Annotated in this window: 50 protein-coding genes (1 of these 50 cut by a window edge); 35 read left to right on the top strand and 15 right to left on the bottom strand. The window is 69.8% G+C overall.

The genetic code is table 11. From position 1 onward, the window contains the following. The 4 genes from J7E87_RS25135 to J7E87_RS25150 all read right to left on the bottom strand — a co-directional run. Window positions 1-536 (bottom strand): beta-propeller fold lactonase family protein (locus J7E87_RS25135; protein WP_308313074.1); only part of this gene is annotated, 536 nt, incomplete at its 3' end. 416 nt (window positions 537-952) lie between these two features. Then, window positions 953-1,855, bottom strand: a complete 903-nt coding sequence (locus J7E87_RS25140) for a Yip1 family protein (RefSeq protein ID WP_215096784.1) — start codon at window positions 1,853-1,855, stop codon at window positions 953-955. A gap of 256 nt (window positions 1,856-2,111) precedes the next feature. Beyond that, entirely contained in the window at window positions 2,112-4,382 is a 2,271-nt protein-coding gene (locus J7E87_RS25145; RefSeq protein WP_215096785.1) for a (Fe-S)-binding protein, read from the bottom strand. A gap of 126 nt (window positions 4,383-4,508) precedes the next feature. Beyond that, complete coding sequence (locus J7E87_RS25150; RefSeq protein WP_215096786.1) at window positions 4,509-5,042, bottom strand: sugar transferase; 534 nt, start codon at window positions 5,040-5,042, stop codon at window positions 4,509-4,511. A gap of 281 nt (window positions 5,043-5,323) precedes the next feature. On the opposite strand from J7E87_RS25150, the gene dnaK reads away from it, so the two are divergent. The 4 genes from dnaK to J7E87_RS25170 are packed head-to-tail and all read left to right on the top strand — an operon-like array spanning window position 5,324 to window position 9,508. Then, window positions 5,324-7,186 (top strand): molecular chaperone DnaK, encoded by a 1,863-nt coding sequence (gene dnaK / locus J7E87_RS25155; RefSeq protein WP_215096787.1) that lies wholly within the window; start codon window positions 5,324-5,326, stop codon window positions 7,184-7,186. Continuing rightward, window positions 7,183-7,833 carry a nucleotide exchange factor GrpE gene (gene grpE, locus J7E87_RS25160; protein ID WP_215096788.1) on the top strand — a complete coding sequence of 217 codons (651 nt, stop codon included), beginning with the start codon at window positions 7,183-7,185 and terminating at the stop codon, window positions 7,831-7,833. The genes dnaK and grpE overlap by 4 nt, the downstream gene beginning before the upstream one ends. 30 nt (window positions 7,834-7,863) lie before the next feature. After that, complete coding sequence (dnaJ, locus tag J7E87_RS25165; RefSeq protein ID WP_215096789.1) at window positions 7,864-9,054, top strand: molecular chaperone DnaJ; 1,191 nt, start codon at window positions 7,864-7,866, stop codon at window positions 9,052-9,054. Window position 9,055: 1 nt separating this feature from the next. Then, window positions 9,056-9,508, top strand: coding sequence for a heat shock protein transcriptional repressor HspR (locus J7E87_RS25170; protein ID WP_215096790.1), 453 nt, complete (start codon window positions 9,056-9,058; stop codon window positions 9,506-9,508). A gap of 87 nt (window positions 9,509-9,595) precedes the next feature. On the opposite strand, the gene J7E87_RS25175 is transcribed toward J7E87_RS25170, so the two are convergent. Beyond that, window positions 9,596-10,231, bottom strand: coding sequence for a GAP family protein (locus J7E87_RS25175; RefSeq protein WP_215096791.1), 636 nt, complete (start codon window positions 10,229-10,231; stop codon window positions 9,596-9,598). Window positions 10,232-10,512: 281 nt separating this feature from the next. After that, window positions 10,513-11,496 (bottom strand): helix-turn-helix transcriptional regulator, encoded by a 984-nt coding sequence (locus J7E87_RS25180; RefSeq protein ID WP_215096792.1) that lies wholly within the window; start codon window positions 11,494-11,496, stop codon window positions 10,513-10,515. 384 nt (window positions 11,497-11,880) lie between these two features. Between J7E87_RS25180 and J7E87_RS25185 the strand changes: the two genes are divergently transcribed. Then, entirely contained in the window at window positions 11,881-12,222 is a 342-nt protein-coding gene (locus J7E87_RS25185) for a (2Fe-2S)-binding protein (protein WP_215096793.1), read from the top strand. Between the two features lie 164 nt (window positions 12,223-12,386). On the opposite strand, the gene J7E87_RS25190 is transcribed toward J7E87_RS25185, so the two are convergent. Then, window positions 12,387-12,791, bottom strand: coding sequence for a pyridoxamine 5'-phosphate oxidase family protein (locus J7E87_RS25190; RefSeq protein ID WP_215096794.1), 405 nt, complete (start codon window positions 12,789-12,791; stop codon window positions 12,387-12,389). 122 nt (window positions 12,792-12,913) lie between these two features. Between J7E87_RS25190 and clpB the strand changes: the two genes are divergently transcribed. Continuing rightward, window positions 12,914-15,499 (top strand): ATP-dependent chaperone ClpB, encoded by a 2,586-nt coding sequence (clpB, locus tag J7E87_RS25195; protein WP_215096795.1) that lies wholly within the window; start codon window positions 12,914-12,916, stop codon window positions 15,497-15,499. Between the two features lie 150 nt (window positions 15,500-15,649). After that, window positions 15,650-16,189, top strand: coding sequence for a YbjN domain-containing protein (locus J7E87_RS25200; RefSeq protein WP_215096796.1), 540 nt, complete (start codon window positions 15,650-15,652; stop codon window positions 16,187-16,189). A gap of 27 nt (window positions 16,190-16,216) precedes the next feature. Here J7E87_RS25200 and J7E87_RS25205 read toward each other — a convergent pair whose 3' ends face one another. Then, window positions 16,217-17,425 (bottom strand): glycosyltransferase family 39 protein, encoded by a 1,209-nt coding sequence (locus J7E87_RS25205; protein WP_308313075.1) that lies wholly within the window; start codon window positions 17,423-17,425, stop codon window positions 16,217-16,219. A gap of 280 nt (window positions 17,426-17,705) precedes the next feature. Here J7E87_RS25205 and J7E87_RS25210 point away from each other — a divergent pair, with 280 nt between their 5' ends. The 23 genes from J7E87_RS25210 (at window position 17,706) to J7E87_RS25320 (ending at window position 44,534) form a co-directional block, all read left to right on the top strand. Then, the gene (locus J7E87_RS25210) at window positions 17,706-18,920 is read left to right on the top strand and encodes an aminotransferase class I/II-fold pyridoxal phosphate-dependent enzyme (protein WP_215096797.1); all 1,215 of its coding nucleotides are present in this window, start codon (window positions 17,706-17,708) and stop codon (window positions 18,918-18,920) included. A 175-nt stretch (window positions 18,921-19,095) separates the two neighbouring features. Then, window positions 19,096-21,699 carry a SpoIIE family protein phosphatase gene (locus J7E87_RS25215; RefSeq protein WP_308313078.1) on the top strand — a complete coding sequence of 868 codons (2,604 nt, stop codon included), beginning with the start codon at window positions 19,096-19,098 and terminating at the stop codon, window positions 21,697-21,699. Between the two features lie 734 nt (window positions 21,700-22,433). Further along, window positions 22,434-22,952 (top strand): DUF2617 family protein, encoded by a 519-nt coding sequence (locus tag J7E87_RS25220; protein WP_215096798.1) that lies wholly within the window; start codon window positions 22,434-22,436, stop codon window positions 22,950-22,952. 74 nt (window positions 22,953-23,026) lie between these two features. Next, entirely contained in the window at window positions 23,027-24,622 is a 1,596-nt protein-coding gene (locus J7E87_RS25225; protein ID WP_215096799.1) for a polyamine aminopropyltransferase, read from the top strand. Window positions 24,623-24,763: 141 nt separating this feature from the next. Further along, complete coding sequence (locus J7E87_RS25230) at window positions 24,764-25,720, top strand: SRPBCC family protein (protein ID WP_215096800.1); 957 nt, start codon at window positions 24,764-24,766, stop codon at window positions 25,718-25,720. Window positions 25,721-25,729: 9 nt separating this feature from the next. Continuing rightward, the gene (locus J7E87_RS25235) at window positions 25,730-26,539 is read left to right on the top strand and encodes an aldose 1-epimerase (protein WP_215096801.1); all 810 of its coding nucleotides are present in this window, start codon (window positions 25,730-25,732) and stop codon (window positions 26,537-26,539) included. 10 nt (window positions 26,540-26,549) lie between these two features. Continuing rightward, entirely contained in the window at window positions 26,550-27,098 is a 549-nt protein-coding gene (pyrE, locus tag J7E87_RS25240) for an orotate phosphoribosyltransferase (RefSeq protein WP_215096802.1), read from the top strand. Window positions 27,099-27,289: 191 nt separating this feature from the next. Beyond that, window positions 27,290-28,312 carry a class II fructose-bisphosphate aldolase gene (gene fbaA / locus J7E87_RS25245; protein ID WP_215096803.1) on the top strand — a complete coding sequence of 341 codons (1,023 nt, stop codon included), beginning with the start codon at window positions 27,290-27,292 and terminating at the stop codon, window positions 28,310-28,312. Window positions 28,313-28,393: 81 nt separating this feature from the next. After that, window positions 28,394-29,554 carry a MalY/PatB family protein gene (locus tag J7E87_RS25250; RefSeq protein WP_215096804.1) on the top strand — a complete coding sequence of 387 codons (1,161 nt, stop codon included), beginning with the start codon at window positions 28,394-28,396 and terminating at the stop codon, window positions 29,552-29,554. Window positions 29,555-29,581: 27 nt separating this feature from the next. Beyond that, window positions 29,582-31,036 (top strand): MFS transporter, encoded by a 1,455-nt coding sequence (locus J7E87_RS25255; RefSeq protein ID WP_215096805.1) that lies wholly within the window; start codon window positions 29,582-29,584, stop codon window positions 31,034-31,036. Window positions 31,037-31,117: 81 nt separating this feature from the next. After that, window positions 31,118-31,531 (top strand): DUF3151 domain-containing protein, encoded by a 414-nt coding sequence (locus tag J7E87_RS25260; RefSeq protein WP_215096806.1) that lies wholly within the window; start codon window positions 31,118-31,120, stop codon window positions 31,529-31,531. Between the two features lie 80 nt (window positions 31,532-31,611). After that, window positions 31,612-32,493: a DUF3152 domain-containing protein gene (locus J7E87_RS25265; protein WP_215096807.1), complete on the top strand. Its 882-nt coding sequence runs from the start codon at window positions 31,612-31,614 to the stop codon at window positions 32,491-32,493. A gap of 100 nt (window positions 32,494-32,593) precedes the next feature. After that, the gene (locus tag J7E87_RS25270; RefSeq protein WP_215096808.1) at window positions 32,594-33,415 is read left to right on the top strand and encodes a tryptophan 2,3-dioxygenase family protein; all 822 of its coding nucleotides are present in this window, start codon (window positions 32,594-32,596) and stop codon (window positions 33,413-33,415) included. After that, window positions 33,408-34,601, top strand: coding sequence for a kynureninase (kynU, locus tag J7E87_RS25275; protein ID WP_215096809.1), 1,194 nt, complete (start codon window positions 33,408-33,410; stop codon window positions 34,599-34,601). The genes J7E87_RS25270 and kynU overlap by 8 nt, the downstream gene beginning before the upstream one ends. A 125-nt stretch (window positions 34,602-34,726) precedes the next feature. Next, complete coding sequence (locus J7E87_RS25280) at window positions 34,727-35,596, top strand: S9 family peptidase (RefSeq protein ID WP_215096810.1); 870 nt, start codon at window positions 34,727-34,729, stop codon at window positions 35,594-35,596. A gap of 136 nt (window positions 35,597-35,732) precedes the next feature. Beyond that, window positions 35,733-36,680 carry an alpha/beta hydrolase gene (locus tag J7E87_RS25285; protein WP_215096811.1) on the top strand — a complete coding sequence of 316 codons (948 nt, stop codon included), beginning with the start codon at window positions 35,733-35,735 and terminating at the stop codon, window positions 36,678-36,680. After that, window positions 36,673-37,803, top strand: a complete 1,131-nt coding sequence (locus J7E87_RS25290; protein ID WP_215096812.1) for an acyltransferase — start codon at window positions 36,673-36,675, stop codon at window positions 37,801-37,803. The genes J7E87_RS25285 and J7E87_RS25290 overlap by 8 nt, the downstream gene beginning before the upstream one ends. Before the next feature lie 10 nt (window positions 37,804-37,813). Continuing rightward, window positions 37,814-39,088: a sensor histidine kinase gene (locus tag J7E87_RS25295; RefSeq protein WP_308313076.1), complete on the top strand. Its 1,275-nt coding sequence runs from the start codon at window positions 37,814-37,816 to the stop codon at window positions 39,086-39,088. Further along, window positions 39,085-39,753, top strand: coding sequence for a response regulator transcription factor (locus J7E87_RS25300; protein ID WP_215096814.1), 669 nt, complete (start codon window positions 39,085-39,087; stop codon window positions 39,751-39,753). The genes J7E87_RS25295 and J7E87_RS25300 overlap by 4 nt, the downstream gene beginning before the upstream one ends. A gap of 92 nt (window positions 39,754-39,845) precedes the next feature. Then, on the top strand, window positions 39,846-40,712 hold the full coding sequence (locus J7E87_RS25305) for an NAD(P)H-binding protein (protein WP_215096815.1): 867 nt from the start codon (window positions 39,846-39,848) through the stop codon (window positions 40,710-40,712). Between the two features lie 105 nt (window positions 40,713-40,817). Next, window positions 40,818-42,194 carry a sensor histidine kinase gene (locus J7E87_RS25310; RefSeq protein WP_215096816.1) on the top strand — a complete coding sequence of 459 codons (1,377 nt, stop codon included), beginning with the start codon at window positions 40,818-40,820 and terminating at the stop codon, window positions 42,192-42,194. Next, window positions 42,191-42,850, top strand: a complete 660-nt coding sequence (locus tag J7E87_RS25315) for a response regulator transcription factor (RefSeq protein ID WP_215096817.1) — start codon at window positions 42,191-42,193, stop codon at window positions 42,848-42,850. The genes J7E87_RS25310 and J7E87_RS25315 overlap by 4 nt, the downstream gene beginning before the upstream one ends. Window positions 42,851-43,331: 481 nt before the next feature. Further along, window positions 43,332-44,534 (top strand): cytochrome P450, encoded by a 1,203-nt coding sequence (locus J7E87_RS25320; RefSeq protein WP_215096818.1) that lies wholly within the window; start codon window positions 43,332-43,334, stop codon window positions 44,532-44,534. A 160-nt stretch (window positions 44,535-44,694) separates the two neighbouring features. Here J7E87_RS25320 and J7E87_RS25325 read toward each other — a convergent pair whose 3' ends face one another. Next, window positions 44,695-46,311 carry an ABC transporter permease gene (locus J7E87_RS25325; protein WP_215096819.1) on the bottom strand — a complete coding sequence of 539 codons (1,617 nt, stop codon included), beginning with the start codon at window positions 46,309-46,311 and terminating at the stop codon, window positions 44,695-44,697. Further along, window positions 46,308-47,207, bottom strand: coding sequence for an ABC transporter ATP-binding protein (locus J7E87_RS25330; protein WP_215096820.1), 900 nt, complete (start codon window positions 47,205-47,207; stop codon window positions 46,308-46,310). Before J7E87_RS25330 ends, J7E87_RS25325 begins: the two co-directional genes overlap by 4 nt. 93 nt (window positions 47,208-47,300) lie before the next feature. Here J7E87_RS25330 and J7E87_RS25335 point away from each other — a divergent pair, with 93 nt between their 5' ends. Continuing rightward, entirely contained in the window at window positions 47,301-47,837 is a 537-nt protein-coding gene (locus J7E87_RS25335) for a GbsR/MarR family transcriptional regulator (protein WP_215096821.1), read from the top strand. A gap of 269 nt (window positions 47,838-48,106) precedes the next feature. Here J7E87_RS25335 and J7E87_RS25340 read toward each other — a convergent pair whose 3' ends face one another. Then, window positions 48,107-48,928, bottom strand: a complete 822-nt coding sequence (locus J7E87_RS25340; RefSeq protein WP_215096822.1) for a diacylglycerol kinase — start codon at window positions 48,926-48,928, stop codon at window positions 48,107-48,109. Between the two features lie 153 nt (window positions 48,929-49,081). Here J7E87_RS25340 and J7E87_RS25345 point away from each other — a divergent pair, with 153 nt between their 5' ends. After that, window positions 49,082-50,365 (top strand): adenylosuccinate synthase, encoded by a 1,284-nt coding sequence (locus J7E87_RS25345; protein ID WP_215096823.1) that lies wholly within the window; start codon window positions 49,082-49,084, stop codon window positions 50,363-50,365. Window positions 50,366-50,530: 165 nt separating this feature from the next. Here the strand turns inward: J7E87_RS25345 and J7E87_RS25350 are convergent, their stop codons facing one another. Further along, window positions 50,531-52,057 (bottom strand): substrate-binding domain-containing protein, encoded by a 1,527-nt coding sequence (locus tag J7E87_RS25350; protein WP_215096824.1) that lies wholly within the window; start codon window positions 52,055-52,057, stop codon window positions 50,531-50,533. Window positions 52,058-52,419: 362 nt separating this feature from the next. On the opposite strand from J7E87_RS25350, the gene J7E87_RS25355 reads away from it, so the two are divergent. The 3 genes from J7E87_RS25355 (at window position 52,420) to J7E87_RS25365 (ending at window position 55,261) form a co-directional block, all read left to right on the top strand. After that, window positions 52,420-52,683: a hypothetical protein gene (locus tag J7E87_RS25355; RefSeq protein ID WP_251017960.1), complete on the top strand. Its 264-nt coding sequence runs from the start codon at window positions 52,420-52,422 to the stop codon at window positions 52,681-52,683. After that, entirely contained in the window at window positions 52,680-53,081 is a 402-nt protein-coding gene (locus J7E87_RS25360) for a hypothetical protein (protein ID WP_215096825.1), read from the top strand. Before J7E87_RS25355 ends, J7E87_RS25360 begins: the two co-directional genes overlap by 4 nt. A 182-nt stretch (window positions 53,082-53,263) precedes the next feature. Continuing rightward, window positions 53,264-55,261, top strand: a complete 1,998-nt coding sequence (locus tag J7E87_RS25365; protein ID WP_215096826.1) for a translation factor GTPase family protein — start codon at window positions 53,264-53,266, stop codon at window positions 55,259-55,261. A 71-nt stretch (window positions 55,262-55,332) separates the two neighbouring features. Here J7E87_RS25365 and J7E87_RS25370 read toward each other — a convergent pair whose 3' ends face one another. The 3 genes in view from J7E87_RS25370 to J7E87_RS25380 are tightly spaced (at most 19 nt apart) and all read right to left on the bottom strand, a layout consistent with a single transcriptional unit that may run on beyond the window. Then, entirely contained in the window at window positions 55,333-56,709 is a 1,377-nt protein-coding gene (locus tag J7E87_RS25370) for a cytochrome P450 (protein WP_215096827.1), read from the bottom strand. Window positions 56,710-56,728: 19 nt separating this feature from the next. Beyond that, window positions 56,729-56,965 carry a DUF397 domain-containing protein gene (locus tag J7E87_RS25375; RefSeq protein ID WP_215096828.1) on the bottom strand — a complete coding sequence of 79 codons (237 nt, stop codon included), beginning with the start codon at window positions 56,963-56,965 and terminating at the stop codon, window positions 56,729-56,731. Next, window positions 56,962-57,671, bottom strand: the 3' portion of a protein-coding gene (locus tag J7E87_RS25380) for a helix-turn-helix transcriptional regulator (RefSeq protein WP_215096829.1). 127 nt of this gene lie beyond the right edge of the window; the window shows 710 of its 837 coding nt (coding positions 128-837); its start codon lies off the right edge, out of view; it ends in the stop codon at window positions 56,962-56,964. Before J7E87_RS25380 ends, J7E87_RS25375 begins: the two co-directional genes overlap by 4 nt.

Raw genomic sequence — 57,671 nt, forward strand, 5'->3', positions numbered from 1 at the left:
GTGTTGGTGGCGGTGTCGATCACCGACACGTCGTCCGAGGCGATCTTGGTGACGTAGACGCGGGTGCCGTCCGGGGTGACCGCCAGCTCAGTGGGGCTGCCACCGACGGGGATGGTGGTGGTGACGGTGTTGGTGGCGGTGTCGATCACCGACACGTCGCTCGAGCCGGTGTTGGCGACGTAGACGCGGGTGCCGTCCGGGGTGACCGCCACGTCATCGGGGCCGCTGCCGACGGGGATGGTGGTGGTGACGGTGTTGGTGGCGGTGTCGATCACCGATACGTCGTTCGTGTTGAGGTTGGCGACGTAGACGCGGGTGCCGTCCGGGGTGACCGCCACTCCAGTGGGGCCGCTGCCGACGGGGATGGTGGCGGTGACCGTGTTGGTGGCGGTGTCGATCACCGACACGTTGTCCGAGCTGAAGTTGGCGACATAGGCGAAGGTTCCGGTCTGCGCGGCGGCCGGCGTGGCCACGGCGATCGGGACGACCACGCCGGCCAGGACCGCCAGTCCCGCCACCCAGGCCCGCAGCAGCACCCACCACGAACCCCCGCCCCCGCGACTTCGCCCCCCCACACCCCGGTTCCGACGCCGCCCGTACCGCGATACCCGACATGAAGACCTCCTGCAGCGCACCACACCGAGGTGTATGCGCATGTTCCGAATGGACTCGGCGATTGATGTCCCGTCATGGATGGACGGGATCGCCGCGGCGCTGATGATCGCCGGTCCGACGCTATGGGCCGCCTTCAGCGCATGACCGCAGGCAATCCCGGATAGGACCGTACGGACGCCTTGAATCCCCCTCCCGGGACCCGTCGCCTTCAGCGGCACTCCTCGCCGAACCCTCCCCGCTGCACTGGCCCGGCCGCCATGCCCACAGAGAAGGCCCCTACCGGCGCGGTAGGGGCCTTCTGGACAGCTCGGGCTCGGTCGTACGGGTGTCGTACGGGTCAGATCGTTCCCAGCTTGATGATCGACAGCAGGGCGATCAGCTGGATCGCCGACGCACCCAGCGCCTTCGGCCACGGCAGATCGTGCGACTTGCTCACCATCGAGGTGAACAGCGCCGCCGCCGCCAGCCAGGTCGCCCAGCCCAGCCCCTGCACCAGGGAGTTCTCGCCGCCCAGGAAGAGGGCGAAGACCAGGCGCGGGGCGTCCGTGATCGACATGATCAGCATGGAGAGGCCGACCGTCGGCTGCCACGCGCCGTCGCCGCCGAGCTGGCGGGCCAGGGTGTGGGTCACCGCGCCGAGGATCATGCCGCCGATGACGAAAGCGACCGCCGTCGTCAGCGCGTACGGGATGGCCGTGGAGATCGTCGCGTTGATCGTCTCCTCGCGGGCCTTGTCGAAGCCGAACAGCGCGAGCAGGCCGTACATGAACGTGACGATCAACGCGGTGCCCCACACGGGGTAGTCGCGCATCTGCCAGAACGTCGAGCCCGGCCGCAGCACGATGCCGCTCAGCAATTGCTTCCAGTGCAGGCGCGGGCCGGTCGGCGCGGCGGGGGCAGCGCCCGCGCGGTAGGTCGCGCCGCTGTCGTACGGGTCCTCGTTGACGCTGAACGCCTGGGTGTGACCAGGGTTGTTGGCCGCGTACGGGTCTGGGGCGGAGGGGTGTTGGCGGTACGGGTCGCCGAAGTACTCCGGTTCGCCGTACGGGCCCTGGGGGCCTTGGGGGCGCTGATGGCCGCCGCCGCCCGCCTGGGGCCACCCCGGCGGTGGTTGCTGCTGCGCATACGGCGGTGCCGCATGGCCGCCGCCGCCTCTGTAAGGCGGCGGTGCCTGCTGCGGTTGCTGCTGCTGCTGCGACGTGCGGTTGTCCCGGCCGCGTCCGATCCTGAATCCAGCCACGTAATCGAACGTACCCGGTCCGCGTCCGCCGGGTGACCGAGGATCAGGAACCGGGGTGCCTTTGCGGCTGAGCTGTGACATCCCCTAGGGGAAGCCTGGAAGGGATACGCGTGCCCCGAAGCCGGGCCGCCGCCGCCCGGAGAAACCCCGCACGACGTGATGCCGCCCGGCCGATCCCCGCCCGGCGAAACACGGAAGCGGCCGGTTCTGCCCCCGAGGCAGATCCGGCCGCTTCCTGTACTTACAGACGCACGGGCTACTTCACTGGTTCAGGCTCCGGCGCGCCCGCCGGCTCCTCGTCGGTCGCCGGGTCCGCCGGAGGCGTACGCACCGAATCGAGCAGGAGCTGCGCCACGTCGACGACCTGGAGCGATTCCTTGGCCTGGCCGTCGTTCTTCTTGCCGTTCACGGAGTCCGTGAGCATGACGAGGCAGAACGGGCAGGCTGTGGAGACGATGTCCGGGTTCAACGAGAGGGCCTCGTCGACGCGCTCGGTGTTGATGCGCTTGCCGATCCGCTCCTCCATCCACATGCGGGCGCCGCCGGCGCCGCAGCAGAAGCCGCGCTCCTTGTGGCGGTGCATTTCCTGCTGGCGCAGGCCGGGGACGGCGGACATGATCTCGCGCGGCGGCGTGTAGATCTTGTTGTGCCGGCCCAGGTAGCAGGGGTCGTGGTACGTGATCAGACCCTCGACCGGGGTCACGGGGACGAGCTTGCCCTCGTCGATCAGGTGCTGCAGCAGCTGCGTGTGGTGGATGACCTCGAACTCGCCGCCCAGCTGCGGGTATTCGTTCGCGATCGTGTTGAAGCAGTGCGGGCAGGTCGCGACGATCTTCTTCGACGACTTGGGCTTCTTCGTCGACGGGTCTTCGTCGTCCTCGCCGTACGCCATGTTCAGCATGGCCACGTTCTCCTGGCCGAGCTGCTGGAACAGCGGCTCGTTGCCGAGGCGGCGGGCGGAGTCACCGGTGCACTTCTCGTCGCCGCCCATGATCGCGAACTTCACGCCCGCGATGTGCAGCAGCTCAGCGAAGGCCTTGGTGGTCTTCTTCGCCCGGTCCTCCAGCGCTCCCGCGCAGCCGACCCAGTACAGATAGTCGACCTCGGACAGGTCCTCGACGTCCTTGCCGACGATCGGGACCTCGAAGTCGACCTCCTTGGTCCACTCCACCCGCTGCTTCTTGGCCAGCCCCCAGGGGTTGCCCTTCTTCTCCAGGTTCTTGAGCATCGTGCCCGCCTCGGACGGGAACGCGGACTCGATCATCACCTGGTAGCGGCGCATGTCGACGATGTGGTCGATGTGCTCGATGTCGACCGGGCACTGCTCGACACAGGCGCCGCAGGTGGTGCAGGACCACAGGACGTCCGGGTCGATGACGCCGTTCTCCTCGAGCGTCCCGATCAGCGGGCGCTCGGCCTCGGCGAGAGCCGCCGCCGGGACACCGGCCAGCTGCTCCGCGGACGCCTTCTCCTCGCCCTCCATGGTCTTGCCGCCGCCGGCCAGCAGATACGGGGCCTTGGCGTGCGCGTGGTCGCGCAGCGACATGATCAGCAGCTTCGGGGAGAGGGGCTTTCCGGTGTTCCAGGCCGGGCACTGCGACTGGCAGCGACCGCACTCCGTACACGTGGAGAAGTCGAGGATGCCCTTCCAGGAGAACTGCTCGACCTGGGAGACGCCGAAGACGTCGTCCTCGCCCGGGTCCTCGAAGTCGATCTCCTTGCCACCGCTCGTCATCGGCTGGAGCGCGCCCAGTGCCGTCGAGCCGTCCGCGTTCCGCTTGAACCAGATGTTCGGGAAGCCGAGGAACCGGTGCCAGGCGACACCCATGTTGGTGTTGAGGGAGACCGTGATCATCCAGATCAGCGAGGTGCCGATCTTGATCATCGCGGTGAAGTAGATCAGCGTCTGGAGGCTGGGGACGCTCAGGCCGTCGAAGGCCAGGACCAGGGGGTACGAGACGAAGTACGCGGCCTCGTAGTGATCCACGTGGTGGATCGCGCCCTCGAGCCCGCGCAGGGCGAGAATCGCGAGGCCGATGGTGAGGATGACGTATTCGACGAAGTACGCCTGCCAGGCCTTGGAGCCCGCGAAGCGCGACTTGCGGCCGGCCCGGGAGGGCAGGTTCAGCAGCCGGATCGCCATTAGGATGACGATGCCGACGACCGTCATCAGACCGATGAACTCGATGTACATCTCGAACGGCAGGAAGCCGCCGATGATGGGCAGAGTCCAGTCGGCCTGGAAGAGCTGGCCGTACGCCTGCGCCAGGGTGGGCGGCAGGGTGAGGAAGCCGATCGCGACGAACCAGTGGGCGAAGCCGACGATCCCCCACCGGTTCATCCGAGTGTGGCCGAGGAACTCCTTGGCCAGGGTGATCGTTCGCTGCTTGGGGTTGTCGGTACGGCTGCCCGCAGGCACGGGCTGACCGAGCCTGACGAACCGGTAGATCTGCGCGACTGCTCGGGCGATGAGCGCAACGCCGACCACGGTCAGGACCAGCGACACGATGATCGCGGCGAGTTGCATTGGGGGCTCCTCGGGCCTGCGAGGTGGGGAATCCAGCACTACTAAGCGGTAACTTATTCAGTTCGTTGCTGAGAGTACCCACTTATGCCGCCGCACTGTAGCCGGGCAGCCGGTGATCTGTGTCGCTCAGGCAAGCCTGACCGGGCGGTCCGCCCGGCGTCCGGCGAGCGCGGTCGGCAGGGTGCGGGCCAGGATCAGCAGGTCCAGTCCCAGCCAGTGTTGCTCCACATAGTGCAGATCGAGCACCGCCATCTCCTCCCAGGGGAGATCCGAGCGGTCGCTGATCTGCCACAGGCCGGTGATTCCCGGGCGTACGCCGAGTCGCGCCCGGTCCGCGTGGTCGGAGTCGTCGGGGCCCGGCGGCCGCGGGCCGACCAGGGACATCTCGCCGCGCACCACATTGATCAGTTGTGGGAGGTCGTCCAGGAAGAAATGGCGCAGCAGCCGTCCGACGGGCGTGAGGTCGAAGTCGGCCGCCCGCCGGGTGCGGAACGTCAGCATCGCGAACGTAACGCCGCCGAGGCCGGTGCGGGCCTGGCGGGCCAGGACGCCGCCGGGGGAGGTCGCCGCGACGGCGGCGGCGACGGCGAGCAGCAGGGGGGACAGCAGTAGCAGCAGAATCAGACTGCCCGCCAGGTCGACGACTCGCTTCGCAGGCATGGACGCAGGCCCTTCGTCACGATCTTCGTCACGAACTTCGTCACGAATTTCATCCTGATCTTCGTCACGATTGGTATCTCATGACCGTTTTTTGCGGCTATGACTCTCGCAGATGAAGGCCGGTCGAGCCGACGCGCCACGCGCGTGTACCGTCGGCCGCGCAAGGGTGCAGGTAAGCGCTGGATAAAAGTTGAGTGAGGTCGACTCAGGTCTGTTGACGCCGGTAGGGCCGGTCATGCATTCTTGAGCCAGATCTACTCAAGTCAGCTGGAGGAATTGAAATGGCACGTGCGGTCGGCATCGACCTGGGCACGACTAACTCCGTCGTCAGCGTTCTGGAGGGCGGCGAGCCCTCTGTCATCACCAACGCCGAGGGTGCCAGGACCACGCCGTCCGTCGTCGCCTTCGCGAAGAACGGTGAGGTGCTGGTCGGCGAGGTTGCGAAGCGTCAGGCAGTCACGAACGTCGACAGGACCATCCGGTCGGTCAAGCGCCACATGGGCACCGACTGGAAGATCGAGCTCGACGGGAAGACCTTCAACCCGCAGCAGATGAGCGCCTTCATCCTGCAGAAGCTGAAGCGCGACGCGGAGTCCTACCTCGGCGAGAAGGTCACCGACGCGGTGATCACTGTCCCGGCGTACTTCAACGACTCGGAGCGGCAGGCCACCAAGGAGGCCGGTGAGATCGCGGGGCTCAACGTCCTGCGTATCGTCAACGAGCCGACCGCTGCCGCCCTGGCCTACGGCCTGGACAAGGACGACCAGACGATTCTGGTCTTCGACCTCGGTGGCGGCACCTTCGACGTCTCGCTGCTCGAGATCGGCGACGGCGTCGTCGAGGTGAAGGCCACCAACGGTGACAACCACCTCGGTGGTGACGACTGGGACCAGCGCGTCGTCGACTACCTGGTGAAGCAGTTCGCCAACGGGCACGGCGTCGACCTGTCCAAGGACAAGATGGCTCTCCAGCGTCTGCGCGAAGCCGCGGAGAAGGCGAAGATCGAGCTGTCGTCCTCGACCGAGACGACGATCAATCTCCCGTACATCACGGCCTCCGCCGAGGGCCCCCTGCACCTGGACGAGAAGCTGACGCGCGCTCAGTTCCAGCAGCTCACCACGGACCTGCTCGACCGCTGCAAGACCCCGTTCCACAACGTCATCAAGGACGCCGGCATCCAGCTGTCCGAGATCGACCACGTGGTCCTGGTCGGCGGCTCGACCCGGATGCCCGCCGTCGCCGAGCTCGTCAAGGAGCTCACCGGCGGCCAGGACGCCAACAAGGGTGTGAACCCCGACGAGGTCGTCGCCATCGGCGCCGCCCTGCAGGCCGGTGTCCTCAAGGGTGAGGTCAAGGACGTCCTGCTCCTCGACGTGACCCCGCTGTCCCTCGGTATCGAGACCAAGGGCGGCATCATGACCAAGCTCATCGAGCGCAACACCACGATCCCGACCAAGCGGTCCGAGATCTTCACGACGGCCGAGGACAACCAGCCGTCCGTGCAGATCCAGGTCTACCAGGGCGAGCGTGAGATCGCGGCGTACAACAAGAAGCTCGGGATGTTCGAGCTGACCGGTCTGCCGCCGGCCCCCCGCGGGGTCCCGCAGATCGAGGTCGCCTTCGACATCGACGCCAACGGCATCATGCACGTGACCGCGAAGGACCTGGGCACGGGCAAGGAGCAGAAGATGACCGTCACCGGCGGCTCCTCGCTGCCGAAGGACGAGGTCGACCGGATGCGCCAGGAGGCCGAGCAGTACGCGGACGAGGACCACCGCCGCCGCGAGGCCGCCGAGACCCGCAACCAGGGCGAGCAGCTCGTCTACCAGACGGAGAAGTTCCTCAAGGACAACGAGGACAAGGTCCCGGGCGATGTGAAGACCGAGGTCGAGACCGCCGTCGGCGAGCTGAAGGAGAAGCTCAAGGGCGAGGACACGGCCGAGATCCGCACCGTGACCGAGAAGCTCGCAGCGGTCAGCCAGAAGCTCGGCCAGGCGATGTACGCCAACGCCACGCCCGACGGCGCCGCTGCCGGAGCCGACGCCCCGGCCGGTGGGCAGGGCCAGCCCGCAGACAACGCTGACGATGTCGTCGACGCCGAGATCGTCGACGACGAGAAGGACGCCAAGGGTGGTGCCGCGTGACGGAGGAGACCCCGGGCTTCGACGAGAAGCCTGACGTCCCCTCCGGCGCCACCTCTGACGACGCCGCCGAGTCCGCCGAGTCCTCCCATGAGGAGGGCGCGGCGGCCCCGGCAGGGGACGCAGCAAAGATCGCCGGCCTGACGGCGCAGCTGGACCAGGTCCGCATGGCGCTCGGCGAGCGCACGGCAGACCTCCAGCGGCTCCAGGCCGAGTACCAGAACTACCGCCGTCGTGTGGAGCGCGACAGGATCACGGTCAAGGAGATCGCCACGGCGAGCCTCCTGACCGAGCTTCTGCCCGTACTCGACGACATCGGCCGCGCCCGTGAACACGGGGAGCTGGTGGGCGGGTTCAAGTCGGTTGCCGAATCTCTGGAGACGGCCGCCGCAAAGATGGGCCTGCAGCAGTTCGGCAAGGAGGGTGAGCCCTTCGACCCGACGATCCACGAAGCCCTGATGCACTCGTACGCACCGGATGTCACAGAGACCACGTGCGTCGCGGTCCTGCAGCCGGGGTATCGCATCGGCGAACGGACCATCCGCCCCGCGCGGGTGGCGGTGGCCGAGCCCCAGCCGGGCGCGACCCCGGTGGCCGGCAAGGAAGAGACGGCGAACGACGAGGAGAGCGGTGGCCCGGACGAGGGCTGACGCAATGATCGTCCGAGAGGAGGGACGTCGATGAGTACGAAGGACTTCGTCGAGAAGGACTACTACAAGGTTCTCGGCGTCCCCAAGGACGCCACCGAGGCAGAGATCAAGAAGGCGTACCGGAAGCTCGCCCGCGAGTACCACCCGGACGCCAACAAGGGCGACGTCAAGGCCGAGGAGCGCTTCAAGGAGATCTCCGAGGCCCATGACATCCTCGGCGACCCCAAGCGGCGCAAGGAGTACGACGAGGCACGCGCCCTCTTCGGCAACGGTGGCTTCCGCACACCCGGCCCCGGCGGCCCCGGCGGCTCCTTCAACTTCGACCTGGGCGACCTCTTCGGGGGCGCCCAGGGCGGCACGCAAGGTGGCGCCGGGGGCTTCGGCGGCGGTATCGGCGATGTGTTCGGCGGCCTGTTCAACCGCGGCGCCGGCGCCGGTACGGGTACGCGTACCCAGCCGCGCCGCGGCCAGGACATCGAGTCCGAGGTGACGCTCAGCTTCACCGAGGCGGTCGACGGGGCCACGGTCCCGCTGCGGATGTCCAGCTCGGCGGCGTGCAAGGCCTGTTCGGGCACCGGCGACAAAAACGGTACGCCCAGGGTGTGCCCGACCTGTCTCGGCACCGGCCAGGTCTCGCGCGGCGGCAGCGGATCCTTCTCGCTCACCGACCCGTGCGTGGACTGCAAGGGCCGCGGACTGATCGCGCAGGACCCCTGCGACGTGTGCAAGGGCAGCGGGCGCGCCCGCTCCTCGCGCACCATGCAGGTCAGGATCCCCGCGGGCGTCTTCGACAGCCAGCGGATCCGGCTGCGCGGCAAGGGGGCTCCGGGCGAACGGGGCGGCCCTGCGGGCGACTTGTATGTCGTCGTCCATGTCGACTCGCACCCGGTCTTCGGCCGCAAGGGCGACAACCTCACGGTCACCGTGCCCGTCACCTACGCGGAGGCGGCGCTCGGCGGCGAGGTGAAGGTTCCGACCCTCGGCGGTCCGCCGGTCACGCTGAAGCTGCCCGCCGGGACGCCCAACGGCCGTACGATGCGGGCCCGCGGCAAGGGCGCGCTCCGCAAGGACGGCACCCGTGGGGACCTGTTGGTCACGGTCGAGGTCGCAGTGCCCAAGGATCTCGGCGAGAGAGCGAAGGAAGCGCTGGAGGCCTACCGCGAAGCCACTGCGGACGAGGACCCGCGGGCCGAGCTGTTCCAGGCCGCGAAGGGAGCATGAGATGGACGGCCGAACCGGACGCAGCCGCAATCCCTACGAACTGACCCAAGAGTCGCCGGTATACGTCATCTCGGTGGCGGCCCAGCTCTCGGGTCTGCATCCGCAAACTCTTCGGCAGTACGACCGGCTCGGCCTGGTCTCCCCGGACCGCACCCCGGGCCGGGGTCGGCGCTACTCCGCCCGCGACATCGAACTGCTGCGCAACGTCCAGCAGTTGTCGCAGGACGAGGGCATCAACCTGGCCGGAATCAAGCGCATCATCGAACTGGAGAACCAGGTCGCGGCGCTCCAGCAGCGGGTCGTCGAGCTGTCGACGGCCGTCGAGGGCGCGGCGGCGGCGATGCAGCAGCGCGAAGCCCAGGTGCACGCCTCCTACCGGCGCGATCTCGTGCCGTACCAGGATGTGCAACAGGCCAGCGCGCTGGTGGTCTGGCGTCCCAAGCGGCCTGAATAGGGCAGTAGTTGTACGGCGAAGGGGCCGGAGAGCGAGTCGCTCTCCGGCCCCTTCGGCGTGTGCGGCCCGCGGTCTTGTGAGGCCCGGTCAGCCTCCGGAGAGGATCAGGACGATGAAGATCCCGCAGGCGATGATGCTGATGAGCCAGCTGTGGGAGTTCATCCACTCGCGCACCTTCGGCATGGCGCGCTCGGCCTTCCTGCCGAACAGCAGGCGGCCCAGCAACGGCAGTGCCGCGATGAGAACCGTCAGCCCGATGAAGGGCAGCGCCTCCCACAGGCCGGCGTCGTGCTGCTGCAGATGAATCCCTACGGTCAGCATGACCACAAGGTCGGAGGGCATCAGCAGGATCAGCAGCAGGCCGACGGTGAACGCCTTCCTCGGGCCGGCCGTCATCAGGGACTTCAGCCACTTCGGCGGCTCGGCCCCTTCGCGTCCCCGCCAGTTCTTCACCGCGACGAACACCAGCAGGCCGACCAGTACGTACTCGATGATGTGGCCGGCCGAGCCCTTGTCGGACGGGCTGCCCGTGTCGACGGCGTGGCCCAGGAGCGCGGCGACGCCCCGCATGAGGGCCACCCCGGCCGTGGTCCCGGCTGCGATGCCCAGGAGGAACGCCAGGGACGCCCGGACTGCTCTGGGGCTGGTGACGAAGATGATCGCCGACAGGATCTGGGGTCCCACCATCATGGTGACGGCGAGCGGAAGAATCTTCAGGTCCACCGGTGGCCTCGAGCTCCGGGAGAGCCGGGAGAGCCGGGAGCTCCGGGAGAGCCGGGAGAGCCGGGAGAGCCGGGACTTTCGCCGGTTCGTCCACGCCGCTCCCGCCGGTGGCCGTCCATCGCACTCCTGCCCGTCAGTCGTCCGGCGCCTCCGGGTGGGACGCCGCGCACTCCGTCAAGGCTGCCTAGTATGCGGTAGATGATCCCTTTTGGGATGGAGTGAAACAGAGGCTGTGCGGCATGCGCGCCCCGGCGTGTCGGCGGACGCCGGGGCCCTCGCCGTCAGGCCTCGTGCTCGAGAACCCCCGACTGCGCGATGAGATAGCCGAGTTGGGTCCGGCTGCCACTGCCCAGCGCGGAGCCCAGCTTGGCGATGTGCGCACGGCAGGTGCGGACGTTCATGCCGAGGCGCCGGGCGATGGCCTCGTCGACATGCCCCTCGACCAGCAGCTTGGCGATCGAGCGCTGGACGCCCGTGATGCCGTCCAACTGGGGCCCGTAGGAGATCTGTTCCTCCCATGGGATGCCGTGCAGCCAGAACTGCTCGAAGACGCCGACGAGATACTCGACGATGCCCTTGTGCCGCAGTTCGAGGGCCGACAGGCGGTCGCTGCTGGCCGGGATGAAGGCCACCTTCCGGTCGACGATGATCAGCCGGTCGATGATCTCCTCCAGCGTGCGCACCTCTACGCCGGACGGGCCGACCTGTTCCATGTAGGACAGCGTGGCCGGGTGGTGGCGGGCCGTGTGCTGGTAGAGCGTACGCATTCGCACACCGCGGTCGATAAGCGGCTCCACGCGGCGCAGAGCCTTCTCCAGGATGTGCGGCTGTCGCCCGCTGCCGGGCTGGACAGTGAGAAGTTCCTCGGTGCAGTCTGCGGTGACTTGGTCGAGGGTTGTGTTGATGCGGTTGAGGCCCTCGAGGACGGTGATCCCTTGTGGGACGGTGGAGTTCTGAGCGGTGAAGGCCATGAATGGCTCAAGAGCATCGGTCAGAGCGACAGTTCGTCGCCGGCGCTCTTGGATCTCCCGCTCGATGGGGTGTATCAGCTGTGTCAGCGCAGTGGTCGGTGGGACCGGGCGGAGCCACTGAGCGTCGTCGGGATCCGGGTGAAGCAAGGCGAAATCGAAAAGACAGGGTGTTGGTTCCGCTTCTGACCGGGCTATTCGCCCGGTACGCAGCGCGGTGATGTAAAGACTTTTCCCCGCCTCGCACAGTTCGCCGTCTGTGTGAGGGTGTCCAGATTCGCCCTCATTAGCTGGCATATGCACCCCCTCAGGCTCCTGCATTACAGGAACATGATGCCTGCCGTCGCTGGTGCAAGCGTTCGGAGTGAGACATCGTCTTATGCGCGGGGGGAGGAGGAATGATCAAAAGAGGTGGAGATCACCCATGTCTAGGACGCTTCGTGCTCTTTGTGCTCTTGCCATAGCGGCGGCCGCCCTCGGTGCGGTGGCCTCCGGTGAGCCCTCCTGGGGTAGCTCTCCAGCCGCGGTGACGGCAGCCCCTGGCGAACCTTCGTGGGGCTTCGCTCCCGCGGACGCCGTGGCCAATATGCCCGAAGAGCCTTCATGGGGTGTCGGTCCGGCAGTCGTCACGGGTACGAACGGTGAGCCCTCCTGGGGTGTCGCTCCGGCCCGCACGGAAGCATGACCGTTCCACCGGACGACCGGGTCTTCCGGCGCGAGATGGCTACGGCTTACAGATCGGGGTGGCATTTCATCGACCTCGTCACGGCAATCCCCCACCGTGGCGACTCGTTGATGGTCACCCTCTTCGGAGAGCCGATTGTCGTGGCGCGCGAGGAGGACGAGGACGTCCGTGCGTATCGGTGCCTTCGCCGGCCCCGTGGAGCTCCGCAGCCAGTCCGCTGTGCCATCCGGTACGGCATGATTTTTGTCAATCTCGACCAGCGGGATCACCAGCTCGACCAGCGGGACCACCAGCTGGTCGAGCCCGACACCACCACCGCCACCCCCCGCAGTGCCTGAGCGGTTCCCCCGTCGTTGTAAATCGCTCGGGCGCTTCCCCCACACAGCGGCGCCATCGTGGACCTGAAACACGATGGCGCCGCTGTGCTTTTCCCGGGCTGTTTCCGGGTTTCTCGGGCTTCCCGGGCTTCCCTGGTTTCTCGGGCTTCCCGTGCTTCCGCCGGCTACGCCCGGCCCATTGCCCGTGTCAGGGCGATCTCGATCAGCACCCGGTCCGGGTTCGGGGCAGGGTTGCGTCCGTAGCGTTCCGCGTAGCGCTCCACCGCCTCCGCGATGAGCTCCGGCTCCGTACGGACCCTCGCGCGGCCCTCCAGGGTCGCCCAGCGCCCCTTGTCGACCTGACAGACCGCGACCGGCGCCCCGTCGGGACCCGCTGCCAGGATGTTGACGACCTTGTGGCTGTGCTTGTTGGTGATGACACGGGCCAGTCCGCGCTCCGGGTCGTAGGTGACACCGACCGCGACAACGTGCGGGGTTCCGTCCAGGCGGGGGGTTGTCAGTGTGCACATGTGGTACTCACGCCAGAAGCGGAGATACGACGCGTCGGGATTGCGCGGGTCGATGGCCATGCCAGGAACCTACAGGCGGCGGCTACCTCCCACCGGGTTGAGTGAAATAGACTCAACTTTGTGCACGTTGAATGAGTCAGTGTTGAGTGGACAGCCGCACCAGCAAGGAGGAGAGACCGCACGTGGACGCAGAGTTGACCAACAAGAGCCGGGACGCAATCAACGCCGCCACCACCCGGGCCGTGTCCGAGGGACATCCCGACCTGACCCCCGCTCACCTGCTGCTCGCGCTGTTCGCCGGCGCGGACAATGAGAACGTCGTCGACCTGCTGGCCGCCGTCGACGCCGACCAGGCCGCCGTGCGTTCCGGGACCGAGCGGGTGCTGGCCGCACAGCCCAGCGTGACGGGGTCCACCGTCGCGCCGCCGCAGCCCAACCGGGAGCTGCTCGCCGTCATCGGTGACGCCGCGCAGCGGGCCAAGGAACTCGGGGACGAGTATCTGTCCACCGAGCATCTCCTCATCGGCATCGCCGCGAAGGGCGGGCAGACCGGGGAGGTGCTGGCCCAGCAGGGGGCCACGGCGAAGAAGTTGCTGGACGCGTTCGAGAGTGCAAGAGGAGGGCGCCGAGTGACCACACCCGACCCTGAGGGGCAGTACAAGGCGCTGGAGAAGTTCGGTACGGACTTCACCGCGGCGGCACGCGAGGGCAAGCTCGACCCGGTCATCGGCAGGGACCATGAGATCCGCCGGGTCGTCCAGGTGCTGTCGCGTCGTACGAAGAACAACCCGGTGCTGATCGGCGAGCCGGGCGTCGGCAAGACCGCGGTCGTCGAGGGGCTGGCGCAGCGCATCGTCAAGGGCGACGTGCCCGAGTCACTGAGGAACAAGCGGCTGGTGGCGCTCGACCTCGGCGCCATGGTTGCGGGTGCGAAGTACCGCGGTGAGTTCGAGGAGCGGCTGAAGACGGTCCTCTCCGAGATCAAGGAGAGCGACGGGCAGATCATCACCTTCATCGACGAGTTGCACACCGTCGTGGGCGCGGGCGCCGGCGGGGACTCCGCGATGGACGCGGGCAACATGCTCAAGCCGATGCTGGCGCGCGGTGAGCTGCGGATGGTGGGCGCGACGACGCTCGACGAGTACCGCGAGCGGATCGAGAAGGACGCGGCGCTGGAGCGGCGCTTCCAGCAGGTGCTGGTGGCCGAGCCGACCGTCGAGGACACGATCGCGATCCTGCGCGGGCTGAAGGGCCGCTACGAGGCCCACCACAAGGTGCAGATCGCGGACAGCGCCCTGGTCGCGGCCGCGGCGCTCTCCGACCGGTACATCACCTCACGATTCCTGCCCGACAAGGCGATCGACCTCGTCGACGAGGCCGCGTCCCGGCTGCGGATGGAGATCGACTCCTCACCCCTCGAGATCGACGAGCTTCAGCGGGCCGTGGACCGGCTGCGGATGGAGGAGCTGGCGCTCAAGAACGAGTCCGACGAGGGCTCCAAGCAGCGCCTGGAGAAGCTCCGCCGTGATCTCGCCGACAAGGAGGAGGAGCTGCGTGGCCTCACCGCGCGCTGGGAGAAGGAGAAGCAGGGCCTCAACCGCGTCGGTGAGCTGAAGGAGAAGCTCGACGACCTGCGCGGCCAGGCGGAACGCGCACAGCGCGACGGCGACTTCGACACCGCCTCCAAGCTGCTGTACGGGGAGATCCCGGGCCTGGAGCGGGAGTTGGAGGAGGCCACGGTCGCCGAGCAGGAGGCGGCCAAGGACACGATGGTCAAGGAGGAGGTCGGCCCGGACGACATCGCGGATGTGGTGGGGGCCTGGACGGGCATCCCGGCCGGACGGCTCCTGGAAGGGGAGACCCACAAGCTCCTGCGGATGGAGTCCGGGCTGGGCAGGCGGCTGATCGGCCAGACGGAGGCGGTCCAGGCGGTGTCCGACGCCGTACGCCGCTCCCGCGCCGGGATCGCGGATCCCGACCGGCCCACCGGCTCGTTCCTCTTCCTCGGCCCGACGGGTGTCGGCAAGACGGAGCTGGCGAAGGCGCTGGCCGACTTCCTCTTCGACGACGAGCGGGCGATGGTCCGCATCGACATGTCGGAGTACAGCGAGAAGCACTCGGTGGCCCGGCTGGTCGGCGCGCCTCCGGGCTACGTCGGCTACGAGGAGGGCGGCCAGCTGACCGAGGCGGTGCGCCGGCGCCCGTACTCCGTCGTCCTGCTGGACGAGGTGGAGAAGGCGCACCCCGAGGTCTTCGACATCCTGCTCCAGGTCCTGGACGACGGGCGTCTGACGGACGGCCAGGGCCGGACGGTGGACTTCCGCAACACCATCCTGATCCTGACGTCCAACCTCGGCAGCCAGTATCTGGTCGAGCCGCTGACCAGCGAAGAGGAGAAGAAGCAGCAGGTCCTCGAGATCGTACGGGCCTCGTTCAAGCCGGAGTTCCTCAACCGGCTGGACGACCTGGTGGTCTTCTCGGCCCTGTCCAGGGACGAGCTGACCCACATCGCGAAGCTCCAGATCGACCGCCTCACCAAGCGCCTCGCCGAGCGCCGGCTCACCCTGGAGGTGACCCCGGCGGCCCTGGAGTGGCTCGCGGACGAGGGCAACGACCCGGCGTACGGTGCCCGCCCGCTGCGCCGCCTGGTCCAGACGGCGATCGGCGACCGGCTGGCCAAGGAGATCCTGTCGGGCGAGGTCACGGACGGCGACACGGTCCGCGTGGACCGTGTCGAGGACGGCCTCATGGTGGGCCCGGCGCTGTAACGCCAGTCGTGGGGTCCCGCACAGCGGGACCCCGCGGCGGGGTGCGCGGCTCGCCCCCGCGCCCGCATCCCGCCGGGCCTCCGGCAGGGGTTGCCAGTAACCGCCTGACATGGGGGAGGATGGCAGGAACCGTATGAAGGGAAATCCACGGTGACCATCGATCCGTCCTCGATTCCGAATTTCGGGGGCCAGCCCCAGCCTCAGGCCGCAGGACCGGAGCCGGGACCCGTCGTTCCCGACCAGGACCTGGTCAAGCAGCTCCTCGACCAGATGGAGCTGAAGTACGTCGTCGACGACGAAGGCGACCTTGCGGCGCCGTGGGAGGAATTCCGCACGTACTTCATGTTCCGCGGCGAGGACGACCAGCAGGTCTTCTCGGTGCGGACGTTCTACGACCGGCCGCACGCCGTCGAGGACAAGCCCAAGCTCCTCGACGTGATCGACGATTGGAACCGCCGCACCCTGTGGCCGAAGGTCTACACGCACATCCACGACGAGGAGGAGGGCGGGCCCACCGTCCGCCTCATCGGCGAGGCGCAGATGCTGATCGGCACCGGCGTCAGCCTGGAGCACTTCGTGTCGTCCACCGTCAGCTGGGTCCGCGCTGCGATCGAGTTCGACAAGTGGCTCGTCGAGCAGCTCGGTCTCGAGCCGGCGGACACGGACGGGAAGCCGACCGACGACGCCTGACCCTGCCCTGAACGCCCCCGCCGCGCCCTACAGCGCGATCGGGGACAGCGTCAGCAGATACGCCCCGTAGGCGAACGAGAGCCCGGCCAGGACGACGGTCACCACGACCGCCGCCCTCGGCCGGGCTTTCGCCAGTGCGCACGCCGGCGGCAGCAGCAGCGGGAACGCCGGCAGCAGAAACCGCGGCTTGGACTCGAAGAAGCCGGACCCGCCGACCGTGATCAGCACCAGCACCGCCGTGTACACGAGCAGCGCCGCCGGCGGCCGGTCCAGCGCCAGCAGCGCGAACAGCAGCACCGCCGCCACGACGATCAGCATCGCCACCATCAGCGAGAGCAGTGTGGGGCGCAGCACTATGTCCCGCACCACTTTCAGCGCGCCGATCCCGAAGTCGAACCGCGAGGTCCATCCGCGCTGCACGGCGAAGTAGCCGCCCAGTGGGTCGTCCATGCGGAAGCCGACCCACAGCACGTACCCGGACCAGCCGAGCGGAGCCAGCGCCGCCGCCAGCCAGATCCGCCGGAGCGCGTCGTCACGCTCACGCCGCCGGTACGCCCGGAACAGTTCGTACGCCGCCGCCACCAGCACCGCCGCCGCCACGGCGATCCCATTGGGCCGGGAAAGCCCGGCCAGCCCCGCCAGCACGCCCGCCCACACCCAGCGCCGGGTGAGCACCGCGTACAGCGACCACGCGGCGAACGCGGTGAGCACCGGCTCGGTGTACGCCATGGACAGCACGATCGAGTGCGGCAGCAGGCCCCACAGCAGCACCAGCACGGTCGCGGTGCGCCGCCCGTGCAGCCGCTCCACGACCAGGTAGATCCCCCACGCGGACGCCGCCGCCGCGGTCCACGAGATCAGTAGCCCCGCCGTGCCGCTGGTCACCGGCAGCAGGGTTGTCACCGCCCGGACCAGCGCCGGATAGAGCGGGAAGAACGCCAGATCGCTCTGGACCGCGCCGTCCGGCCAGTACAGCGTGCGGCCGTAGCCGTGCTCGGCGATCAGCATGTACCAGTCGGAGTCCCAGGCGCGGGCCACGATCGCCCGCGGCGAGCGGCCGATGTGCCAGGCCCAGCCGGCCATCACCAGCAGCCCGGTCAGCCGCGCCGCCGCGAACAGCCCCAACGCCGGGGCGGCCCGCAGGAGCGCGGCCCGCCGGCGGGAAACGGGCCGGGAGCCCGCCGCCCCTGCGCTGTCGAAAGTCTCGGCGGACAGGGGGCACCTCCGGGCGCGCACAGGGGTCGGTCAACCCGACCATGAGCGGCCAAGGCCTCGCGCGCGACTGCTGACCGGCGGACGGGCCCGGTTTTTACCCGGTCGGCTGAAGGGACGCGTGTCGCCCAGGACAGCGGACGGTGAGGCTGCTAGCGGCCTCTTTAGGCGCGTCACCGCCTCCTGCGGCATCCCTGCGCGCCGGCAGAGGCCTGAACATGCGCACCAGTAGGCCGGTGTTCCCCGGGATGCCTATCGTGAGTGCCGAATCTCCTGGTTGGTGGACTCGGGAAAGCGGGATCGCATGAATACGGCGGCGGGGACGACCGACGCGCGCGGCGCAGTGGGCTCGGCAGGCTGGAGCGCCGCGGCTCGGGTGCGCGGCATGGGCACGTCGATCTTCACGGAGATGACGGAGCTGGCGCGGAGCACCGGGGCTGTGAACCTCGGACAAGGGGTGCCGGAGCTGGCCAGCCCGCCCGTCCTGCTCAAGGACGTGGCGGATGCGGTGCTCGCGGGCAGCAACCAGTACCCGCCGGCCCATGGGTTCCCGGCGCTGCGCGAGGCCGTCGCCGCTCATCAGCTGCGCCGGTACGGCCTCGACTACCGGCCTCAGGGCGAGGTGCTGGTCACCACCGGCGCGACGGAAGCACTCGCCGCGGCCCTGCTGGCGCTCTGCGACCCCGGTGACGAGGTCATTGCCTTCGACCCCTGCTACGACGCGTACGCGGCGGATGCCCGGCTTGCCGGGGCCCGTTTGGTCGCCGTCCCCCTGGTCCTCGACGGCGACGGGTTCGCCCTCGACGCTGACGCGCTGCGCGCGGCCGTGTCCCCGCGTACCCGGGTGCTGATCCTGAACACTCCGCACAACCCCACGGGCATGGTCTTCACGGCCGAAGAGCTGGAAGCGATCGCGGATGTGTGCCGTGAGTACTCACTGACGGTGATCACGGATGAGGTCTATGAACACCTCGTCTACAACGATGGTGCGCGCCATCTGGCCATCGCCGCGCTGCCTCAGATGCGGGAACGGACGGTGGTCATCTCCTCGGCGGGCAAGACCTTCAACACAACGGGCTGGAAGGTCGGCTGGGTCTGCGGGCCCGCGCCGCTGGTCGCCGCGGTGGGCGCGGCCAAGCAGTTCCTGACGTACGCCTCGGGTACTCCGTATCAGGAAGCGCTTGCGCGGGCGCTCGGCTCTGTGGAGGAGTGGGCGGCGGATCTGCGGGGCACCCTGCGCAAGAACCGGGACCTGTTGAGCGACGGCCTGGCACAAGCCGGCCTGCGGCCCTTCCGCGCGGATGCCGGCTACTTCGTGCAGGCGGATGTGCGGCCCTGGGGTTTCTCGGACGGCGTCGAGTTCTGCCGGGACCTTCCGGAGCGCGCCGGGGTGGTGGCAATCCCGACGTCGGCGTTCTACGTCAGCGCGGATGCTCCGGCCTGGCTGGTCCGCTTCTCCTTCTGCAAGCGGGAGGACTCGATCCGTAAGGCCGTCGACCAGTTGATCAACGCGCGATGACCGGTGCCGGTCCGATCCCACGCGTCGGCATAGGAGCAATGTTTGGCCGCAGAGCACCTAGCGGTGTTAAAAAGGCAATGTGGTCAAACGCTCCGATCGAACCCGGAGCGCACCGGTTCGGTCACTGACCGACAAGCACCCCCGGAGCGTCGCCGGGCAGGTCTTCGCCTTGCAGGTGGCTGTGGTGGTGCTGCTCGTGGCAAGCGCGATGCTGGTGCTTGTGCTGCAGTCCCGGCACGACAGCAGCACAGAGGCGAAGCACCGTTCAATCGCGGTGGCTGAGACGTTCGCGCATTCGCCGGGTGTTCATGCCGCGCTGCAGACTCCTGATCCTTCCAAGGTGCTCCAGCCTCTTACCGAGAAGGCGCGCAGGGCGACGGGCGTCGACTTCATCGTGGTCATGGACACGAAGGGAATCCGCTACACGCATCCCAAGCCGGACCGGATCGGCAAGAGATTCGTCGGCACCATCGAGCCCTCGCTGGCAGGCCGTGTGTACACGGAAAGCGTCCATGGCCCGCTCGGCCACGAGGTGCAGGCGGTCGTCCCGGTCAGAGATCCCAAGGGCAAAGTCGAGGCCCTGGTGTCCGCCGGCCTGAAGGTCAAGAACGTGACCAGTGTGGTGGAGCGACAGCTGCCGATCATCTTCGGCGCCGGAGCGGCCGCGCTGGCCCTGGCCACGGGTGGGACGGCGCTGGTGGCCAGGCGGCTGCGGCGGCAGACCCACCGTCTGGGCCCGGCCGAGATGACCCGCATGTACGAGCATCACGACGCCGTGCTGCACGCCGTCCGCGAAGGTGTGCTCATCGTCGGCAACGACGGTCAGCTGATGCTGGCGAACGACGAGGCAAGGCGGCTGCTGGAGTTGCCGCCCGACGCCGAAGGGCGGCCCATCTCGGAACTGACCGGCCTTGACCCCGGCATGATCAAGCTGCTGATCTCGGGTCGCCTGGCCACGGACGAGGTGCACCCGGCCGGGGAGCGGCTGCTCGCGGTGAACCAGCGGCCCACGGACCGTCACGGCGGCCCCGAGGGGACGGTCGCGACCTTGCGTGACTCCACGGAGCTGCGAGCGCTGTACGGCAAGGCGGAGATCGCGCGCGAGCGGCTGAGACTGCTGTACGACGCCGGTCTGCGCATCGGTACCACCCTCGACGTGGTGCGTACGTCCGAGGAACTGGCGAAGGTCGCGGTCCCCCGGTTCGCCGACTTCGTCACCGTCGATCTGTCCGACCCGGTCCTGCGAGGGGAGGAGCCGGCCAGTACGGGCACGGACATGCGCCGCACAGCCGTCCACGGCATCCGGGACGACCATCCCCTCTACGAACTCGACCGCCTGATCGACTTCCTGCCCTCCACCCCGCAGGCACGGGGTTTCGGCAGCGGCCGATCGGAGCTGGTGCCCGACCTGGCCGACGCGCCCGGCTGGCGTGCCCAGGACCCGGACCGGACACAGCTGATCGTCGAGTACGGCATCCACTCGCTCCTCGTCGTTCCCCTCCAGGCGCGGGGCGTCATCCTGGGCATGGCCAACTTCTGGCGCTCGGAGAAGCCCGAGCCGTTCGAGGAGGACGACCTGTCCCTGGCCGAGGAACTGGTCGCCCGGGCGGCGGTCAGCATCGACAACGCCCGCCGCTACACCCGTGAGCACACCCGGGCCGTCGCTCTGCAACGCAGCCTGCTGCCGCGGGCCCTGCCCGAGCAGAGCGCCCTCGATGTCGCCCACCGCTACCTGCCCGCGCTGTCCGGGGTGAGCGGCGACTGGTTCGATGTGATCCCGCTTCCGGGCAGTCGCGTGGCGCTGGTCGTCGGGGATGTCGTCGGCCACGGCCTGCACGCGGCGGCCACGATGGGACGGCTGCGCACCGCGGTGCACAACTTCTCCACGCTCGACCTGCCGCCCGACGAAATCCTCAACCATCTCGACGATCTGGTCGGGCGCATCGACCAGGAGGAGGGGGCGGTCGCGAGTGCGGGGGTCGTGGGCGCCACCTGTCTGTACGCGATCTACGATCCCGTCTCCCGCCGGTGCGCCATGGCGCGGGCAGGTCACCCCGTGCCCGCGATGGTCCACGTCGACGGCAGTGTGTCGTTCCCCGACCTTCCGGCCGGGCCGCCCCTGGGCCTGGGCGGCATGCCGTTCGAGACCGCCGAACTGGAACTGCCGGAGGGCACACAACTCGTCCTTTACACCGACGGGCTCATCGAGGAGCGCACCCGGGACATCGACGTCGGGATCGAGCTGCTGCGCAAGGCCCTGGCGTCCCATCCCGACCGGCCGCCGGAAGAGAGCTGTCAGGCGGTGCTCGACGAGCTCCTGCCCAGTCGGCCGAGGGACGATGTGGCGCTGCTCATCGCCCGCACACGGGCAATCCCGCCCGACCAAGTCGCCCGCTGGGACGTGCCGTCGGATCCCGCCGCCGTGGCGGACATGCGCGCCGCCGTGACCGAGAAGCTGGACGAATGGGGTCTGGCCGAGGTCGCGTTCGCCATGGAGCTGGTGATCAGCGAGCTGATCACCAACGCCATCCGCTACGGCTCCGCACCGGTCACGGTGCAACTGCTCCGCGACCGCGCCCTGACCTGCGAGGTGGCCGACGGCAGCAGCACCTCGCCCCATCTGCGGTACGCGGCCACGATGGATGAAGGAGGCCGCGGCCTGTTCCTCGTCGCGCAGATGACCGAACGCTGGGGCACCCGCTACACCCCCGGGGGAAAGGTCATCTGGGCGGAGCTGGCGCTGCCCAAATCCGACGAGAGCGTGGAGGGCACGGGGTAGTTGGGGGTAGTTCGCGTCAGTGACGGTCTCCGCCCTGTACCGAAGCGTCCTGTGCCGAAGCGTCCTGTGCCGAAGCTCTGGAGTTGCTCAAGTCTGCTTTGGGCCCGCGGGGCCCGGGGCATCCCCCTCACACGCAAGTTCGGGGGAACGGAAGGACGGTGGGGGCAGTGGTCTTCTTCTTCGGGATTCTGATCGTCGTGTTCGTGCTCGTGGTGGTCATCGCGATGTCGCGCGGGAGCAGCAAGAACCGTCGGCGCGGGGCTGCGGGTGGCGGCGGCAGCTGGTGGGCGGGCAGCGACGGTGGGGGCTCATCGTGCGGGGGCGGTTCCTCGTGCGGCGGCAGCTCGTCCTGCGGGGGCGGCGGGGGTGGATGCGGCGGCGGAGGCAGCTGACACGGGGCAGCTGGTCCGCGGCCACTTAAGGCACCCGGTGGGTGAACTCCCGCCGGGTGCCTTCTTGTTGACGTTTTTGGTGACCTCCTTGGAACTTTTTAGTTGAACAGTTGAACCGTGAGGCCCCCGGGGGGATGGAAACCCCTTCAAGTTGGGTAAAATCGCTGTGGGTGCCGCGCACTTCATGATTCTCTCGCTGTCGGAACCTGTTGGAACCATCCAGCCCTCGGACCTGATGTGGACCCGAGCAGGCGGTCCCCGGATCTTCTTCAACTCCCCCTCAGGGGCGCCCCCCTGTCCACGTGTCCTTCACTCGCCAAAGCGTGTTTGCGGAGCCGACCCATGCTCACGACCCTCCATACGGCCTACACCGACACCCGTGCCGACGACCTTGCCTGGGCGCTCGGTCGGGAGCCGCTGCCCGCCCTGGCCGTCCTCGACCTCGAACTGTCCGGAGCGAAGCTGCAGTTGAGACTGCTGGGAGCGTCCCACCAGGTGCTGCTGGAGGACGAACAGGGCAGCTGCTCCGAGACCGTTGCCTGCATGCCCGGCAGCAGCACGCCCCTGCCTCTCGGCGTGGCCAAGCGGATCGGTGCGTGGGAGTACGAGTTCGCGGCCCGCGTCGAGACGCTCTCGGAAGGCTCGTTCGCGGGGCGCGCGCAGGAGCTCCTCGCGCTGGTCGCCGACCACCCCCAAGGTCTCGCGGGCACGTTCCCCGGCTCGCCGCACGCCTTTACGGCAATGCTGGCGCAGCGGCGCGATGGGCAGGTGCGGTGGCGCACATGGCACGCGTATCCGCAGGAGGGCAGTCTCGTCGTCACCCGTACGCGGGTTGGTGCCCGTATGCCTGCCGCCCTGTAGTTATGCCTCCCGCGCCTCAGTAGCACCCTTGTGGGTGACAGGCGGCGCACTACCCCTGACGTAGCGTTACGAACATGATCGATCGGCTGCCGACTTCACCGCCCCCGCAGGCGGTTCGGCTGCCCGTGCGCCCCGACGCCGGCCGGTATCTCGTGTTGACGGCGGTCTTCGTCTGTGCGGCGTGCGGACTGGTGTACGAGCTCGAACTGGTCGCCCTCGCTTCGTACTTGATCGGCGACTCCGTCACCCAGGCCTCCGTCGTACTGTCGCTGATGGTCTTCGCGATGGGCATCGGCTCGCTCCTCGCCAAGAGGCTGCGCTGCCGGCCGGCGGTCTGTTTCGGTCTGCTGGAGGCGGCGCTCGCGCTGGTCGGCGGCTGCTCGGCGATGGTGCTGTACGCCGCGTTCGCCTGGATCGGCGAGTCACGCGTCGTGCTGGTGGGTTTCTCCCTCGCCATCGGGGTGCTGATCGGCGCGGAGATCCCGCTGCTGATGTCCCTGATCCAGCGGATCTCGCGACGTGACGCGGAGGGCACGGTCGCCGATCTGTTCGCCGCGGACTATGTGGGGGCGCTCGTCGGCGGGCTCGCGTTTCCGTTTCTGCTGCTGCCGTGGCTCGGTGAGGTCACGGGCGCGCTGTTGACGGGCGGCGTCAACGTGGTGGCGGGTGGGGCGCTCGTGCTGTGGCTGTTCCGGCGGGATCTGACTGTGCGTTGCCGCGGCTGGCTGCTCGTCGCCAATGTGACGGTGCTGGCGCTGCTGGCGACCGCGACCATCCTGGTCGACGACTTCGAGCAGGCGGCGCGGCGTGCGGTCTACGGCGACGAGGTAAGGGTCGCCATCCACACCGATGTGCAGGAAGTCGTGCTCACCGGCGGCCCGTCGGGGCCACTGGACCTCTTCCTCGACGGGCGGCTGCGGGTCAGCGGGCGCGACGAGTACCGCTACCACGAGGCGCTGGTGCACCCGGCGATGCGGGGGCCGCATGCGCGAGTGCTGATCCTGGGCGGGGGCGACGGGCTCGCGGCACGCGAGGTGCTGCGCTACCCCGGCGTCGAGTCGGTGACCGTCGTCGAGGTCGACCCGGGTGTCGTCCGGCTGGCGCGCACGGATCCGGCGCTGGCCGTACTGAACGAGTACGCGTACCGGGACCCGCGGGTGCGGGTCGTCGCCGCGGACGCGTTCTCCTGGCTGCGGGAGCCGAGGGGAGCGTACGACGTGGTGATCTCGGATCTGCCCGATCCGGGCATCACGCCGAGCACCAAGCTCTACTCCCAGGAGTTCTACGGACTCATCGAGCGGGTCATGCCGGACGGCGGGCGGCTCGTGGTGCACGCGGGGTCGGCGGTCTCCCGTCCGCGAACGTTCTGGACCGTCGACGCGACGCTGCGGGGGGCGGGATTCGGGACTCGTGCGTACTGCGCCACCGGACGGCTCTCCGGCTTCACCACGGGCCCGGACCGCTCGACCGGCACGGCGTCCGCGCCGAGCGACTGGGGCTTCCTGCTCGCCGGGGCGGGGTGGGCGCCGGGGCTCGGCCTCGATCCGGATGCGCCGCGGCTGCGGACGCTGGGTCCGTCGGCGCTCGCCGCGGCGGCGCGGGGTGCGGAGCGCACGAGGCTGCCGGCGCTGCCGCCGTCGACGCTGGTGCACCCGCGGTACATGGACTGAGCGTCCGTGGACGAGTCGTATACGGACCGGGCCGTCCATGGGTGAGCCGTACGCGGACAGAGTCTTATGCCGTATACGGACTCCGCTGTACACAGACCGAAAAGCAGACGTGACGGTCGTGTCTGAGTAGGCTCGACTCCCATGGAGCATGAGGTGTTCGTTCCGGTTGCGCCAGAGACCGTCCGCCAGGCACTGCGGGACCCTGCCCGGGTCGCCCGGTGGGTGCCGGGGCTCCAACAGGACGCGGACGAGTCGGCAGGCCCGCTCTCCGGCCGCCTGAAGGTCCGCATCGGCAGTCACACGATCACCTACCGCGGCACGCTGCGCATCGTGGAGCAGGGCGAGGTCTTCGCGGTCGAGGGCGAGGGCGTGGAGGCACGCGGCACGGGCTCGGCGAAGGTGACGCTGACGATTCGTCCGCAACCGGCGGAGGGCGGCACGACGCTCACGTTCACGGCGACGTCCCGCGCGGAGGGCCGCCTGGCGCAGCTGGATCCCGCACAGACGACCGCGGCGGCCCACCGCCTGCTGGACCGCTTCGCGGACCGGTTGGGCGAGAGGGCGGCGGACAAGCCGGGGGACGCGGGTGAGGCGGCGTCCGCGAGTGACGCCGACGATGCGAAGCCGTCCGGCCGGAACAACGCCACTGCGGCCGACGACGCGAAGCCGTCCGCGAGCGACGCCGACGACGCGACCTCGTCCGCTACCACCGACGCCGACGCCACCGACGCCGACGCCACCGACGCCGACGCGAACGCCTCCGTGTTCGACGCTCCCGTGCCGCCGCCCTCCCTCGACCCCGTCGCCGAGGAGCGGTTCGGCGCGTTGAACGGCACCGACGCCACGGAGGCGGAGGAACTGCACGAGATCCCCGTCATCCCCGACGAGCCCCCCGCCGAGGCCGCCCACGCACGGCGGACCATGATCGGGCGCAGTGCCGAGGAGGTCGATCACGCGCCGCCGCGCGGGCGTTACGCGCCCACGCCCCCGCCCGATGCCGGCAGTGCCGGGGCCACCCTGCGGTGGGTCGCGCCCGCCGCCGCCCTCGCGATCGCCTCCGCCGTGGTCGTCGGACGCGTGCTGCGCCGACGCAAGTAATGTCGTGGTGTGAGTAGCAGCGAAGAGAGCATCCGGCTGGCCGCCGGGGACGCCGAGTTGACCGTGCACCCGCGAAACGGCTGCCGTGTCGCGAGCCTGACCATCGGCGGCACCGAGGTGCTGCGCCAAGGGGAGCGGTACGGCTCCTTCCCGATGGTCCCCTGGTGCGGGCGCGTCGCGAACGGCCGGTTCCGCAACGGCGACGTAGCGCATCAACTCCCGCTCAATTCCCCGCCGCACGCCATCCACGGCACCGGCCGCGACACCGCCTGGCGCACCGCCCGTACGGCCAAGAGCGAGGCTGCCTTCACGTATGACCTCGCCGAGCCCTGGCCGTACACCGGGCGGGTCACCCAGACCTTCGAGCTGGCCGAGGACTCGCTGACGCTCACCATGGGCGTCGAGACGTACGAGACGTCATTCCCGGCCCAGGCAGGCTGGCACCCCTGGTTCCTGCGCAACCTCGGCGGCGAGGGCGCGCCCGGCGAGGACGTGCGCATCGACTTCACCGCCGCATGGCAGGAGGAGCGCGGCGAGGACCACCTGCCGACCGGCCGGCGCATCCCGCCCCTTCCCGGCCCCTGGGACGACTGCTTCGGCATGCCGGACGACGTCTCGGTCACCCTCACCTGGCCCGGGCAGCTGGAGCTCACCGTCGCCAGCCGCGCCGAATGGGTCGTGATCTACGACGAGCAGGAAGCGGCCGTCTGCGTCGAACCGCAGTCCGGCCCGCCGAACGGCCTCAACACCCACCCCCGGCTCGTCACCCCGATCGATCCCCTGGAGATCGCGACGACCTGGAGCTGGCGCCGCCTTTAAGCTCATGGGCATGACTGATGTACGCGCAGATCTGCTCCAGCAGATCAAGGACAAGGCCGTGGTGCACGGCAAGGTGACCCTCTCCTCGGGTCTTGAGGCCGATTACTACGTGGATCTGCGCCGGATCACGCTCGACGGCGCGGCCGCCCCGCTTGTCGGTCAGGTGATGTCCGACCTCACCGCGGAGCTGGACTACGACTGTGTGGGCGGCCTCACCCTCGGTGCCGACCCCGTGGCGACGGCGATCCTGCACGCTTGGGCCGCCCACGGAAAGCAGGTCGACGCCTTCGTCGTACGGAAGGCGGCCAAGGAGCACGGCATGCAGCGCCGGGTCGAGGGTCCGGACATCAAGGGCCGGCGCTGCCTGGTCGTCGAGGACACCTCCACCACCGGTGGCTCCCCGCTGACGGCCGTCGAGGCCGTACGCGAGGCCGGCGGCGAGGTCGTCGCGGTCGCCACGATCGTGGACCGGGCGACGGGCGCCGGCGAGAAGATCAGCGGCACGGCCGGGGTTCCGTACCTTTACGCGTACTCGCTCGACGAGCTCGGTCTCGCCTGAGTACGGGCTCTGACCTGCTGTGATGATGTGGGGTGTGGTGTTTCACGTGAAACGCCACACCCCTCACGCACGTCCATGCCGCACGCTTGGTGGAGTCGCGCCGAGAGTCTGGAAAGATAGGCGCCGACGATGACGTCGCCCCCAGGTCAGGGCCAAGCACCACACACCCGCACATCACAAGGAGCGGACACATGCCCATCGCGACTCCCGAGGTCTACAACGAGATGCTCGACCGGGCGAAGGCCGGCAAGTTCGCCTACCCGGCGATCAACGTGACCTCGTCCCAGACTCTGCACGCTGCGCTGCGCGGCTTCGCGGAGGCCGAGAGCGACGGCATCATCCAGATTTCCACCGGCGGTGCCGAGTTCCTGGGCGGCCAGTACAAGAAGGACATGGTCACCGGCGCGGTCGCCCTCGCCGAGTTCGCGCACATTGTCGCCGCCAAGTACGACGTCACTGTCGCGCTGCACACCGACCACTGCCCCAAGGACAAGCTGGACGGCTATGTCCGCCCGCTGCTCGCCATCTCCGCCGAGCGCGTCGCCAAGGGTCAGAACCCGCTGTTCCAGTCCCACATGTGGGACGGTTCGGCCGAGACCCTCGCCGACAACCTGGCCATCGGCCGGGAACTGCTGGCGCAGGCCGCCGCCGCCAAGATCATCCTCGAGGTCGAGATCACCCCGACCGGCGGCGAGGAGGACGGCGTCACCCACGAGATCAACGATGAGCTGTACACCACGGTCGACGACGCGCTGCGCACCGCCGAGGCGCTGGGCCTGGGCGAGAAGGGCCGCTACCTGCTGGCTGCCTCCTTCGGCAACGTCCACGGCGTCTACAAGCCGGGCAACGTCGTCCTGCGCCCCGAGCTGCTGAAGGACCTGCAGCAGGGCGTCGGCGAGAAGTACGGCAAGACCGCGCCGTTCGACTTCGTCTTCCACGGCGGCTCCGGCTCCACGGCCGAGGAGATCGCCACCGCGCTGGAGAACGGCGTCGTGAAGATGAACCTCGACACCGACACCCAGTACGCCTTCACCCGCCCCGTCGCGGACCACATGTTCAAGAACTACGACGGCGTCCTGAAGGTCGACGGCGAGGTCGGCTCCAAGAAGACCTACGACCCGCGCACCTGGGGCAAGTCGGCCGAGGCCGGCATGGCCAAGCGTGTCACCGAGGCCTGTGCGGCCCTGCGCTCCACCGGCACCAAGCTCAAGTAGGCGCGCTTTGTACGCAGCCGGGCCCGGCACCCCCTTCGCGGGGTGCCGGGCCCGCGGCATGTCGTCCCAGGGGGTTTCACCGTGAGCTATGACTTCGACAAGGCCATCGACCGGCGCGGCACCTGGTGCGTGCAGTGGGACGGGGTCGCGGACCGTTTTGGCGTGGACGGGCTGCTGCCCTTCACGATTTCCGACATGGACTTCGCCTCCCCGCCTGAGGTGCTCGACGCGCTCCGGCGGCGCGTCGAGCACGGCGTCTTCGGCTACACCGACTGGCGGCATGACGACTTCCTGTCCGCCGTACGCGACTGGTTCAGCAGCCGGTATGCCACCGACATCGACACCGGCCGCGTTGTCTACGGGCCGTCCGTGCTCAACCAGCTCTCGCAGTTGCTGCGGATGTGGTCCGGGCCCGGCGACGGGGTCGTCGTCCATACACCGACGTACGACGGCTTCCTGAAGGCGATATCCGGCCTCGGGCGGGAGCTGCGCGGCGCGCCCGTCGGCGACACTGCGGCCCTGGAGCGGCAGCTCGCCCGCCCGGACAGCAAGGTGCTGGTCCTCTGCTCGCCGCACAACCCCACCGGCCGGGTGTGGACGCAGGCCGAGCTGACCGAGACGGCCCGGCTGGCGGCGGCATACGGCGTGGCGGTCATCAGCGACGAGATCCACGCCGACTTCGTACACCCCGGCTTCGTGGCCGAAGGGCAGCGCCATCTGCCGTGGACACGCTTCGGGACCGGCCGCTGGGCACTGATCACGTCCGCCACGAAGGCCTTCAACTTCCCGGCGCTGAGCGGCTCGTACGGGATCATCGGCGACCCGGACGACCACGCGGCCTTCCTGCGCCGGATGGGGACGGGGGAGGGACTCGCCTCGCCCGCCGTGCTGTCGCTGACCGCGCACATCGCCGCGTACCGGGAGGGCGGGCCGTGGCTGGACGAGCTCGGCGCGTATGTGGCGGGAAATCTGCGGATGGTCGCCGAGCGGCTGGGCTCCGCATTTCCGTCGGTCGCCTGGAAGCCGCCGCAGGCCGGCTATCTCGCCTGGATCGATCTGCGCTCCCTGGGCATCGCCGACGAGGCGCTGCAGAGGGAGCTGATCGAGCGCGAGAAAGTCGCGGTCATGCCGGGCACGACGTACGGCTGCGAGGGATTCGTCCGGCTCAATGTCGGCTGCCCCCGCGCCAAGGCGGAGCTGGGGGTGGACGCCCTGATCCGTGCCCTTCGCCGACTCGTCTGAGCCGGGGGCGGCTGGGATGATCCGGGTATGGACAACAGTCCGGGCAGTATCAGGCTCTCCACGGCCACCGGCCGCTGGGTGATTCTCACGACCGTGCTCGGGTCCAGCATGGCGCTACTGGACTCGACCGTCGTCAATGTCGCACTGCCCCGCATCGGGACCGATCTCAACACCGACTTGGCGGTCCTTCAGTGGACCGTCAACGCCTACATGCTGACGCTGGCCGGTCTGATCCTGCTGGGCGGGTCGCTCGGCGACCGGTACGGGCGGCGCAAGATCTTCGTGTTCGGCGTGGTGTGGTTCGCCGTCGGCTCGCTGCTGTGCGGCCTCGCCCCCAACGGTGCCGTCCTGGTGGCCGCCCGGGCCTTGCAGGGCATCGGCGGCGCGCTGCTCACCCCGGGATCGCTGGCCCTGATCCAGGCGAGCTTCCACCCGGAGGACCGCGCCCGCGGCGTGGGGCTCTGGTCCGGTCTCGGCGGCGTCGGCGCGGCGATCGGCCCCTTCCTCGGCGGCTGGCTGGTGGACGGGCCCGGCTGGCGCTGGATTTTCCTGGTCAATGTGCCGCTGGCCGCGCTGTGCGTAGCGGTCGCGCAGAAGCATGTGCCGGAGTCGCGCGACCCGAAGCACCACGGCCGGTTCGATGTGCTGGGGGCGGTGCTCGGCGCGGCGGCGCTGGCGCTGGTGACGTATGGCCTCATTGGGCCGCACGTGTGGGCGGGTGTCGCGGGCGTGGTCGTCGCGGTGGCCTTCGTGATGGTCGAGCGGCGGCGGCCGGACCCGGTGCTGCCGCCGTCGATCTTCCAGTCACGGCAGTTCACCGCGGTCAATCTGGTGACGATGTGCGTGTACGCGGCCTTCGCCGGCTTCTTCTTCCTGACCGCCTTGCAACTCCAGGTGGTGGCGGGTTATTCGGCGCTCGGCGCCGGTGTCGCGCTGCTGCCCACCACGGTGCTGATGCTGGTCCTCTCTGCGAAATCGGGCGAGTTGGGGGAGCGGATCGGCCCGCGCATCCCGCTCACCGTGGGCCCGCTGCTGTGCGCGAGCGGGATGCTGCTGATGCTGCGCGTGGGCGAGGACGCCTCGTACGTACGTGATGTGCTGCCCGCGATGCTGGTCATGGGCATGGGCATGGTGACCCTGGTCGCGCCGCTGACCTCGTCCGTCATGTCGTCCGTGGAAAGCGGGCGGGCGGGGCTCGCGAGCGGAATCAACAACGCGGCGGCCCGCGTGGCCGGTCTGCTCGCGGTGGCGGCGCTGCCGCTGCTGGCCGGGATGGGGCCGGAGGTGTACCGCTCGGCGGTGGAGTTCGGCGCGGCGTTCCGGCGGGCGATGCCGATGTGTGCGGGGGTGCTGGTGGTGGGGTCGCTCATCGCGTGGTCGACGGTGCGGAAGCCGGCGCGGGAGGCGGCGCGGCCGGAGTGCAAGGTCAACTGCGGGGTGGTGGCGCCGCCGCTGGAGCAGTCGGCCCCGCCCGAGCACTGACCGTCGGGCATATGGGCCCGCCGGGCGGGATCGGTTTCACCGCTTTCACGGATTCCTCGTGGACCTGTGACACTGGAACCCATGGTCAACCATGAGAATCTGCTGGGGGGTCCTCCCCCGACTCACCTGCCCGACGAACCCGAGCCGCGCGAGCTTCTCGCGGCCGGCACCGCCCCGGCCGACGTCGCCGCCAAGTACCCGACCTCCTCGCTGGCCTGGGCCCGGCTCGCCGACGACGCCTTTGAGGGCGGCCGTGTCGTGGAGTCGTACGCCTACGCCCGCACGGGCTACCACCGCGGCCTCGACACGCTGCGGCGCAGCGGCTGGAAGGGCCACGGCCCGGTGCCGTGGGAGCACGAGCCCAACCGCGGCTTCCTGCGCGCGCTGCACGCGCTGGCCCGCGCGGCTCAGGCGATCGGTGAGCAGGCCGAGTACGAGCGCTGCACGACGTTCCTGCGCGATTCGTCCCAGACGGCGGCGGACACGCTGAGCTGAGGCGTGGAACCGAAGGCCCGTATCCCCTGTCTTGATCACGGGATACGGGCCTTCGGTCTGTCTGATCGCAAGCGGGGGAGATGTCTGTGGCGAGCAAGCGCGCCGCCGCCCGTCGAGGGCGCAGCCGGAGCCGGAGCCGTAGCAGGAGACCCACCCGCGGCCCGCTCGCCCGGATACTCCCGCTGGGCGCGGCCCTCTTCGTCCTCTCGCTCGGCGGCGGGGTGGCCCTCGCGCACTGGCACGGCACCGCGAAACCCGTGCCCGGGGCGGCCGACGACACGGACCGACTGATCGCGTCCCCGTCCGTGACCCCCGAGGCGTCCGACCCGCCCCGCGCCGACCGCTCGATTCCGGAGCAGGGCCGTACGCCCCCCTCACCCCGGCCGCCGGTCAAGGTCCCCGCGTCCGGCCCGGGCACCTTCACCACCGCGCAGGCATCCGGCCGCGCCGCCGGTTCGGGCCCGCCGCGCCGCTACCGCGTCCAGGTCGAGGACGGCATCGACATCTCCGCGAAGGACGCCGCCGCCGAGATCGAGCAGATCCTCGCCCACCCGCGCGGCTGGGCCGCGCACGGCCGTGGTTCCTTCCGGCTGGTCTCCGGCGACGACGCCGACTTCGTGATCAGGATCGCCACACCGGCCACCGCGGACCGGCTCTGCCGGGCGCAGGGTCTCGACACCGGCGGCGAGCTGAACTGCGAGACCGCCGACGGCGTCGTGGTGAATCTGCGTCGCTGGATGCTGGGCTCGCCGACGTTCACCGGCTCGGCCGCGGAGTACCGGCATCTGATCATCAACCACGAGGTCGGGCACGAGATCGGTAACCGCGAGCACCTGGGCTGCTCGGGCCCGGGCAGGCTCGCGCCGGTGATGATGCAGCAGATCAAGGGGCTGGACGGCTGCCGCTCCAATGCCTGGCCGTACGACCAGGACGGGACGTACATCACCGGCCCGACGCTGTGATGATCGACGGATCCCATGCTTATGATGCGGTGGGGACCGGGGCTCCCACACCGGACAAGGAAGGGGCGGACCGCTACCCGGACACGTCGAGGAGACAGCGATGTCACATGACGCGGCCCCGAACCTGGATTTCGCGGGCACCACTCCGTACGAGGACTATGTCCAGGCGGATGTACTCACCCACCTTCAAAAGCCGCTCTCGGACGACCCGGGAGAGATGGTCTTCCTCGTCACCACGCAGGTGATGGAGCTGTGGTTCACCGTGATCGTCCACGAGTGGGAGACGGCGGCGCGCGCACTGCGCGAGGACGATCTGCCGGTCGCCCTCGCCGCGCTGAAGCGCAGCACATACGAACTCGAGTCGCTCAACGCCTCCTGGAAGCCGCTCGCGCATCTGACGCCCGCCCAGTTCAACGCGTACCGCAGCGCTCTGGGCGAGGGTTCCGGTTTCCAGTCCGCGATGTACCGGCGGATGGAGTTCCTGCTGGGCGAGAAGTCCGCGTCGATGCTGGTACCGCACCGGGGCGCGCCGCGCGTCCATGCGGAGCTGGAGAAGGCGCTGCAGGAGCCGAGCCTGTACGACGAGGTGCTCCGGCTGCTCGCGCGGCGCGGGCTGCCGGTGCCGTCCTCGGTCCTCGACCGGGATCTCTCGCAGAGGTACGAGCCGTCGGAGGAGATCGAGGAGATCTGGGCCGCGGTGTACGGCGGCGCGGACCAGGACACCGATCTGGTGCGGCTCGGCGAGGCGTTGACGGATGTCGGCGAGCTGGTGTGGCGCTGGCGCAACGACCATCTGGTGGCGACCCGGCGGGCGATGGGCTCGAAGGCGGGTACGGGCGGTTCGGCGGGGGTGGCCTGGCTGGAGAAGCGGGCCCGCAAGAACGTCTTCCCGGAGCTGTGGACGGCGCGCAGCCATGTCTGAGTCACTGGCCCACAAGGCCGCGGCGCTGGACGCCGCAGACGAACTGGCCGGGGCGCGCAAGCTGTTCGCGCTCGACGAGACGGTCTATCTGGACGGGAACTCACTCGGCGCGCTGCCGGCGCATGTGCCCGCGCGGGTCGCGGATGTGGTGACCCGGCAGTGGGGCGAGCTGCGTATCCGCTCGTGGGACGAGAGCGGCTGGTGGACGGCGCCGGAGCGGATCGGCGACCGGATCGCGCCGCTGGTGGGCGCGGGCCCGGGCCAGGTGGTGGTCGGGGACTCCACGAGCGTCAACGTTTTCAAGGCGGTTGTGGGCGCGGTACGGCTGTGCGGGGACGACTCCCGTACGGACATCTTGGTCGACGCGACGACCTTTCCCACCGACGGCTACATCGCCGAGTCGGCGGCCCGGCTCACCGGCAAACGCCTGGTCCCCCTCGCGCCTGCCGACGTGCCCGCCGCGCTCGGGCCCCGTACGGCGGTCGCGCTGCTCAACCACGTCGACTACCGCACCGGACGCCTCCACGACCTGCCGTCCCTCACCGCGGCGATCCATGAGGCGGGCGCCCTCGCCGTCTGGGACCTCTGTCACACGGCGGGCGCCCTTCCGGTCGGCCTGGACGCCCACGGCGTGGACCTCGCGGTCGGCTGCACCTACAAGTACCTGAACGGCGGCCCGGGTTCACCGGCGTATCTGTACGTCGCCGAGCGCCACCAGGAGGCCTTCGACTCCCCGCTGCCGGGCTGGAACTCGCACACCGACCCGTTCGCCATGACGGCCGACTTCACGCCGGCGCCCGGCGCGGTCCGCGGCCGGGTCGGGACGCCCGACATCCTGTCGATGCTGGCCCTGGAGGCGGCGCTCGACGTCTGGGACGGCGTCTCGATCGACTCCGTACGGGCGAAGAGCCTGGCGCTGACGGACTTCTTCCTGGAGTGCGTCGAGTCGTACGTCCCGGGGGGCCTGGTCACCTCCCTGACGCCCTCCGCCCACGCGTCGCGCGGCAGCCAGGTCGCACTGAGCTGCGCGGACGCCCCGTCGGTGATGGAGAAGCTGATCGCCCGCGGGGTGGTGGGTGACCTGCGCAGGCCGGATGTGCTGCGGTTCGGGTTCACGCCGCTGTATGTGGGCTTCGGCGACACGGAGCGGGCGGCGGCGGCTTTGGCCGAGGTTCTGGCCGCCTGACACCGCGCTGAGCTGACCAGCGGGGAGACTGGTACCGTCCCCGCTGGTCAGGTCAATTTCGCGGGTCGGTTCCGCGGTCGGATCCGCGGCCAATTCCGCCACTGTGCCGGAAGGTTGGAGCAGTAATGCCGGACCCCGTCGCCCGTGACGCCGCCGAGGCCGAGTCGGTCTTTTCGCATCCTGCCGTCGCGCCGGACGCCTCCGTCGCGTACGGGGAGCATCCCGACCAGGTCGTCGACTTCTACGCGCCGCGAGGCGGGCAGGACAGTGTGCCGCTCGTTGTTCTGCTGCACGGTGGGGCGTGGCGGGCGCCGTACGACCGGCAGCATGTCACTCCCTTCGCGGACTTTCTGGCCCGGCGCGGGCTCGCCGTCGCCAATGTCGAGTACCGGCGGGGGAGCGAGATTCCGCAGCAGCGGGGGAGCGAGCCGGTGGCCGGGCGGTGGCCGGAGACGTTCGACGATGTCGCCGCCGCGATGGACGCGCTGCCCGGGCTCGCTCGGCGGGCGCTGCCGCAGGCGGATGTCCGGCGTGTTGTGGTGACGGGGCATTCCGCGGGCGGACAGCTGGCGCTGTGGGCCGCCGCGCGGCATGTGCTGCCCGTCGGGTCGCCGTGGCGGCTGGCCTCGCCGCCCCCGCTGCGCGGGGTCGTCGCGCTCGCGCCGATCGCGGACTTCGCGCGGGCCGTCGAGCTCGATGTGTGCGGCGGAGCGGTGGTCCAACTCCTCGGCGGCGATGCGCAATTCTCGTCGAGGATCGCGCACGCCGATCCTTCGGCGCTGCTTCCCACCGGCATCGCCACCGCCGTCGTGCAGGGGCGCGTCGACATCGTCGTGCCGTACGCCGTCACCGAGTCGTACGTCGACGCCGCGGCGAAGGCCGGGGAGACCGTCGGGCTCACCCTCCTCGAAGACGTCGGGCACTTCCCGCTCATCGACCCGGCGGCGGACGCGTGCGCGGTCGTCGCGGAGGAGATCGCCCAGCTGGCCTGGTGAGTTCGTCTCGCCCGCCGAGTACCCGTAGTACTTCGGAGCTACCTCACGGATGCGCTCTGAAGCGGGACGCCGACCACGGGCCGTGATTCATAACTTCTGTTCCCAAGACAGCGTCTGGAACGGAAGGAAAATCCTCATGGCGTCCCGCCTGCGTCGTACCCTGCTTGCCGCGCTTGTCACTGCCGCGGTGGCCGTGCCGGTGTCCGCGGCAGCGAGGCCCGCAGCCGTCCCCGCGCCCGCCCCGGTCGCGCTCCCGCCGGTCACCGCCGCCGAACTGCCCGCTCTCGGCGACCGCTACGAAGCCAACCGCGGCAATATCCGCGAAGCCGCGCGGACGGCCGCCGACCACGGCGACCGGGGGCGGGCCACCCGGCTGCGGGTCATGGCGGACCCGGCGCGGCACTTCCTCACCTTCGACGGGCGTGACGGCGGCCGCACCGCCGAGGTGTTCGGCGATCTCGCGGTCGCCGAGCGGATAGCCGTACTGGTGCCGGGCTCGGACACCAACCTCGATACGTACGAACGCTTCCGGGCCGGAGCCGTCGCCCTCCACGGCGAGCTGGGCCGTCGCGCAGCGGTCATCGCCTGGCTCGGCTATGCCACGCCGGGGACCGTCAGCCCTGAGGTCCTGACCGATGGGCGCGCCGACGGTGCCGCCGACCAACTGCGCTTATTCATCAATGAGTTGGGCCAAGCTCAGCCCAGCGCGAGAGTCAGCCTGCTGTGCCATTCGTACGGCTCCGTCGTCTGCGGGCGCGCCGCTCCCTCCATCGACGTCGCCGACATCGTCCTCTACGGCAGCCCCGGCGCGGGTGTCGATCACATGGCCGGGCTACGCACCCGCGCCGCCGTCTGGGCCGGCCGAGGCAGCGACGACTGGATCGCGGACGTCCCGCACCTGCGGCTCGAACTCCTGGGTACCACCGTGGGGTTCGGCGCCGATCCCGTCTCGCCCGGCTTCGGCGCGCGCACCTTCGACGCGGGAGACGGCGGCCACAGCGACTACCTGAAGCCCGGCTCCCTCTCCCTGCACAACATCGCCCGGATCACTCTCGGCCGCGCAACGGAGGTGACCCATGGTTGAGTTGGCGCGCCGTGTCGACGCGGCCACCCCGCCCGGCCGGGACCGCGCCGTCGACGCCCTGCGCGCGCTCGCGATCCTCGGGGTGGTCCTCGGCCACTGGCTGGTCACCGCGCTGGTCACCGATGGCGGCGGTGTGCTCCACGGCGCCAGCCCGCTCCAGCACATGCAGTGGCTGGCCCCGGTCTCCTGGATCTTCCAGACCCTGGCCGTCTTCTTCCTGGTCGGTGGTCACGTGGGCGCCAAAAGCCACGCTGCGGCGCGGGCCCGTGGCACCGGCTACCACAAGTGGCTGGCCACCCGCCTGGCCCGGCTCTTCGTGCCGGTCGCGGCCGTCCTCGTGCTGTGGACGGTCGCCGCGGCCGGGATGCTGGTCACGGGCGTGGGCCTGGAGACCGTACGCACCCTTGTGACCCTCGCCCTCTCCCCGCTCTGGTTCCTGCTGGTCTTCGCCGTGCTCACCGCCGCCACGCCGCTCGTCGCCAGGCTGCATCCGCTCTGGCCGCTGGCAGTCGTCCTCCATGTCGACCTCTTTCGTTTCGGCTTCGGCGGACCGGCCTGGCTGGGCTGGATCAATGTGGCCGCGGGCTGGCTGGTGCCTTACTGTCTCGGCGCGGCATGGGCCCGCGGCGGCCTGCGGGTCCGTGCGACCCGATGGGCGTTGCTGCTCGGTGGCACCGCCGCCACCGCCGCCCTCGTCCTGTGGGCCGGCTACCCCGCCTCCATGGTCGGGGTGCCCGGCGCCGAGATCTCCAACCTCGACCCGCCGACCCTCGCCGCCGTCGCCTTCGGGCTCGCCCAGTGCGGAGCTGCCCTGCTGCTGCTCGGCCCGCTGCGCCGGGTGCTTCAAAAGCCCGCGGCCTGGGCGGCCGTCGCGCTGGTCAACCTCTCGGCGATGACGGTCTTCCTCTGGCACCAGACCGCGCTGATGGCGGTCACCACGACCGGCCTGCTCGCGGGCGCGCTCCCCGGTCTGCACACCGCACCCGACACCCCCGGCTGGGTGCTGGCCAGGCTTGCCTGGCTCCCGGTCTTCGCGCTTGCGCTTTCGGTCTGCTGGGGTGCGTTCCGGCTGTACGAACAGGGGCGGCGGCCCGCCCCGCCGAAGGTGGTGCGCGATGCCTAGGCTTCATCCTGTGGCGGACGAAGAAAACCTCAACAGATGGGAGCGGGCGGCTCTGCGCCCTCCTGAGTTGTGGAACTTCGAAGCGATGCCCCTTCCGCCGATGGCCCGCCCCCGTTGGCTCCGCCGGCTGCCGCATGTCCTGATCGGCTACGGCGCCCTCACCCTGGCGATCCTCGGCTCCGACGAACTCGTCAATCAGTTCCGCGTGCACGGCCAGTACGGCATCCCGCTCGGCGTCGCCACCGCCGCCGTGGTCGGGTACGCGATGCGCCGGCCGCTGGCCGCCTGGTGGATGTCGCTGGGGATCGCCGCACTGACCGCGTTCGCCGTGGGCGGCCAACTGCCTAGCGGGCAGCCCTGGCCGTGGACCGTACCGGGTGTCATCGCCAACGCGGCCGTCCTGTTCCTTCTCGCCCTGCGCGTCCGGACCCGTATCGCCGTCAAGGCCCTGGTGGTCACCGTCGGGGTCGGGTTCGTCTTCGACCTCTTCGGGCTCGCGATGCCTCCGTACAACTCGTCGTCCGCGACGGCCGCACTCGTGTACGCCGTCGTGGTCCTCGTCGGTACATCACTGCACGGCCGCCGCGAGGCCCGTGACCGGCTCGCCGAACAGGAGTCGCTCACCGCCGAGGAGCGGTCCCGGCGCACACTGCTCGAAGAGCGCAACCGGATCGCCCGCGAGCTGCACGATGTCGTCGCCCACCACATGTCGGTGATCTCCATCCAGGCACAGGTCGCCCCGCACCTCGTGCGCAATCCCTCCGACGAGCTCAAGGAGAACCTGGAGGGCATCCGCGAGAACGCCCTCGAAGCGCTCACCGAACTCCGGCGGGTGCTCGGCGTGTTGCGGTCCGAGAATCCGGAAGGCGCGCCGCACGCACCGCAGCCCACCCTCGACCGGCTGGACTCCCTCGTCGAGAACGTCCGCAGCGCCGGGCTGAGCATCACCACCGACACCTCCGGCGAGCCGCACCCGCTGTCGCCCGGCGTCGAACTGTCGGCGTACCGGATCATCCAGGAGGCGCTCAGCAATGCGATACGGCACGCGCCCGGCGCCGAGGTACGCGTGGAGATTGCGTACAAGCCGAGCGTGCTGGGCGTCCGGGTGATCAACACCGCTCCGGCGAAGCCCGCCCCGCCGTCTCCCGGCGCAGGCCACGGCCTGCTCGGCATGCGTGAACGCGCCGCGATGCTCGGCGGCGGCCTCGCCGCGGGACGCACCCCCGACGGCGGCTACGAAGTCACCGCACACCTGCCCCTGCAAGCATCGAAGGACGACGCATGACGATCCGGGTGGTGATCGCCGACGACCAGGCGATGGTCCGGCAGGGCTTCACGGTGCTGCTCAATGCCGAGCCGGGCATCGAGGTGATCGGCCAGGCCGTGGACGGCCGCGAGGCGGTCTCCAAGGTCGCCGAACTCGACCCCGACGTGGTCCTGATGGACATCAGGATGCCCGAGCTCGGCGGCATCGAGGCCACCCGCCGGATCACCCGGGCCCCGGGTGCCACCGTCAAGGTGCTCGTGCTGACCACGTTCGACCTGGACGAGTACGTCTACGAGGCGCTGCGCGCGGGCGCGTCCGGCTTTCTGCTGAAGGACGCGTCCGCCAGTCAACTCGCCGAAGCGGTAAGGGTGGTGGCGGCCGGCGACGCGCTGCTCTCGCCGAACATCACCAAGCGGCTGATCACCGAGTTCTCCCGGACGGCCGGTGCGCCGCGCACCCCGCTCAAGGAGCGCGTCGGCGATCTGACGGAGCGTGAGACGGAGGTGCTCAACCTGATCGCACAGGGCCTGTCGAACGCGGAGATCGCCTCGCGGCTGGTGGTGGCGGAGCAGACCGTGAAGACGCATGTGAGCCGGATCCTGGTGAAGCTCGGGCTGCGCGACCGTACGCAGGCGGCGGTTTTCGCGTACGAGACGGGACTCATACGTCCCACCGGCTACTGAATCCCACGGCTGACCACGGCTGACCACGGCTGAAGCTCCCGGGCTTGCATTGCGGACAGAAGCTGACCGCAAGCCTTTCTACGGTGGGGCATATGACGAATCAAGAGAGCACCGAAGGAACAACGGGCACCGAAGGAACCGTCCTGGTCACCGGAGCAACCGGAACCGTCGGCCGCCAGGTCGTCACCGAACTCCTCCGCCGTGGACACTCGGTGCGTGCGCTGACCCGTGACCCCGCCAAGGCGGACTTCCCCGCCGGCGTCGAGGTCGCGCAGGGCGACCTCACCGACCCCGAATCCCTCGTGAGCGCTCTGGAGGGCGTGACCGGCCTCCATCTGATCACCTTCGGCGGGCCGTACTTCGCCCCTCTGGAGACCGGCTCGCAGATCCTCGAACTGGCCCGCAAGGCGGGCGTTCGCCGGATCACCGTGCTGCACGGCGGCGGCCCCAGCCCGCTGGAGGACGCGGTGCGCGCCGGGGAAGATCTCGCGTGGACCGTGGTCATGCCGGTGGAGTTCATGTCGAACGCTCTGGAGTGGGCGGACGGCATTCGCGGCGGCGACGCGGTGCGGGAGCCGTTCGCCGGCCGGCTGAGCGCGATGGTCCACGAGGGAGACATCGGCGCGGTCGCCGCGGTCGCGCTCACCGAGGACGGCCACGGCGGCAGGGAATACGTGATCACCGGCCCGGAAGTGCTGACCCTGAAGGACAAGACGGACGCCATCGCGGCGGCCCGCGGCCGGGAGATCCGGCTCGTCGAACTGACCGAGGAGCAGGCGGTAGAGCAGTGGCGGGCGGCCGGCCAGCCGGACGAAGTGATCGGCTTCCTGCTGGAGGCGTACGGCAACACGCCACTCGTCGGACGCACCGTCGTCGACACCGTTGAGAAGGTCACGGGCCGCCCGGCGCGGACCTTCGCCGAGTGGGCGGCGGAGCACGCGGACGCCTTCCGCGCGTAAGAACGTTCCGTATCGCCCTGTATGGCTTCGCGGCGACTCGTAGCCGCTCGTAGCGACTCGTAGCGCCTCGTAGTACTCAGGACGGACGCGGCAGGATCCGCAGCGATGCTGACGACCGCGTCCGTCCTTCCGCTTACCGTTCTGTACGTGACCGAGAAGACCCACAGCCCCGAATTCCGCCTGGCCATGGGGGCCCTGAGCGGCCTCCGCCAGGACCTTTTCCACGATGCCTTCGCCTACCGCCCCCTGCCGCGCATGCGCACGGACGGGCCGATCACCCGCCGGCTCCCGGGCCGGATACGCGACTACGCGGGGTGGACCCCGCACGCCGTGCTCGTGGTCGCGACGTTCATCGTGCTCGTCATGGCGTATGTCGCCGGCGACAGTGGGGGCGCCGGACTGGAATTCGTCCTGACCGGGTTCGTTCCCGCCGCCGCGATGGTGATGACGCTGCTCAGGCCGGTCGGCGCGTACTGGCTCTCCCTGCTCAGCACACCCGTCGTCGGCGTGCTGGCCGGCTACTGGGAGGGCTGGCCGTGGACGCCCAGCTCGTTCGTCTCGCACCTGACGGTGATGACGGTGGTGGCGGTGCGGACGCGGCCGCGGGCCGCCGCCTGGATGTGGCTGCTGACCGCGGTGTACGGATTCTTCGCCGAGGTCCTGCTCTCCCGCAGTGAAATGTCAACCACCCCGCAGATGCTCTTCATCTCGGCGATGGTGCTGCTGGTGACGACCGTGCGGCACGTCCGCCGAGAGGCGAAGCAGGAGGTCGCGGCGCAGCAGACCGTCACGGCCGTCGAGCGGGACAGGCGCACGCTCCTCGAGGAGCGCACGACCATCGCCCGCGAACTGCACGACGTGGTGGCCCACCACATGTCGGTGGTCGCAATCCAGGCGGAGGCCGCACCCTACCGGGTGGAGAACCCGCCGCCCGAGCTGGAGAAGGCCTTCGCCACGATCCGCGAGAACGCGGTGGCGGCGCTGACCGAGCTGCGCCGGGTCCTCGGTGTCGTACGGGCGGAGGACTACCAGGCCCCCGACGCGCCGCAGCCGGTGCTCGCCGACATCGAGAACCTGCTCTCGAATGTCCGCGAGGCGGGCCTGGAGGTCGACAAGACGGTGACGGGCGCGGTCCGCGCTCTGCCGCAGGGCGTCGAGCTGTCGGCGTACCGGATCATCCAGGAGGCGCTCAGCAACGCGCTGCGCCATGCGCCCGGTTCGACGGCGAAGGTCGAGATCTCCTACGTACTGGGCGGCCTCGGCCTGCGCATCGTGAACACCGCGCCCCAGGGCCTGGTCAGGCCGTCGCCGGGCGCGGGCCACGGCATCACGGGCATGCGGGAGCGGGTGACGATGCTGAGCGGCGAGATGACCGCGGAGCCGACGGAGGACGGCGGCTACCAGGTGACCGCCTTCATCCCCGTCGCGGCCGTCCCCGCCGACGCCGCCCCCGCCGCCACCGCCACCGAGGAGCCGTCATGACGATCCGCGTCCTGGTCGTCGACGACCAGGTGATGGTCCGCGAGGGCTTCTCGGTCCTGCTGAACGCGATGCCCGACATCGAGGTCGTCGGCGAGGCGGTGAACGGCCGCGAGGCGATCGCCAAGGTCGCCGAACTCGCGCCCGACGTGGTGCTGATGGACATCCGTATGCCGGAGCTGAACGGCATCGAGGCGACCCGCGAGATCGCCGCCGCGCATGCCGGGTCCAAGGTCTTGGTGCTGACGACGTTCGACCTCGACGAGTACGTGTACCAGGCGCTGCGGGCGGGGGCGTCCGGCTTCCTGCTGAAGGACGCGTCCGCGCGTCAACTCGCGGACGGGGTACGGGTGGTGGCGGCCGGCGAGGCGCTGCTGGCGCCGACGGTCACGCGCCGCCTGATCACGGAGTTCTCGAAGCTCTCCCAGAACCCGCGCCCGCCGGCCCTGGCGCAGGTGGGCGATCTGACGGAGCGCGAGACGGAGGTGCTGGTGCTGATCGCACAGGGTCTGTCGAACGCGGAGATCGCCTCGCATCTGGTGGTGGCGGAGTCGACGATCAAGACGCATGTGAGCCGGGTGCTGGTGAAGTTGGGGTTGCGGGACCGGACGCAGGCGGCGGTGTTCGCGTACGAGGCGAGACTGGTCACGCCGGGCTGAGCCTCCCCGGGACCCGCCCCGGACCTGGCGCATCAATCTCCCCCCGGACTTCGTCAGGGGGGACCCCCAACGGGCTGATACTCGGGGCCCGCCCCCGGACCCCCCGCTACGCCCTGGCGGGCGTGGAGGCCTCACCCCTCAAACGCCGACGAGGTTGACGAAGTCAGCCCGTCCGGCGATTGAGGACAACGCCCGAAGGGGTACCGGGGCCCGGGCGGGCCGGAAGTTTTGGGCCGCGGGGCTGGATTTTCGCCCGGCGGGCGGGAAAATCCAGCTCGTCCGGCGATCGAGGACAACTCCCCCTACGGGCGTGGGGGGACCCCAAGCGGGCGTACTGGGGGGTGCCCACCCACGCCCGCAGGGCGTAGGGGGCGGGCCCGGGGCGGAGCCCCGGTAACGGGAAGTGGTACCCCCACGGCCGCCAGGCCGTAGGGAAAGGGCGGGACTGGGGAAAGAACACCCCACCCGGTAGCGTCGGCGCATGCCCGCCTTCGCCCCCTGGTCGCCCGCCTTCGTCGCCGACCCCTACCCCGCCTACGCCGAGCTGCGCACCCGCGGACGCGTGCACTACTACGAGCCCACCCGCCAGTGGCTGATCCCGCACCACGCAGACGTCTCCGCGCTGCTGCGCGATCGCCGGCTCGGGCGGACGTACCTGCACCGCTTCACGCACGAGGAGTTCGGGCGTACGCCCCCGCCCGCCGCGCACGAGCCGTTCCACACGCTCAACGACTACGGGATGCTCGACCTCGAAGCCCCCGACCACACCCGCATCCGGCGGCTCGTGTCGAAGGCCTTCACGCCGCGCACCGTCGAGGAGCTCGTGCCCACCGTGCGCAGGCTCGCGGCCGAGCTTGTCGCCGGCGTCAAGGACAACGGCGGGGGCGATCTGCTGGCCGAGGTCGCCGAGCCGCTGCCGGTCGCCGTCATCGCGGAGATGCTCGGGATTCCGCCCGCCGACCGCGCGCTGCTGCGGCCCTGGTCGGCGGACATCTGCGGGATGTACGAGCTGAATCCGTCCGAGGAGACCGCCGCCCGTGCGGTCCGTGCATCGGCCGAATTCAGCGCGTATCTACGGGAGTTGATTGCCGCGCGACGTGCCTCGCCGGGCGATGACCTGATCACCGCGCTCATCGCCGCGCACGACGAGGGCGACCGGCTGAGCGAGCAGGAGATGATCTCCACCTGCGTTCTGCTGCTGAACGCGGGCCACGAGGCGACGGTCAACACCACCGCGAACGGCTGGTGGACCCTCTTCCGCAACCCGGCCCAGCTCGCCGCCCTCCGCGCCGACCACACGCTGCTGTCCACAGCTGTGGAAGAGCTGATGCGGTACGACACCCCGCTCCAGCTGTTCGAGCGCTGGGTGCTCGACGACATCGAGATCGACGGGACCGTCGTCCCGCGCGGCTCCGAACTCGCCCTGCTCTTCGGCTCCGCCAACCGGGACCCGGAGAAGTTCGCGCACCCGGACAGCCTTGACCTCGCCCGCGCAGACAACCCGCACGTCAGCTTTGGCGCGGGCATCCACTACTGCCTCGGCGCGCCGCTCGCCCGTATCGAACTGGCGGCGTCCTTCGGGGAGTTGCTGCGTGAGGCTCCGACGATGGGGCTTGCGGCGGAGCCGCAGTGGAAGGCGGGGTTTGTGATCCGGGGCGTGAAGGAGCTGCTGGTCGAGCTGTGACCTTCCCCCACCCCGCCCCTTCCCGCTGTGTCGATTTGCCGACCGGACTTTCAAGCCCCTCCGGCGATTGAGGACCGGGTCCCAGGGCGGAGCCCCGAAACCCAGCCTCGCCGGCGTTTGGGCGCGGGGGCCGGGACGGCGCCCCGGTTACCGGGGGACGTCAGGTCTGGATGTCCCGCCGGCGCAGCCCCGCCAGCCCCGCCGCGACCAGCCCCGCGGCCACCACCGTCAGCGTCAGCACCGGCGCCCACCGCATCTCCGGCCCCGGCAGCGACGGCAGATGCTCGAACGGCGACAGGTTCATCACCGACTGCGGCAGATTCAGCGCCGGGCCGATCCAGCCGAGGGCGAGCGCGATGCCCGACGCCCCCCACGCGGCCACCGCCGCCTTCGGGAAGACGCCGTGCAGCAGCGTCGCGAGGCCGCCGAACACCCAGATCCCCGCCAGCTGGACCAGGCAGGCGCCGAGGATCGGGCCGGGCTCCTTGCCGGATCCGATGGCCAGGCCGAGGCCGCCGAGCACCATCAGCAGTGCCGCGCCGCCGAAGGCGATGACCAGGTGGCCGGCCGCCCAGCGGATCCGGCCGACCGCGTTGGCCAGGATCGGCTCGGCGCGCTGCGCCGTCTCCTCGCTGTGCAGCCGTAGCACCGTCTGCACCACATACAGCGCCGCCACCATGCCGAGCATGCCGACCATCGCGGCGAGGAAGGCGTCGGTGAGTGAGGACTGCCCGCCCATCCGCTCGAAGATCTCGCGGGTCTTCTCGCTGTCGCCGACGAGGTCGGCCGCGCCCTCCGTCATACCGCCGAACATCACCCCGGTGGCCAGGAAGCCGACGCCCCAGCCCAGCACGCTGCCGCGCTGCAGCCGCCAGGCGAGCGAGCCGGCCGCCCGGAGCCTGCCCTCCGCGGGGCCCGGGCGGGTCGGCAGGAAGCTCATGCCGATGTCGCGACGCCCGGCCAGGTTGAACGCGATGACGCCCTGCACCACGATGGCCCCGGCGAACAGCAGGAGCACCCACCAGCGCTCGGCCGCGAACGCCCGCGTGTTCTCCGCCCAGCCGACCGGCGAGAGCCAGGTCAGCACGGACGAACCGTCCCTGGCCCCGGCGTCGCCCGCGGCCCGCAGTACGAAGGCCAGAGCGAGCGCCGCTGCCGTCAGGCCCTTGGCGAGCCGCGCACTCTCGGTGAGCTGGGCGGCGATGCCCGCCATGGTGGCGAAGAGCATGCCGACACCGCCGATGGCGAGCCCGAGCGTCAGCGCGCCGCCGCGGCCCTCGCCGCCGAGCCCGGCCGCGATGAGCAGGGCGAGGGCGGCGTTGGCGACGAGCGCGGTGAGCAGCGCGGCGGTGAGCGGGGCGCGCCGTCCGACCATGGCCGCCGAGAGCAGCTCCTGGCGGCCGGTCTCCTCCTCCTCGCGGGTGTGCCGGACCACGATGATCAGGCTCATGATCCCGGCCATCAGGGCACCGAAGGTGACGTAGCGCCAGGCTGTGATGCCACCGATCGAGTCGCTGAACGCCGGCCCGTACAGGGCGCGGAGCGAGCCGTTGGTGGACATCGACTCGACCACGTTCGACCGCTCGGCAGCGGTGGAGTACAGGTTCCTGAGGGAGTTCGGGGCGCTGGAGATCGCGCCGCCGAGGACGATCACCCACAGGGGCAGCATCACCCGGTCACGGCGCAGCGCGAGCCTCAGCAGCGCGCCCGTGCCGGCCAGTGGACGGGAGCCGCCGGACCGCGGGGCGAACGCCGCTGTCTGACCAATGGCGGTCATCGCGACATCGCTTCTTCGGGTGCGTAGTGCCGCAGGAACAGCTCTTCCAGAGTGGGCGGGCTGCTGGTCAGTGAGCGGATCCCCGACTCCGTGAGCGAGCGCAGCACCGCGTCCAGCTTGTCGGTGTCGACCTGGAGTTTGACGCGCCTGCCCTGTACGTCGACGTCGTGCACGCCGGGCAGATGCGTCAACCCGTTGGGCGCGCCGACGAGTTCGGCACTCACGCTCGTACGGGTCAGGTGCCGCAGGTCGGCGAGCGATCCGCTCTCCACGGTCCGGCCCTTGCGGATGATGCTCACCCGGTCGCACAAGGCCTCGACCTCGCTGAGCACATGGCTGGAGAGCAGGACGGTGCGGCCGCGGTCGCGCTCCTCCTCGACGCAGCTCCGGAAGACCCCTTCCATCAGCGGGTCGAGGCCGGAGGTTGGCTCGTCGAGGATCAACAGATCCACATCGGACGCGAGGGCGGCGACCAGGGCGACCTTCTGGCGGTTGCCCTTGGAGTACGTACGCCCCTTCTTGGTGGGGTCGAGCTCGAACCGCTCGATGAGATCCGCGCGCCGCGCCTTGTCGAGGCCGCCGCGGAGCCGGCCGTAGAGGTCGATGACCTCGCCGCCGGAGAGGTTCCGCCACAGGGTCACATCACCCGGTACGTACGCGATGCGCCGGTGCAGTTCGACCGCGTCGTTCCACGGGTCCCGGCCGAGCAGCTGGGCCGCGCCGGAGTCGGCCCGCAGCAGTCCGAGCAGGACCCGGATGGTGGTGGACTTCCCGGCGCCGTTGGGGCCGAGGAAGCCGTGGACCTCACCGGTCTCGACGGCGAGGTCGAGGCCGTCCAGCGCGTGCGTCCGGCCGAACGACTTGTGCAGTCCGGCGACGGTGATTGCCTTCGTCATGGTTCTGAACGTACGGTATTTTCACGAACTTGTGAAGTTAAGGAAGCGTATAAAGTTGGCGGCACGGGGTGGGCGACGGGAGACGATGGATCGATGAGCGACGAGAACGGCGCGGGGGCGAGCGCGGAGGCGAGCGGGACCGGGCGGAGAAACGACGAGGCGGTCTCGCGCTTCGTCGAGCGGTTCGCGGCGGAGATGACCGAGGCGGGCATGCAGCGGATGGCCGCGCGGGTCTTCGCGGCGCTGCTGTCCTCGGAGAAGGGCAGCATGACCTCCGCGGAGCTGGCGGAACAGCTACAGATCAGCCCGGCCGCGGTGTCGGGCGCGGTCCGCTACCTCAACCAGGTCGACATGGTCAGCCGCGAACGCGACCCCGGCTCACGCCGTGAACGCTACGTTCTCCACAACGAGCTCTGGTACGAGACGTTCACGCGCCGCGACCAGCTGCTGGCCCGCTGGGAGAAGGCTTTGCGCGACGGTGCGCAGACGCTGGGGCTCGAGACGGCGGCGGGGCAGCGGGTGACGGAGACGGCGGAGTTCTTCGCGTTCCTGCAAACGGAAATGGCGGGCCTCCTGGACCGCTGGCGCGCCTACCGCGAATCCCAGCCCCCCACCCCGCCCGACGCCTGAACCCGCCCCGCATTTCCAGCCCGCCCACCGCCTTTGGGGCGCCCAGGCAACTCAAGCCCGTCCGGCGCTTGAGGACAAACTGTCCATGGGACGGCCCGGGCCCAGCGCTGCCGGACTGTCCAAGCCCGCCCGGCGAGGACGGCCCGCGCCTGCCGGGCAGGCGGCCAAATCCAGCCCGTCCACCGCCTTTGGGGCGCCCAGGCAACTCAAGCCCGTCCGGCGTTTGAGGACAAACCGGCTGCCGGACGGCCCCGGCTAACCGCCGCCGGCTACCCGCCCCCGGCTACCCCCACCGCCGGCAGCGTCAACCCCCACGCCCCCGCCCGCAACGTCCACGTCCGCGTCCTCACCGGCCCCGTCACCATCGCGTCCGCCCGGTAGCGGAAGTCCGCCCCCGAGACCGTCACCGTCAAGGCGCGAGCCATGACCGGGTCCGCATGCGCGCCGTGCCGGACGACCACCTCCGCGCGGCCGTCGCCCGCCCGCACCGTCACCGCCTCCACCACCCGGTCCAGGTCGGTCAGCAGCACCCCGTCCGCCTCCACCCGCAGCCGGTGCGTCCGCACCACCAGGGCCGGCGGCGGCGGGTGGACCAGCGTGCGGACCAGCGAGCGGCAGGTGTCCCACACCGACACCCCGTTCGCCGCGGGAGCGGCCCGCGCCGCAGGGATCGACAGATTCCCCAGCACCACCCCGTCGCTCTCGTCCACCAGTAGGTCGAGACGGCGTACGGCCCCGTCGAGCACCGCCCGCGCCGCCGCCACCGCCCCTCGTGGCACGCCCAGGGAATGCGCCAGCTCCACGGCGGCGGACGGCCCCACCGGCACCAGCGCCAGCGCCCCGTCCCCCAGCGACCGGTCCCGGTGCAGCAGCGCCACCGCACGCAGCAGCGCCCGGTCGTCGCCGATCACCACCGGCCGCCGTGACCCCCTGCGGGCCAGTGCCCGCGCGAATTCCTCCGGCCCCTCGGGAAGGCAGATTTTCGCCTCCGACCCGCCACACAGAACATCTTTCGCGATCCGCACGGACTCGCCGTCACTTCGGCGGGCGACCGGGTCGATGACCACCAGTAGCTGGTCGTGAGCCGACACCTCGGTCCTTCCTCGGGTAGCATCTTTGTGCAAGAGCCCCTTGCGCTATTGCGCCAGGGGCTTGGTCTATTCCGGGGCAACCGGTCCGAAGGCTCAGGCACGGCTCAGGCCCCCTGACCTTGGTCTTGCCCCGCCCGGAAGGGGTGTACGCCTGTGCCCGCACTTGTGCTGCTCGGTGCTCAGTGGGGTGACGAAGGCAAGGGAAAGGCCACCGACCTGCTCGGTGGTTCTGTGGATTATGTAGTGCGCTATCAGGGCGGCAACAACGCCGGCCACACAGTCGTCGTAGGCGACCAGAAGTATGCGCTGCATCTCCTCCCTTCCGGGATCCTCTCACCGGGATGTACTCCGGTCATCGGCAACGGCGTCGTCGTGGATCCGGCGGTTCTGCTCTCCGAGCTGAGCGGGCTCAACGACCGTGGCGTCGACACGTCGAAGCTGCTGATCAGTGGTAACGCGCACCTGATCACTCCGTACAACGTCACCCTCGACAAGGTGACGGAACGGTTCCTCGGCAAGCGGAAGATCGGCACGACCGGCCGCGGCATCGGCCCGACGTACGCCGACAAGATCAATCGCGTCGGCATCCGCGTTCAGGACCTCTACGACGAGTCGATCCTGGTGCAGAAGGTCGAGGCTGCGCTGGAGTCCAAGAACCAGCTCCTCGCCAAGGTCTACAACCGCCGCGCCATCGAGGCGCCCAGGATCGTCGAAGAGATGCTCCAGTACGCGGAGCAGATCAAGCCGTACGTCGCCGACACCACGCTGATCCTGAACAACGCGATCGACGAGGGCAAGGTCGTCCTCTTCGAGGGCGGCCAGGGCACGCTGCTCGACGTCGACCACGGCACGTATCCCTTCGTCACCTCGTCGAACCCCACTGCGGGCGGTGCCTGCACCGGCTCCGGCGTCGGTCCGACGAAGATCAGCCGGGTCATCGGCATCCTCAAGGCGTACACGACCCGCGTCGGCGCCGGTCCGTTCCCGACGGAGCTCTTCGACGAGGACGGCGAGGCGCTGCGCCGCATCGGCCACGAGCGGGGCGTGACGACCGGCCGCGACCGCCGCTGCGGCTGGTTCGACGCGGTCATCGCGCGGTACGCGACCCGGGTCAACGGCCTCACCGACTTCTTCCTCACCAAGCTGGACGTGCTGACCGGCTGGGAGCAGATCCCGGTGTGTGTGGCGTACGAGATCGACGGCAAGCGCGTCGAGGAGCTCCCGTACAGCCAGACCGACTTCCACCACGCGAAGCCGATCTACGAGATGCTGCCCGGCTGGTCCGAGGACATCACCAAGGCGAAGACCTTCGACGACCTGCCGAAGAACGCGCAGGACTATGTGAAGGCGCTGGAGGAGATGTCGGGCGCGCCGATCTCCGCGATCGGCGTGGGCCCCGGCCGCACCGAGACGATCGAGATCAACTCGTTCCTGTAGTCCGTCTCGCGCGTCACGTCCCGTCCCGTACGCCGTGTGTGAGCGCCCCGGTTGGCCTTTCGCGGCCGGTCGGGGCGCTCTGCGTTTCCACTGACCGGTTCTTACGGACGCCGGTACTCGCGGGGCGAGTTGCCGGCGTCGAGGAAGGACCGGTTGCCTGCGCAGTCAGCCCTCGCCGCAGATTCGCAGCCCCTTCGGTGTCGCGCACGGCAGATGGCCGTGCGTGCGGATGACGTCCTGCCCGTTCCCCCGGCTCATATAGCCGAGGAAGCTGGAGGCGAGCGAGTCGGCCGGCGGCTGGCCGTAGGTGTACGCGTACTCGATCTCCCGGTACGGGTACGCGCTCTCACCGATGTCGTCCACGGACGGCGGTTCCCCGTCGATGTTCAGCCGGTGCAGGCCCTTGAGCCCGGTTCCGGCCCGCAGTTCGCTGTAGCCGATCGCTCCTGCCAGCCGGGCCACGGTGCTCAACACCTGTTCCGTGCTGTCGAGCTCGCAGCGTACGACCTTGGCCTCGCCGTCGTCCTTCCTCTCGCAGTCGCGCGAGGAGTTCGCGGGCTCGTTGCGCAGCAGCACCCGGCGCTGGAACACCTCGCGGGTCCCCGAGTTCGCGTCCCTGCTCACCAGCAGTACGGGCATATCCGGCCCGCCCAGCTCGCTCCAGTTGTTGATCTCGCCGCGGTAGAGCCTGCGGATGTCGTCGGTCGACAGATTCCGCACCGGCACCTTGTCGTTGACGACGAGCGCGAAGACGGAGACGGCGATGCGTTCCTCCCGCAGCTGCGGATAGCCACCCGGCTTGGGCCCGTCGGCGAGGGCGATCAGCGCGGGGGAGCCGCTCCTGGCCTGTGCGCCCTCCTCGGCAAGCGCTCTTATCCCGGCGGTGCTGCCGTGCGCGTCGACGACGACGGTGGACCCTTCGCAGTCCTTCTCGTACTTCTTCGCCAGCTCCTTCACGACGGGCGCGAAGGCGGTCGAACCGGTCAGCGTCAGCGTGCCCTTGGCGCAGCCGATCGGCGGCCGGGTGTCGTCCCGTACGACGATGATCGTGGAGAGCGTCACCACGCAGACGGTCAGCAGCACGGTGATCCAGCGGGCCGCCCGGCTGAACAGCGGCGGCTTCTCGTCGGGCGTGACGGAGCGGTTCGGCATCACCTGGCCGTCCCGGATGCCGCCGCTGACGGTGATCTCGCTGCCGACGCCCGCGCCGGTCAGCAGCACCAGCAGCTTGAAGTGCTGCCCGTGGTTGAGCGGGACGCGCGGCAGATAGATCGTGCTGCCGCTGTGCCGCATACCCGCGGCGGGCGTGAAGTGGTCCATCAGATGCTCGGCGCCGAGCGGCTGAGTGACGGCGATGGCGCGGATGGTGCGGTCGGTGAACTCGGCGGTCAGGCCGTGGACTTCGCGCCCGGTGTAGTCGTTGTCGGCGATGCTCTGCGAGCCGTCGTTCTCGATACGCAGCAGTACGAGCGTGGCGTCGGACATCTCCGGCGTCTCGTTGAACAGCCCGAGCCGGAAGTTGGGCCGCCCGCTGCGTACGTTGCTGCCGATGGGGGTGTCGAGCTGCACCCGGTATCCGATGCGCTTGCGCCGCGGCACCCGGCGCTCGTACCAGAGCACGGCGGCGGAGGCGAGGATGCCGAGCACGGCGGTGCCGACGGCGACGACGTTCTCGGCGCTGAGCCACTCCACGGGGTCTTCTCCTCGCACTCTTTCGCGGGCGGCCACCGTATGGGGAAGTGGGGTGAGGGGGACGGGGAGTTGGCGTCCCGACGCCGGATGTTCGCCGGTCGTTCAGTCACTCTGGAGGGTGAACTCCCGAGGGGTGAGTGGGTCTCGGTGCCTGTGGATTCGACCCTGTATTCGGCAAATGACGGTCGCGGGGACTCGAATTGTGGCCTCGGCAATTCGAACTGCGCGTTTGGCATAGTCAGTTGGCACTTGTGCACGTAACCCTGTGTGGCGATACGGTCACCGGACCCGACGGAAGGAAGGTCGTCGTGACCATCCAGTTGGACCGGCCCGAGACGGTATACCACCGGTATACTGTCGTCATGGCTGACACCACCGTGAAGGTTGACCCCGCCGTCCGAGACCGCCTCCTGGTGCTTGCCCGGGAGCGCGGCATGACGATGCGCGATCTCATCGCAGAGCTGGCCGGAGCCACGCCCACGAAGGAAGAGCTCAGGAAGCGGTACGAGGAGACCAGGGCCTACTGCGAGACGCACTTCGGTGTGACGCTCACGGACGAGGATCACGACCGGGCCGAGCAGGTCTGGAAGGACTTGGAGGCCGCCCGGCCCGTGGACAGCCTGTGAGCGGATCCACCGCGGTGATCTACGACGAGAGCGCCCTGCTCGCCCTGGGGTCGGGCAATTGGCTGGCCTCGCAGTTCATCTCCAACACCGCGCACGGCCCCACCCGGCACGTGTACGTACCGGCGCTGTGCCTGGCGGCGGCCGACGGTATGCGCAAGGGGCTGGCCGAGCATGTGGGCGCCCTGCCCACCGCCGAGATCGTCGAGCTGGACTTCGCGGGTGCGTCGACGCTGGGGGCGCTGCTCCGGGACGGTGTGGAGTGGCGGCTCGGCCATGCGATCCACCTCTCCCGCCCGACAGTCGAATGGCCGGACGGGCGGCCCGTGGTGACAGCTTCGCCCGACCTGTACGCGGATATGCCGCTAGTGCGGACGATCAGACTGCCTGAGCAGCGCTGACCCGAGTCGGGTACGGGACCGGAGCGCGCCCGGTCCCGTACCCGCCGTTAATTCGGTTGCCCACTGCGCCGCCATCCGCTGTACTCCCGGCGACAGCCGAACCACCGAGGAGCCACCCATGCGAACTGCGTCCATGTCCACCCAGCAGGTAATTTTCACCTACCTAAAGGACATGACGCTTCGTGCGAACGTTGAACCTCGGAATCCTGGCGCATGTCGACGCCGGTAAGACAAGCCTGACCGAGCGGCTGCTTCACACCGCCGGCGTAATCGACGAGATCGGCAGCGTCGACGACGGCAGCACCCAGACCGATTCCCTGGCGCTGGAACGGCAACGCGGCATCACCATCAAATCCGCCGTCGTCTCCTTCGCCATCGACGACATCACCGTCAATCTCATCGACACCCCCGGCCACCCGGACTTCATCGCCGAGGTGGAACGCGTGCTGAGCGTGCTCGACGGCGCTGTGCTCGTCGTCTCCGCCGTGGAGGGCGTGCAGGCGCAGACCCGCGTGCTGATGCGGACGCTCCAGCGCCTCCGCATCCCCACACTCATTTTCGTGAACAAGATCGACCGCGGCGGCGCGCAGTACGAACGCCTCCTCCGGAGCATTTCCGAGAAGCTCGCCCCGGCCTCCCTCCCGATGGGGTCGGCCGGTGAACTGGGCACCCGCGGCGCCCGCTGGAACCCCAGTACCGACGCCGACGCCGGCTTCACCTCCCGCCTCGTCGATCTGCTCGCCGACCATGACGACGCGTTTCTCGCCGCGTACGTCGACGACGAGACGGCCGTCTCGTACGCCCGGCTCCGCCGCGAGCTGGCGGCCCAGACCGAGCGGGCGCTCGTGCACCCGGTGTACTTCGGCTCGGCCATCACCGGCGCGGGCGTGGATTCGCTGATCGCCGGCGTGAAGGAGCTGCTGCCCGCGACGGAAGGCGACTGCGACGGCCCCGTTTCGGGCACGGTCTTCAAGGTCGAACGTGGTCCGGCCGGGGAGAAGATCGCGTACGTGCGCATGTTCTCGGGGACGGTACGAATCCGCGATCGGCTGCGATTCCGCGATGACGACGAGGGCAAGGCCACCGCGATCAGCGTTTTCGAGCCTGGCTCGGCCGTCCGGCGCGACTCGGTCGCCGCTGGGCAGATCGGCAAGGTCTGGGGACTTGGCGAAATCCGGATCGGGGATGAGATCGGCGTATCGGGAAGGAACTCGACCCGTCGCTATTTCGCCCCGCCGACGCTGGAAACGGTCGTCGTTCCCTGCCGGCCGGCCGACAAAGGCGCGCTGCATTTCGCGCTGGCCCAACTCGCCGAGCAGGACCCGCTGATCAACCTGCGGCAGGACGACATTCGCCAAGAAGTGTCCGTCTCGCTCTACGGCGAGGTGCAGAAGGAAGTCATCCAGGCGACGCTGGCCGACGACTTCGGCATCGACGTCACATTCCGCGAGACGACGACCATCTGCGTTGAGCGGCCCGTCGGCACCGGTTCCGGCTACGAGAAGGACCTCGATCCATTCCTCGGGACCGTCGGGCTGCGCGTTGATCCCGCGCCGGTCGGCTCCGGCGTCGAATTCCGTCGTGAGGTCGAGCTCGGGTCGATGCCGTACGCGTTCTTCAAGGCGGTCGAGGAAACCGTCAAGGAGACGCTGCACCAGGGCATTTACGGCTGGGAGGTCACCGACTGCACGGTCACCATGACGCATTCCGGCTACTGGCCGCGGCAGAGCCACTCCCACGCCATTTTCGACAAGAGCATGTCGAGCACGGCCGGTGACTTCCGCAACCTGACGCCGCTGGTCCTGATGAGCGCGCTGAAGGAGGCCGGCACCAGGGTCCACGAGCCGATGCACCACTTCCGGCTGGACGCCCCGGCGGACGTGCTGGGGCCGATTGTGTCCGCGCTGGCCCGGCTGGACGCCATTGCGCACACGCAGGAGGTGCGCGGTACGTCGTGCCTGCTGGAGGGTGCGATTCCGGCGGCCCGGGTGCACGCGCTGGAGCAGCAACTGCCGGGGCTGACCCGCGGCGAGGGCGTGCTGGAATGCGCCTTCGACCACTACCGGCCGGTCCGCGGCACGACCCCTGCCCGGCCGCGGACGGACCACGATCCGCTCAACCGCGAGGAGTACCTGCTGCGCGTCGTGCGCAGGGTGGCGGGGCGTGGGGCGGGCGCGTGAGCGCGCCCGGTCCCGCGCCGGTCGGTACGCGGCGCGGGACCCGGCTTACGCCCGGGCCCCGCGCCTCCGCGTCAGGCGGACGCCCCGTCCACGCGGCGCAGCGCGCATCGCGCCTGGCCCGCCGCGCGCAGGGTGATCCCCGTGTCCACCGGGACGTCGACGTCGACGGCGTCCAGTTCGTACTCCCGCAGGATCATCGCCAGCGCCAGCACCGACTCCAGCATCGAGAAGTGCTGGCCGATGCATGCCCGCGGCCCGCCGCCGAACGGGAACCACGCGTACCGCGGCCGCTCCTTCTCCCGCTCCGGCGTGAACCGTTCCGGGTCGAAGCGCTCCGGATCGTCCCAGTACCGGGGATGCCGGTGCGTCACCCACGGCGCGACGATCACATCCGCGCCGGCCGGGATCGTATGTCCCCCGACCTCGGCCGCCGCTACCGCCCGGCGGCCGATGACCGGACCCGCGGGATAGAGCCGCATCGCCTCCTTCAGCACCTGCGTCAGATACGGGAGTGCGTCGAGATCCGCGGCCCCCGGGGTCCGTCCGTCCAGTACGCGTACGACCTCCTCCCGCGCCCGCGCCTGCTGCTCGGGGTGCCGGGCCAGCAGATGCAGCGCGAACGCGAGCGAGGTGGCCGTCGTCTCATGCCCTGCGAGCAGGAACACCAGCACCTGGTCGCGGATCTCGGACGCGTCGAGGGCCCCGTCCTCCGCGCTTTCGGCCTTGGAGAGGAGCGTCAGCAGATCCTCGCCCTGTCCCGCCTCCCCATCGGCGCGCCGCTTCTCGATGATCCCGTCGCACACCGCGTACAGCTCGTCCATCGCGGCGGCGGCCCGCCGGTTGGCGGGAGTCGGCCAGCCGCGCGGGAAGTTGGCGGGGGAGTAGCCGCGGGTGAGCGTGTACTCCCCGATGATCGGGAAGCAGCGCTGCACGACGTCGACCGCCGCCTCGACGTCCGTGCCGAACAGGATGCGGGCGATCGCTCGCAGAGTGAGCCGGGTCGTCTCGGCGACGACGTCCACTGTGGCGTCCGGGGCGGTGCGCCAGGTGGAGAGCAGGGCCGAGGTCTCGGCGGTGACGGCGTCGGCGTAGCCGTCGACCCGGCGGCGCGTGAAGAGCGGCTGCACGAGCCGCCGCTGCCGGAGGTAGTCGTCGTCCTGGCTGGTCAGCAGGCCGTTGCCGAACGACTCCCGGACCTCTTGGTAAAAGGCGTTGTCCTTGCGGAAGTTGGCCGATTCCGTCGCCAGCACCTGCTGGGCGCCCTCCGCGGAGAACACCGCGTACAGCTCGGCCCGAAGCCCGGGCGGGCCCGCGGTGATCCTGACGACGTCTCCGTGCTCGCGCTGTGCGTTGAGGAAGGTGCCGAGCGAGTCCCGCTTGAGCTCGAACATCGAGCCCAGTAACGGCAGCCCCGCCGGTCCCGGTACTTGGGTGCCCGTCATCGTCATGGATTCTCCTGAGTACGGTTCAGCTCGCCCAGTCGAGGAAGTTCGTCCAGGTGGTGGGGGTGACGGCGAAGGTGGGGCCGTCGGTGACCTTGGAGTCGCGGATGTGGATGGTGTGGGGGCAGGTGGCGACCTCTACGCAGCTGCCACCGCTGTCATCGCTGTACGAGGACTTGTGCCAGTCGAAGGCGACCTCGATGCAGTCGCCGCCGCTGGGGTTGCTGTAGCTGGACTTGAACCATCGAAGGGTGTCGCTCATTGCCGGTCTCCTGCCAACCGCTCGATGAGGCCCAGCGATTCACGAGGGCCCAGGGCCTGTGCCCGGATCTTCGCATATCGCTGGGCGTATGTGCTCACCTTTGCGGGGCCCTTGATCAGCAGACCTTCCTCCTGGGGCTCCAGGTAGATCAGGTGATCGTGGTCCGGGGTCTCCACCAGGTTCATCTCGCCATAGGCGCCCGCGTGTTCGCCGCTCAGCCCGCAGTCCAGCGGCAGTACCTGGAGCGTGACATTGCGCCGCCGCGCGCACTCCGCAAGGTGCCGCATCTGGCCACGCATGACCTCCTCGCCGCCGATCGCCCGCCGCAGCACGGACTCCTCCAGGATCAGCTCGATGAGGGCGACCGGCTCCCGGTCGAAGAGCTCGCGCCGAGCCATCCGCACCTCTACCAGCTCCTCCACCCGCTGCTCCGGAAGCGGCGGATAACCCCCGCCGATCAGCGCCCGCGCGTACTCCTCCGTCTGGAACAGGCCGTGGACGACGAGCGTCGCGTACAGCGACAGCCCCAGGGCCCGCTGCTCCAGCAGCGCGTAGTCCTTGAACTGCGCCGGGTACTTGTCCAGCCGTACGTACTCCCGCGCCTGCTCGAAGATCCCCATCCCGTCCCCGAGCACCCGCTCCAGCGCCACCAGCATCTCGTCGCTCGCGGGCTGCGCACACGTCTCCATCGCGCTCACCGCCGCAC

This window comes from Streptomyces sp. ISL-1 (assembly GCF_018614585.1).
GTDB classification, from domain to species: Bacteria; Actinomycetota; Actinomycetes; order Streptomycetales; family Streptomycetaceae; genus Streptomyces; species Streptomyces maoxianensis.

Excerpts from the sequence above, each read along its gene's own strand:
- J7E87_RS25150 (WP_215096786.1), bottom strand. The coding sequence starts at position 5,042 with ATGCCTGCGAAGCGAGTCGTCGACCTGGCGGGCAGTCTGATTCTGCTG.
- J7E87_RS25180 (WP_215096792.1), bottom strand. The coding sequence starts at position 11,496 with ATGCCAGCTAATGAGGGCGAATCTGGACACCCTCACACAGACGGCGAA.
- J7E87_RS25255 (WP_215096805.1), top strand. The coding sequence starts at position 29,582 with ATGGACAACAGTCCGGGCAGTATCAGGCTCTCCACGGCCACCGGCCGC.
- J7E87_RS25230 (WP_215096800.1), top strand. The coding sequence starts at position 24,764 with ATGGAGCATGAGGTGTTCGTTCCGGTTGCGCCAGAGACCGTCCGCCAG.
- J7E87_RS25225 (WP_215096799.1), top strand. The coding sequence starts at position 23,027 with ATGATCGATCGGCTGCCGACTTCACCGCCCCCGCAGGCGGTTCGGCTG.
- J7E87_RS25325 (WP_215096819.1), bottom strand. The coding sequence starts at position 46,311 with ATGACCGCCATTGGTCAGACAGCGGCGTTCGCCCCGCGGTCCGGCGGC.
- J7E87_RS25375 (WP_215096828.1), bottom strand. The coding sequence starts at position 56,965 with ATGAGCGACACCCTTCGATGGTTCAAGTCCAGCTACAGCAACCCCAGC.
- J7E87_RS25330 (WP_215096820.1), bottom strand. The coding sequence starts at position 47,207 with ATGACGAAGGCAATCACCGTCGCCGGACTGCACAAGTCGTTCGGCCGG.
- J7E87_RS25300 (WP_215096814.1), top strand. The coding sequence starts at position 39,085 with ATGACGATCCGGGTGGTGATCGCCGACGACCAGGCGATGGTCCGGCAG.
- kynU (WP_215096809.1), top strand. The coding sequence starts at position 33,408 with ATGTCTGAGTCACTGGCCCACAAGGCCGCGGCGCTGGACGCCGCAGAC.
- J7E87_RS25355 (WP_251017960.1), top strand. The coding sequence starts at position 52,420 with ATGGCTGACACCACCGTGAAGGTTGACCCCGCCGTCCGAGACCGCCTC.
- dnaK (WP_215096787.1), top strand. The coding sequence starts at position 5,324 with ATGGCACGTGCGGTCGGCATCGACCTGGGCACGACTAACTCCGTCGTC.
- J7E87_RS25370 (WP_215096827.1), bottom strand. The coding sequence starts at position 56,709 with ATGACGATGACGGGCACCCAAGTACCGGGACCGGCGGGGCTGCCGTTA.
- J7E87_RS25320 (WP_215096818.1), top strand. The coding sequence starts at position 43,332 with ATGCCCGCCTTCGCCCCCTGGTCGCCCGCCTTCGTCGCCGACCCCTAC.
- J7E87_RS25190 (WP_215096794.1), bottom strand. The coding sequence starts at position 12,791 with ATGGCCATCGACCCGCGCAATCCCGACGCGTCGTATCTCCGCTTCTGG.
- J7E87_RS25145 (WP_215096785.1), bottom strand. The coding sequence starts at position 4,382 with ATGCAACTCGCCGCGATCATCGTGTCGCTGGTCCTGACCGTGGTCGGC.
- J7E87_RS25220 (WP_215096798.1), top strand. The coding sequence starts at position 22,434 with ATGCTCACGACCCTCCATACGGCCTACACCGACACCCGTGCCGACGAC.
- J7E87_RS25210 (WP_215096797.1), top strand. The coding sequence starts at position 17,706 with ATGAATACGGCGGCGGGGACGACCGACGCGCGCGGCGCAGTGGGCTCG.
- J7E87_RS25285 (WP_215096811.1), top strand. The coding sequence starts at position 35,733 with ATGGCGTCCCGCCTGCGTCGTACCCTGCTTGCCGCGCTTGTCACTGCC.
- J7E87_RS25185 (WP_215096793.1), top strand. The coding sequence starts at position 11,881 with ATGACCGTTCCACCGGACGACCGGGTCTTCCGGCGCGAGATGGCTACG.
- J7E87_RS25265 (WP_215096807.1), top strand. The coding sequence starts at position 31,612 with ATGTCTGTGGCGAGCAAGCGCGCCGCCGCCCGTCGAGGGCGCAGCCGG.
- dnaJ (WP_215096789.1), top strand. The coding sequence starts at position 7,864 with ATGAGTACGAAGGACTTCGTCGAGAAGGACTACTACAAGGTTCTCGGC.
- J7E87_RS25315 (WP_215096817.1), top strand. The coding sequence starts at position 42,191 with ATGACGATCCGCGTCCTGGTCGTCGACGACCAGGTGATGGTCCGCGAG.
- fbaA (WP_215096803.1), top strand. The coding sequence starts at position 27,290 with ATGCCCATCGCGACTCCCGAGGTCTACAACGAGATGCTCGACCGGGCG.
- J7E87_RS25310 (WP_215096816.1), top strand. The coding sequence starts at position 40,818 with ATGCTGACGACCGCGTCCGTCCTTCCGCTTACCGTTCTGTACGTGACC.
- J7E87_RS25305 (WP_215096815.1), top strand. The coding sequence starts at position 39,846 with ATGACGAATCAAGAGAGCACCGAAGGAACAACGGGCACCGAAGGAACC.
- J7E87_RS25260 (WP_215096806.1), top strand. The coding sequence starts at position 31,118 with ATGGTCAACCATGAGAATCTGCTGGGGGGTCCTCCCCCGACTCACCTG.
- J7E87_RS25170 (WP_215096790.1), top strand. The coding sequence starts at position 9,056 with ATGGACGGCCGAACCGGACGCAGCCGCAATCCCTACGAACTGACCCAA.
- J7E87_RS25270 (WP_215096808.1), top strand. The coding sequence starts at position 32,594 with ATGTCACATGACGCGGCCCCGAACCTGGATTTCGCGGGCACCACTCCG.
- pyrE (WP_215096802.1), top strand. The coding sequence starts at position 26,550 with ATGACTGATGTACGCGCAGATCTGCTCCAGCAGATCAAGGACAAGGCC.
- J7E87_RS25335 (WP_215096821.1), top strand. The coding sequence starts at position 47,301 with ATGAGCGACGAGAACGGCGCGGGGGCGAGCGCGGAGGCGAGCGGGACC.
- J7E87_RS25280 (WP_215096810.1), top strand. The coding sequence starts at position 34,727 with ATGCCGGACCCCGTCGCCCGTGACGCCGCCGAGGCCGAGTCGGTCTTT.
- J7E87_RS25290 (WP_215096812.1), top strand. The coding sequence starts at position 36,673 with ATGGTTGAGTTGGCGCGCCGTGTCGACGCGGCCACCCCGCCCGGCCGG.